The organism is Pseudofrankia saprophytica (assembly GCF_000235425.2).
Taxonomy (GTDB): domain Bacteria; phylum Actinomycetota; class Actinomycetes; order Frankiales; family Frankiaceae; genus Pseudofrankia; species Pseudofrankia saprophytica.
The window spans coordinates 1,051,788-1,095,826 of the sequence record NZ_KI912267.1; the positions used below are offsets into that span (position 1 = coordinate 1,051,788).

At 72.1% G+C, this 44,039-nt stretch carries 31 protein-coding genes and 1 pseudogene; 18 read left to right on the forward strand and 14 right to left on the reverse strand.

Going from position 1 to position 44,039, the window contains the following annotated elements; all coding sequences use genetic code 11:
• Window positions 1-787, forward strand: a 787-nt coding sequence (locus tag FRCN3DRAFT_RS48440; protein WP_007516919.1) for a 2-oxo acid dehydrogenase subunit E2, incomplete at its 5' end; no start/stop codon positions are given.
• A gap of 114 nt (window positions 788-901) precedes the next feature.
• On the opposite strand, the gene FRCN3DRAFT_RS48445 is transcribed toward FRCN3DRAFT_RS48440, so the two are convergent.
• The 8 genes from FRCN3DRAFT_RS48445 to FRCN3DRAFT_RS0238980 form a co-directional block, all read right to left on the reverse strand.
• Window positions 902-1,363 (reverse strand): hypothetical protein, encoded by a 462-nt coding sequence (locus tag FRCN3DRAFT_RS48445; RefSeq protein ID WP_007516917.1) that lies wholly within the window; start codon window positions 1,361-1,363, stop codon window positions 902-904.
• A gap of 7 nt (window positions 1,364-1,370) precedes the next feature.
• On the reverse strand, window positions 1,371-2,138 hold the full coding sequence (locus tag FRCN3DRAFT_RS0238950) for a branched-chain amino acid ABC transporter ATP-binding protein (protein ID WP_007516915.1): 768 nt from the start codon (window positions 2,136-2,138) through the stop codon (window positions 1,371-1,373).
• Window positions 2,135-2,878 (reverse strand): ABC transporter ATP-binding protein, encoded by a 744-nt coding sequence (locus tag FRCN3DRAFT_RS0238955; RefSeq protein ID WP_007516914.1) that lies wholly within the window; start codon window positions 2,876-2,878, stop codon window positions 2,135-2,137. The genes FRCN3DRAFT_RS0238950 and FRCN3DRAFT_RS0238955 overlap by 4 nt, the downstream gene beginning before the upstream one ends.
• Window positions 2,865-5,201, reverse strand: coding sequence for a branched-chain amino acid ABC transporter permease (locus FRCN3DRAFT_RS0238960; protein ID WP_007516912.1), 2,337 nt, complete (start codon window positions 5,199-5,201; stop codon window positions 2,865-2,867). The genes FRCN3DRAFT_RS0238955 and FRCN3DRAFT_RS0238960 overlap by 14 nt, the downstream gene beginning before the upstream one ends.
• Window positions 5,202-5,380: 179 nt before the next feature.
• Window positions 5,381-6,688, reverse strand: coding sequence for an ABC transporter substrate-binding protein (locus FRCN3DRAFT_RS0238965; RefSeq protein WP_232794392.1), 1,308 nt, complete (start codon window positions 6,686-6,688; stop codon window positions 5,381-5,383).
• 545 nt (window positions 6,689-7,233) lie between these two features.
• Window positions 7,234-8,190: a lipoyl synthase gene (gene lipA / locus FRCN3DRAFT_RS0238970; RefSeq protein WP_007516909.1), complete on the reverse strand. Its 957-nt coding sequence runs from the start codon at window positions 8,188-8,190 to the stop codon at window positions 7,234-7,236.
• Window positions 8,187-8,873, reverse strand: coding sequence for a lipoyl(octanoyl) transferase LipB (gene lipB / locus FRCN3DRAFT_RS0238975; RefSeq protein ID WP_027141335.1), 687 nt, complete (start codon window positions 8,871-8,873; stop codon window positions 8,187-8,189). Before lipB ends, lipA begins: the two co-directional genes overlap by 4 nt.
• Before the next feature lie 32 nt (window positions 8,874-8,905).
• Entirely contained in the window at window positions 8,906-9,628 is a 723-nt protein-coding gene (locus FRCN3DRAFT_RS0238980) for a Type 1 glutamine amidotransferase-like domain-containing protein (protein ID WP_007516905.1), read from the reverse strand.
• A 154-nt stretch (window positions 9,629-9,782) separates the two neighbouring features.
• On the opposite strand from FRCN3DRAFT_RS0238980, the gene FRCN3DRAFT_RS0238985 reads away from it, so the two are divergent.
• Both FRCN3DRAFT_RS0238985 and FRCN3DRAFT_RS0238990 read left to right on the forward strand, forming a co-directional pair.
• Window positions 9,783-11,807, forward strand: coding sequence for a hypothetical protein (locus FRCN3DRAFT_RS0238985; RefSeq protein WP_007516903.1), 2,025 nt, complete (start codon window positions 9,783-9,785; stop codon window positions 11,805-11,807).
• A 988-nt stretch (window positions 11,808-12,795) separates the two neighbouring features.
• On the forward strand, window positions 12,796-14,046 hold the full coding sequence (locus FRCN3DRAFT_RS0238990; RefSeq protein ID WP_007516902.1) for an RNA polymerase sigma factor: 1,251 nt from the start codon (window positions 12,796-12,798) through the stop codon (window positions 14,044-14,046).
• Window positions 14,047-14,173: 127 nt separating this feature from the next.
• Here FRCN3DRAFT_RS0238990 and FRCN3DRAFT_RS0238995 read toward each other — a convergent pair whose 3' ends face one another.
• The gene (locus FRCN3DRAFT_RS0238995; RefSeq protein WP_007516900.1) at window positions 14,174-15,166 is read right to left on the reverse strand and encodes a TIGR01777 family oxidoreductase; all 993 of its coding nucleotides are present in this window, start codon (window positions 15,164-15,166) and stop codon (window positions 14,174-14,176) included.
• A gap of 519 nt (window positions 15,167-15,685) precedes the next feature.
• Here FRCN3DRAFT_RS0238995 and FRCN3DRAFT_RS0239000 point away from each other — a divergent pair.
• Window positions 15,686-15,925: a hypothetical protein gene (locus tag FRCN3DRAFT_RS0239000; RefSeq protein ID WP_007516898.1), complete on the forward strand. Its 240-nt coding sequence runs from the start codon at window positions 15,686-15,688 to the stop codon at window positions 15,923-15,925.
• 180 nt (window positions 15,926-16,105) lie between these two features.
• Entirely contained in the window at window positions 16,106-16,879 is a 774-nt protein-coding gene (locus FRCN3DRAFT_RS0239005; protein WP_007516896.1) for a DUF4191 domain-containing protein, read from the forward strand.
• Between the two features lie 121 nt (window positions 16,880-17,000).
• Here FRCN3DRAFT_RS0239005 and FRCN3DRAFT_RS0239010 read toward each other — a convergent pair whose 3' ends face one another.
• Window positions 17,001-17,471: an RDD family protein gene (locus tag FRCN3DRAFT_RS0239010; RefSeq protein ID WP_007516894.1), complete on the reverse strand. Its 471-nt coding sequence runs from the start codon at window positions 17,469-17,471 to the stop codon at window positions 17,001-17,003.
• A gap of 181 nt (window positions 17,472-17,652) precedes the next feature.
• On the opposite strand from FRCN3DRAFT_RS0239010, the gene glnA reads away from it, so the two are divergent.
• The 8 genes from glnA to FRCN3DRAFT_RS0239050 all read left to right on the forward strand — a co-directional run bounded on the left by glnA (window position 17,653) and on the right by FRCN3DRAFT_RS0239050 (window position 27,377).
• Window positions 17,653-19,077: a type I glutamate--ammonia ligase gene (glnA, locus tag FRCN3DRAFT_RS0239015; protein ID WP_007516892.1), complete on the forward strand. Its 1,425-nt coding sequence runs from the start codon at window positions 17,653-17,655 to the stop codon at window positions 19,075-19,077.
• 716 nt (window positions 19,078-19,793) lie between these two features.
• Complete coding sequence (gene glnII / locus FRCN3DRAFT_RS0239020; protein ID WP_007516890.1) at window positions 19,794-20,852, forward strand: glutamine synthetase GlnII; 1,059 nt, start codon at window positions 19,794-19,796, stop codon at window positions 20,850-20,852.
• Window positions 20,853-21,271: 419 nt separating this feature from the next.
• Window positions 21,272-22,120, forward strand: a complete 849-nt coding sequence (locus tag FRCN3DRAFT_RS48450; protein ID WP_007516888.1) for an STAS domain-containing protein — start codon at window positions 21,272-21,274, stop codon at window positions 22,118-22,120.
• Window positions 22,120-22,632, forward strand: a complete 513-nt coding sequence (locus tag FRCN3DRAFT_RS48455) for an STAS domain-containing protein (RefSeq protein WP_007516887.1) — start codon at window positions 22,120-22,122, stop codon at window positions 22,630-22,632. The genes FRCN3DRAFT_RS48450 and FRCN3DRAFT_RS48455 overlap by 1 nt, the downstream gene beginning before the upstream one ends.
• A complete protein-coding gene (locus tag FRCN3DRAFT_RS0239035; protein WP_007516886.1) occupies window positions 22,629-23,078 on the forward strand; it encodes an anti-sigma regulatory factor in 450 nt (149 codons plus the stop codon). Before FRCN3DRAFT_RS48455 ends, FRCN3DRAFT_RS0239035 begins: the two co-directional genes overlap by 4 nt.
• The gene (locus tag FRCN3DRAFT_RS0239040; RefSeq protein ID WP_007516885.1) at window positions 23,066-24,154 is read left to right on the forward strand and encodes an ATP-binding protein; all 1,089 of its coding nucleotides are present in this window, start codon (window positions 23,066-23,068) and stop codon (window positions 24,152-24,154) included. The genes FRCN3DRAFT_RS0239035 and FRCN3DRAFT_RS0239040 overlap by 13 nt, the downstream gene beginning before the upstream one ends.
• Window positions 24,145-26,127, forward strand: a complete 1,983-nt coding sequence (locus FRCN3DRAFT_RS0239045; protein WP_007516883.1) for an ATP-binding response regulator — start codon at window positions 24,145-24,147, stop codon at window positions 26,125-26,127. The genes FRCN3DRAFT_RS0239040 and FRCN3DRAFT_RS0239045 overlap by 10 nt, the downstream gene beginning before the upstream one ends.
• Complete coding sequence (locus FRCN3DRAFT_RS0239050; protein ID WP_007516881.1) at window positions 26,124-27,377, forward strand: PP2C family protein-serine/threonine phosphatase; 1,254 nt, start codon at window positions 26,124-26,126, stop codon at window positions 27,375-27,377. The genes FRCN3DRAFT_RS0239045 and FRCN3DRAFT_RS0239050 overlap by 4 nt, the downstream gene beginning before the upstream one ends.
• Window positions 27,378-27,547: 170 nt before the next feature.
• Here FRCN3DRAFT_RS0239050 and FRCN3DRAFT_RS55645 read toward each other — a convergent pair whose 3' ends face one another.
• Window positions 27,548-27,955 (reverse strand): hypothetical protein, encoded by a 408-nt coding sequence (locus FRCN3DRAFT_RS55645; protein WP_131803641.1) that lies wholly within the window; start codon window positions 27,953-27,955, stop codon window positions 27,548-27,550.
• A 13-nt stretch (window positions 27,956-27,968) separates the two neighbouring features.
• Between FRCN3DRAFT_RS55645 and FRCN3DRAFT_RS48460 the strand changes: the two genes are divergently transcribed.
• The 5 genes from FRCN3DRAFT_RS48460 to FRCN3DRAFT_RS0239085 all read left to right on the forward strand — a co-directional run bounded on the left by FRCN3DRAFT_RS48460 (window position 27,969) and on the right by FRCN3DRAFT_RS0239085 (window position 38,060).
• A complete protein-coding gene (locus tag FRCN3DRAFT_RS48460; protein WP_232794393.1) occupies window positions 27,969-29,135 on the forward strand; it encodes a branched-chain amino acid ABC transporter substrate-binding protein in 1,167 nt (388 codons plus the stop codon).
• Between the two features lie 292 nt (window positions 29,136-29,427).
• Window positions 29,428-30,405: a type IV toxin-antitoxin system AbiEi family antitoxin domain-containing protein gene (locus tag FRCN3DRAFT_RS0239070; protein WP_007516877.1), complete on the forward strand. Its 978-nt coding sequence runs from the start codon at window positions 29,428-29,430 to the stop codon at window positions 30,403-30,405.
• A 233-nt stretch (window positions 30,406-30,638) separates the two neighbouring features.
• Window positions 30,639-32,549, forward strand: a complete 1,911-nt coding sequence (locus FRCN3DRAFT_RS50345; protein WP_051467469.1) for a protein kinase domain-containing protein — start codon at window positions 30,639-30,641, stop codon at window positions 32,547-32,549.
• A 634-nt stretch (window positions 32,550-33,183) separates the two neighbouring features.
• Window positions 33,184-34,551, forward strand: coding sequence for a glutamine synthetase family protein (locus FRCN3DRAFT_RS0239080; RefSeq protein WP_007516873.1), 1,368 nt, complete (start codon window positions 33,184-33,186; stop codon window positions 34,549-34,551).
• Between the two features lie 35 nt (window positions 34,552-34,586).
• The gene (locus FRCN3DRAFT_RS0239085; protein WP_007516872.1) at window positions 34,587-38,060 is read left to right on the forward strand and encodes a bifunctional [glutamine synthetase] adenylyltransferase/[glutamine synthetase]-adenylyl-L-tyrosine phosphorylase; all 3,474 of its coding nucleotides are present in this window, start codon (window positions 34,587-34,589) and stop codon (window positions 38,058-38,060) included.
• A 44-nt stretch (window positions 38,061-38,104) separates the two neighbouring features.
• Here the strand turns inward: FRCN3DRAFT_RS0239085 and FRCN3DRAFT_RS52335 are convergent, their stop codons facing one another.
• From FRCN3DRAFT_RS52335 to FRCN3DRAFT_RS55650, 3 genes and pseudogenes are all read right to left on the reverse strand, one after another.
• Window positions 38,105-41,182: an ABC transporter substrate-binding protein gene (locus FRCN3DRAFT_RS52335; RefSeq protein WP_007516870.1), complete on the reverse strand. Its 3,078-nt coding sequence runs from the start codon at window positions 41,180-41,182 to the stop codon at window positions 38,105-38,107.
• A gap of 217 nt (window positions 41,183-41,399) precedes the next feature.
• A complete protein-coding gene (locus tag FRCN3DRAFT_RS57510) occupies window positions 41,400-42,899 on the reverse strand; it encodes a serine/threonine-protein kinase (protein WP_007516869.1) in 1,500 nt (499 codons plus the stop codon).
• Between the two features lie 183 nt (window positions 42,900-43,082).
• Window positions 43,083-44,039: pseudogene (locus FRCN3DRAFT_RS55650) on the reverse strand (hypothetical protein); the annotation flags it as partial.

The following is a 44,039-nucleotide window of genomic DNA, read 5'->3' on the forward strand; positions in this document are numbered from 1 at the left end:
GGCTCCGGCCGCCACGGCGCCCGCCCCGGCCCGCCCGGCCGCCCCCGCGGCCCCGGTGCCGGCGCTGCGGGGCAAGACCGAGAAGCTGTCCCGGCTGCGCTCGGTCATCGCCCGCCGCATGGTGGAGTCGCTGCAGATCAGCGCCCAGCTGACCACGATCGTCGAGGTCGACGTCACGAAGATCGCCCGGCTGCGCGCGCAGGCGAAGGACGCGTTCCTCGCCCGCGAGGGCGTCAAGCTGTCGTTCCTGCCGTTCTTCGCGGTGGCCGCCTGCGAGGCGCTGCGCGCGCACCCAGTGCTCAACTCCAGCGTCGACACCGAGGCCGGCACGATCACCTACTACGACGTCGAGCACCTGGGCATCGCGGTGGACAGCGATCGCGGCCTGCTCGTGCCCGTGATCCACAATGCCGGTGACCTGAACCTCGCCGGGATGGCTCGCAAGATCGACGACCTGGCGAAGCGGACCCGGGCGAACCAGGTCTCTCCCGACGAGCTGGGCGGCGGCACCTTCACGCTGACCAACACCGGCAGCCGGGGCGCGCTGATCGACACGCCGATCATCAACCAGCCGCAGGTCGGCATCCTCGGCACCGGCGCCGTCGTCAAGCGCCCGGCCGTCATCGAGGACCCGAACCTCGGCGAGGTGATCGCCGTTCGCTCGACGGTGTACCTGTCGCTGACCTACGACCACCGGATCGTCGACGGCGCCGACGCCGCCCGCTTCCTCAACACGATCAAGGCCCGCCTGGAGGAGGGCGCCTTCGAGGGCGAGCTCGGCCACTAGCACCTCGCCAGACAGCCCGGGCCCTGCGCACCCTTCGGTGCGCAGGGCTCGCTGCTTCCTCCGCCGGAGGCACGCGGCTGGCGAACGTCTCGTGACCCGCCCGCGCCCCGCGCCTCAGCTGACGCTGGCGGCGACCGAGTCGCCGGAGGCCTTGTCCCGCCCGTCGGGCGGGACAGCGGTGACCGCGACCGGCGCCCCGGTGTCAGCCACCCCGGGCCCCGCCTCCGACCGGCGGGGCTGGAAGACGGCGACCACCTGGTCGATCTGGCTCTGCGACTCGTAGACCTGGCGCAGCAGCCAGAACCGCAGGAACCTCGCCAGCGAGGCGTAGAGGAACAGCGCCGCGCCGGCGCCGGCGACCGCGAGGAACGCGATGGCCAGGATGATGTCCGACTGGATGTCGCGGGGATCGTTCAGGTTGCGGGACGATGTGTACACCACGAGGTCGACGACGATGCCGACGACCATGAGGGCGATGCCGACGATCTGCAGGACGCCGTCCCGGCGACCGTCCCCGGTCCGCACCTTCAGCCTGGACACGTCGGCCTTGAACTGGTCGATCCGGCCTTGTTCCATCGTTGCCTCACGCTCCCAGGTACGAGGCGGGGAGAATTTCCTCCACCTCTGACGGTGCACCGACGTCGACGATCCGGCCATGGAGCATGAGGGCCACCTGGTCGGCGATGGGCAGAACGGTGCGGGCGAACTGCTCGACGATGAGAATCGACATGCCCTCCGCCGCCAGCCGGCCGACGATCTCGTAGAGCTCGCGGACGACCCGGGGGGCCAGCCCCATCGAGAGCTCGTCCAGCAGCAGGACCGCCGGGTTGGTCCCGAGCGCCCTGGTCAGCGCCAGCATCTGCTGCTGGCCGCCGGACAGCGTGCCGGCCAGCTGACCGCGGCGCTGGCCGAGAACCGGGAAACGGGCGTAGGCGACCTCCTCGAGGTCCGCCAGCGACGTGCCGGCCTGCGACATCATCCACAGATTCTCCCGGACCGTGAGGTTCGGGAAGATCCCGCGGCGCTCGGGGATCGTGCACACCCCGAGCCGCGCCAGCGCTTCGGCGGACGCTCCGGTGACGTCGCGGCCGGCGAGCCGCAGCTGTCCGCTCGCCGGCCGGAGCAGCCCGCAACAGACGCTCAGCGTGGTGGTCTTGCCAGCGCCGTTCGGCCCGAGCAGGGCGACCACGGAGCCGGCGGCCACCGCGAGGTCCACCCCGTGCAGGACCTCGATCGGGCCGTACCCGGCGCGGACCCCGGTCAGCTCCAGCAGCGGCGGCGCGCCACCCGCGCCCGCCCCGAGCCCGGCCCCCGCCGCCTCCGCCTCCGGCAGGACATCCGTCCCGCTCACGCGGCGTCCTCCTCGGCCGAACCCAGGTAGGCGTCGATGACGACCGGGTCGACGCGGACCACCTCCGGCGGCCCTGAGGCGATGACCTTCCCGTAGTCCAGCACGTAGATCATCGAACACACGTCCATCACCAGGCCGACGTCGTGCTCGACGAGGCAGATGGCGATGCCGTCCTCCTGGGCGAGCCGGCGCAGGAGACGCCCGAACGCGTCGGTCTCCTGCTCGGTCTGGCCGGAGGCGGGCTCGTCCAGCAGCAGCACCCCCGGCCCGGTCATCAGCGCGCGGCCGAGCTCGACCAGGCGCGCCTGGCCCGTGGGCAGCTCGGCCACGTCCCGGTCGGCGACGCTGGTCAGACCGACGAGGTCGAGGACCCGGCCGGTCTCCCTGTCGACGTCGATGCGCCCGCCGCGCCGCCACGTGTTGCGTATCTGGCCGGCGACCCGGACGTTGTCCCGGACGGACAGCGACACGAACGGTTCGAGGCGCTGGAAGGTGCGGGCGAGGCCGCGGTGCGCCCGCCTGTAGGGCGCCACGTCGGTCACGTCGGCGCCGTCGACGAGCACCCGCCCGTGGGTGGGGGCGAGCAGCCCGGTGACGACGTTGAACAGGGTGGTCTTGCCGGCTCCGTTCGGGCCGATGAGGCCGGTCACCCGGCCTGGCTCGACGGAGATCGAGACGTCGTCCAGGGCGATGTTGCCGCCGAACCGGACCGTGATGGCGTCCGTCTCAAGCAAGGCCATGACGGGCCTCCCCTACTGCTTCGGGCGAACGGGTGGGCTCGAGTCGCGCGGCCGGCACGGCCCGCACGACCGGCGTCCCGGGCAGCCCAAGGGTGCGGTCCAGCAGCGCGAGATGCTCGGGTGTGAAGGGGACGTCCACGCCGACGAGCTCCAGCGGCGCCTCGCCCGAACCGGCGGTGGACGGCCCGGCCACCCTGGCCCGCGCGGCGGGGACCAACCGGTCGGTCACCAGCGGCGTGATCCGTGGCCAGATCCCCCACAGCAGGACGCTCAGCGCGACGAGCCACCAGTTGCTGGTCGTGTCGGTGTACGCCAGCAGGTAGATGGCTGCCTGCAGCGCCAGCCCGGCGCCGAGCATGACGCGGGCACGTCTGAAGACCGCGAAGGTCTCGATGATGTCGTTGACGAAGCCGGTCGGACTGCGGGACAGGCTGATGCCGATCAGCGCCGGCAGCACGGTCGAGAACTGGCTCAGGAACGAGAACAGGTCGTGCAGGGAGCTGTGGTCCGTGCCGACCTTGTCGAACACGTTCTGCAGGGCCACGAAGCCGACGCCGGCAAGGAGGCCACCGGCGAGCGCCCCGCTGACGTATCCGATGCCCGCGACGACCACGGTCATGACCAGCCCGAGGCTGACGAAGATGGTGAACCGGTCGGGGTTGACGGATACCAGCGCCGACGACATCAGGGCGCCGCCAAGGCCCGCGATCGCGGCCGAGAGCATGAAGACCGAGAGCTTGAGGCGGACGGGGTTCTGCCCCAGCGTGGCGCAGGCCGCCGGGCTGTCCTTCAGCGCCACCAGGCGGTGCCCATAGCCGCTGCGCCGTAGCGCGACCATGAGCACGCCGAGCACCGCGAACAGGATGGTGACGACCATCAGGAACGTCCCGCCGTTGGCCAGGTCGATCACGCCCAGTCTCGGGCGCGGGACGTTGAGGGTCCCGTTCGGGAAGATCGAGAACTTGAGGTGCAGCAGCGGCAGCACTCGGGGGACCGTGTCCGCGACGACCATCGTCGAGACGAACACACCGAAGGCCATCGTGGCCAGGGCCAGGTAGAGCCCGCGCAGGCGCAGCGCTGGCAGCGCGACGAGCGCGCCGACCACCGTGCACACCACGGCCGCGAGCAGCAGGCCCCAGACCGTCATCCGGGTGTCCGGCCCGCTGCCGGTGATGCCGTAGTGATAAGCGATGATCGTTCCGATGGCGCCGAAGGACACCGGGGCCAGGTTGATCTCCCCCGCGTATCCGGTCAGCGGGACCAGCGACAGCGCGATGATCGCGAAGGTCATACCGGTGACCATCGTGTTGACGACGGTCGGAGCCATGATCGCCTTGAGAAGGAACATGCCGACGACCAGGACCACCGCCCAGATCAGGGCCATCCGCATGGTCGGGACCCGGAACCGTTCCCGTGCCCTGGTGATCGTCCCGCCGCGCAGCCGATCCTGCGGCAGCCAGAGGAGCACGACGAAGAGCAGGATCATCGGCAGCGAGATGCGGAAGTTCGACGTCCACGTCCATCGCTGGCTCGGGAAGTACGCCAGCACGTAGTTGTTCGCCAGACCCAGCACCACGGCGCCGAGGAAGGTCAGCGGCACGCTGCGCAGCCGGCCGAAGACGGCGGCGGCGAAGGCGTCGATGACCAGCAGGGTGAGCGCGTTCGGGTCGAGCGAGCCGCCCAGGATCGGTGTGATCAGGATGCCGGCGAGCGCCGCGAGCATGGCGCCAAGCGCCCAGGACATCGTCGCCAGGCGCTCCGGGCGGCCCCCGGTCAGCTGCAGCAGCGGCGGGTCGTCGACGACGGCGCGCATGCCGACGCCCGTGCGGGTCCGGTAGAAGAAGAAGCGCAGTCCCACCGCGATCATCACGGCCGCGGCGAGCGCGAGTAGCTCGTGGTAGGTGATGTGGCTGCCGGCGATGTCGACCTGGTGGGTGGGGCCGAAGAAGTAGTCGAACCGTCGAGGGACGGTCGGGTCCCAGATCCAGTTCGCCAGGGCGAGCGAGCCGACGGTCAGTGCGACCGTCACCGTGATCCTCGTGATCTCCGTCGTATCCCGCAGACCCCGCATGATCGACAGATGGAGCAACGCGCCAAGTGCCGGCGCGAACACGCCAAGGACGGCGACGAGCGCCAGCGGGGCCGGCCAGTTCCAGCCGAACCGGACCTGCCAGTAGACAAATGCCGACAGCATCGCGATCGAGCCGTGACCGAAGTTGAAGATGCCGGACGTGGTGCATGTCAGGACCAGGCCCGAGGCGGCGATTCCATAGATACCGCCCAGCACCAGGCCGAGGATCGTGTACTGCAGAAACTGGTCCACTCCTGAACCAACCCGTCTCGAGTGACCGTTTTTTGTCGACTGGCCCACCGCCCGCGGGGCAGGGCGGGCGGGGACCACTCGGGGACAGCCGCCGCGGACGCAGCCATGGCCAGAGGGGGGCGCGAAGATGGCCAGGCCTTGCGCCCCCGGAGGCCCTCAGACAGCCCTCAGGTCTGCGGCTAGCTCTGCGGCTTGATGGCCTTGTCGGTCAGGTAGTTCAGGGCGATCCGGTCGGAGTTGAGCTTCACGGTCACGAAGTCGGCCGGCAGTTTCACGGTGTAGCTCGGGGAGCAGTCGAAGGTCCCGGTCTTCTGCGGGTACACCTGGACGTACTTCGTGCCCTGCAGCCGCAGCAGCATGCCGCAGGTCGGGCCATGGTTCCCGCCCGGGTCGGTCGCCGCGTGCATGCCACCGCCGGTCCAGTCGTGGATCTTCGAGAGCTCGTTGACCATGCACTGCCTGGTGAGCGTCGACCCGCACTTCTTCGCCGCGGTCGCCCACAGCAGGAAGGACGAGGTCGCCTGCATCCCCAGCTGGCTGACGTCACCGCCGTCAGCCCTGACGACGTCGATGTACTTCTTGACCGCCGGGAACTGGTCGGCCTGCTCCATCGGGATGTAGGCCGTACGGACGAAGACGTTGTCGGCCAGGCCGTTGGAGTTGAAGTCGGCGAAACCCTTGACGTAGTTGTTGGTCTCGGTGATCCAGAGCGGGTGGAAACCGACCTGGTTGGCGGCCTGCAGGGCGTTGTACAGCTGCGGTCCGGCGGAAAGGTTGAACCAGACGACCTCCGCCCCGCAGTCCTTCAGCTTCTGCATGAACGGCTTGTAGTCCGGCTCGCCGAAGTAGTTGACCGTCTGCGTGCAGGGCAGCCAGTTCCAGCCGAACTGCTGGGCGGTCACGACCCCACGCCTGTTCGAGTAGTTCTCGGTCGCGAGCGTCGTGGTGTACTGGGCAGCCTTCCGGACCTTGTCCGGGTAGAGCTTGGCGAACTGGGAGAAGAACGCCCCGACCGTCTCGTCGGCCGGGTTCGGCACGGCCTCGAACTGCATGGGACCGTTGGCGAACTCCGGGCTCACCGAGTAGGTCTCGACCGACACGAGGTTGCAGTTGACCCGGGTCTGCTCACCAGTGGAGTCGAGCGCCCACCCCTGGCCGACGAGCATGAACGCCGAGGCGCACGCCTCGGTCATCACGTTGTTGGTCTCGGTGATCTTGGCGTCGTAGAACTTGCCCACGATCTCGCGGCCGTTGATCCCGCCCTGCTCGTTGCACCAGCCGATCATCGCCTTGACGGCGTCACCGACCTCGTGGGACAGGCCGGGGCTGCCGGTGAAGCCACGGTCGTCGCCGTAGGCGATGTTGATGGCGGTGTCGGTGACACCCTGGTCCGTCGCGCCCTTCGCGGCTCCCGGACCGCACGGGCTCGGCAGGTCGCCGAAGGTCTGGGACGCCGGCGCGGCGCTGCCCGAGGCGGCGGCGGACACGCCGCCGCTCCCCTCGGGATTCGCGCCGCGGTTGCCTGAGGCGCAGGCAGCGGCCAGGACGGCCGACACGACCAAGACGCCGAGACATCGCAAGCGGGGTAATCGGGACGATCTCTCCATGGCACGTCCTTCACGAGGGGAACACCGTTACGCCACGCGGCCGACCCTCGCGGACAACCCAACGATGCCGAGGTGGCGGCCCCACCGGAGCCCACGTCGCCTGCCCCGGTGGACGGGAACCGTACCCATGGCAAATCTGATGGTCAATCAGGAACCGCACCGACACGTGGACCGCGGACCCGGCTCGTCAACGCGCAAACTCCGCACGAAACCCGATATTGATCATCTGACACACCGTCAGGTATGGTCCGCGCCCTCGCCCTCGCCCGGCAACTCCCGACTCCGGCAGCCGTCGGGGACCTGGTGTGCTCGTCGGGGTCAGGGCTCCGACGAGCCCACCAGGTCACGACCCGAGCCGCGGTCCTGGGGAGATCTTCAGTAGCGGCTGGCCGGTCGGCGGTGGGCCGTCCCGGCCGGCGTCCGGATCAGGAGGTGGGGGCCATCGTGGCCGGGGACTGGCCACGGGCCGCTATCGCCTGCTGGTAGAGGCGGCCGGCGCGGTAGGACGACCGGACGAGCGGGCCGGCGAGCACCCCGGCGAAGCCCATCTGTTCGCCGCGCTCCGCCCATGCCACGAACTCCTCCGGCCTGACCCAGCGCTCCACCGGGTGGTGACGCGGAGTGGGCCGCAGGTACTGGGTGACGGTCAGCAGGTCGCAGCCGGCGGCGACCAGGTCGGCCATCGCCGTCTCGACCTCGTCGTCGGTCTCGCCAAGCCCGAGGATCAGGTTCGACTTCGTCACCAGCCCCGCCGCGCGGGCGGCGGTGATGACCTCCAGCGAGCGCTCGTAGCGGAACGCCGGGCGGATCCGCTTGAAGATCCGGGGAACGGTCTCGACGTTGTGCGCCAGCACCTCGGGGGCGGCGCCGAACACCTCGGCCAGTTGCTCGGGACGGCCGCCGAAGTCGGGGATGAGCACCTCGACCCCGGTACCGGGCGACATCTCGTGCACGGCGCGGACCGTCTCCGCGTACAGCCAGGAGCCGCCGTCGGGCAGATCGTCGCGGGCGACACCGGTGATGGTCGCGTAGCGCAGGCCCATCGTGCGCACCGACTCGGCCACCCGGCGCGGCTCGTCCCGGTCGAGCGGGGTGGGCCGGCCGGAGTCGATCTGGCAGAAGTCGCACCGGCGGGTGCACACATCCCCGCCGATGAGGAACGTCGCCTCCCGGTCCTCCCAGCACTCGTAGATGTTGGGGCAGCCGGCCTCCTCGCACACCGTGTGCAGGCCTTCGGCACGGACCAGGTTCTTGATGTCGCTGTACTCCGGGCCGGTGCGCAGCCGGGTGCGGATCCACGGCGGCTTGCGCTCGATCGGCGTCGCCGCGTTGCGCGCCTCCAGCCGCAGCAGCGGACGCCCCTCCGGCGCGACCGCACTCATGCGGACACCCCCGCCGGGGACTCGCTCGCCACCAGGACCGCGCCGTCCCCTTCGGAAGGGCGGCCGCCGGTGAGGAAATGACCGAGGTGGTGGAGCACGTGCCGCTCGACGACCGGCCGGGCCTCGGCGACCGTGACGGTCCGGCCCAGCTCCGCGGTGAGGCTGCCCGCGCTCGCGTCGGTGATCCCGCAGGCGACGATCCGGTCGAAGACACGCAGGTCGGGGCAGCAGTTCAGTGCGATGCCGTGGTACGTCACGCCCTTGCGGACCCGGATGCCGATGGCGCCGAGCTTTCGCTGGTCGTCCATCGTCCAGACGCCCGAGCGCCCCTCGACCCGGTGGGTCGGCACGCCGAACTCGGCGCACACGGCGATCATCGCGTCCTCCAGAGCCCTGACGTAGGCGACCACGTCGAGCGGCCGGGGCAGCGCTACGATCGGGTAGCCGACCAGCTGGCCTGGCCCGTGCCAGGTGATCTTGCCGCCGCGATCGACGTCGACGACCTCGGTGTCGTCCTCGGGACGCTCCCAGGCCTCGGTGCGCCGGCCGGCGGTGTAGACGTCCGGATGCTCCAGCAGGATCAGCGTGTCCGGCGCGTCCCCCGCGGCCCGTCTCGCCGCCAGGTCACGCTGCAGATCCCACGCCTCGACATACGGCACAACGGACAACCGCACGACATCCACCCGTCCGAGCCTACGCCGGCCGCGGCACTCGCTCAGTCAGACAGCAGCCGGGGTTCGACGGCCGTCTCGACGACCGCGCCGTCCTCGCCGAGCTGGACCCGCCAGGCCTTCGCGTTCGGCCGGTCGGCGACCGCCTCGACCAGCTCGATGCCGCGGAAATGCAGGCCGACCCCGTCGTCGGTGGCCCAGCCTGCGGGCAGCACGCCGTCGCCGACGAGCTTCTGGTAGAGCGGGCGGCGGGCGGCCTCGGAGTCGTAGTGCGGGGTGTTGCTGAACGGCAGCAGCGCGAGGCCGTTCGTCACCGGCCGCAGGTCGGGGCCGAAGGAGTCGGTAGTGCCGCCGACGTGCCAGCACAGCGAGCCGGCGGACACCCCGGCGAGCACCACCCCGGCCCGCCACGCCTCGGCGAGGATCTCCGGCAGCCCGTGCGTGCGCCATACCGCGAGCAGGTTCGCGACGCTTCCGCCGCCGACCCAGATGACGTCCTGACCGAGCAGGTGCGCGCGGACGTCGTCCACATTCGGCATCGGGAACAGCGCCAAGTGGCTGGCCCGCACGTCCGGTCGGTCGCGCGACATCGCCGCGTACCAGCGGGCATAGGCCGCCGAGTCGTCGCCGAGCGCGGTCTCCAGCAGGCACACCCGGGGCCGGTCGCCGGCGTCCGACAGCGCGATCGCGTGCTGGATCAGCGGGCCGATCCGGGCCCCGTAGCGGCCGTCCGGGCGGTAGCCGCCGCTCGTCGCGAGGATGTTCACCGCTGCGCTCCAGTCTGAGGACGGGTCCTGGGGGCGGGTCCGGCCCTCGCACCAACCTATCCGCGGGGTCCCGTGAATCCTCGCGCCAAGAAGTTATCCACAACTTGCGCAGAACCCAGGACACCGCCTTCCCAATCGGCCAGCGTCGCCGTTTGTGACGTCGACGCACGGTTATGGGACGGACCCTCCCCCGCCCGGCGGCCCGGACGAGCTGGGGCCGCCGCGCGAGGTCGAGACGCCCGCGCCGCCGGCGGTGCCCGGAGTGACGCTCGGCGGATGGCCGGGTGACGCGGGTGTGGGCGAGGTCTGGGCCGCGATGCTCGACGACGACGCCACGCCGTGTGTGGTGCGGCTGGTCCGGCTGCCGGCCGACCCGGTCCGGCGCGGCCAGGCTGCCACTGCCGGGCAGCGGCTCACCCAGCTGCGCCATCCCCACCTGGTGCCGGTGCTCGCGGTGGAGGAGGTCGACGACGGGCTCGCGGTGGTGACGGCCCAGGTGCCCGAGGCGGTGAGCCTGCGCAGGTTGCTCGGCGCGCGGGGACGGCTGGATCCTGGCGAGGTCGTCACGGTCGGTCTGCCGGCCGCGCAGGCGCTGGCGGCCGCGCATGCCGCCGGCCTCGCGCACGGCACGCTCACGCCGGCCGACATCCTGCTGGAGCCGAACGGCCGGCCCCAGCTCGCCGGGATCGGCGTCGCGGCGCTGCGCGCCCTCGCGGCCGGCGGGCCGGCGCCGACGACGGCGGCCGACGTGTTCGACCTCGCCGACCTGCTGCTCGACACGATGGCGCGGGCGACCGGCCCGGACGCCGCCGCGGTCGCGGTCGCCGTGGCGACCGCCCTGGTACCGGACCCGACCAGGCGGCCCACAGCGGCGGAGCTGGCCTCGGCGCTCGCGCACAGCGCCCGCCCCGCCCCCGTCCAGATGATCACTCCGCCACCGCCGGTACCGCCGCCCGGCGAGGAGCTGCCGGCCTCGGACGGCGCCGACATCCTGGCCACGGGCGACGACCGGGCCTCGGCCACCGGGCCCGAGACGACCGGCCCGGCCCCAGGCCCGGCACGCACCGCACCTGGCGAGGACGACGACGAGGACGAGGAGGACGACGGGTACGACCTGTACGACGCCGGCGCCGCCCGCGAGACGCGCGCCGGCGGCGCCCGTGCGGACGATGACCATGACGACGATGACCATGACGATGGTGGCTACGCCGACGGCGGCTATGACGACAGTGGCTATGACGACGACGTCGTCGACGCCGTCTTCGTCGACACACCCGTCGTGGACGACCTGCCCGTCGCAGACGTCGGGCCGAGGGCGGGCAGCACGGTCGTCGAGGGGGCCGTCGTCGACCCGGAGGTCGACGTCCTGCCGATGCTGCCCCGGCCGGAACCACCAGACCTCCGCCGCCCCGGACCTCCCGCGGCGGGGCACCAGGACGTCCGGCCGGGCGCTCGGATGGGGGGCGCCCGGCCGGACGGACGCGCCAGCACCACGCCGGGCCGGGCCGGGCGGGGGCCCGGAAGCGGCAGGGGGCGCGCCCACACCGCACGGCTGGGCAGCCGGGAGGCGCGCGGGCGTGGGCGGATGTCCCGCCCGTTGCTCGTGCTCACGGGGATCGTCGGCCTCATCGCGGTCGCCGTCGCCGCGGTGCTGCTGAGCACCGCGGGCGGTGACACGCACGACGAGGTGGGTGCCCCGGTTCCCGGGACGGCTACTCCCCGAGCTGGAGTCTCGGCCAGCGGGAGCACGCCCAGGCCGTCGGCGGCCACGCCCGCGACGGCGAGCCAGCCACCGGAGAAGGCCTGGGAGACGGTGCTCGCCGGCCTGGACGCGGCCAGGGGCCGCGCGTTCGAGCAGGTCGACGAATCCGCGCTGGCGAACGTCTACGAGGCCGGCAGCGCCATCTACGCCGCCGATCTTGCCCTGCTGCGGCAGGTCGCCAGCGGGGGCGGGCATGTCTCCGGGCTGTCGCTGCGTGTCCGGGACCTGCAGATCCGGGAACAGACCCAGGACCGGGTGGTGCTACGAGTCACCGAGCAACAGGGCGCCTACGAGATCCTGGACGCGAGCGGCAAGGTGCTCGTGAACAAGGAGCAGGCCGCCCCCGAGCGCCGTGACGTCACCCTGGTCCGCACCGCGGGAGGCTGGCGCATCTCCCAGCGGGTGGCCGCCTCCTGACGACCAGCGCGACAACCGGCGCGGGCCGGTAGGCGTCTTTCACCGCGGCGGGGTGTCCGCGGGGCCATGGGCGCGGAACGTCGACCATCTCGGAGTGGTTCGAGAGGTTCGAGAGGTTCGCGACCAGGCGCCGAGCTGCCGAGTGCCGGGTGTTCCGGTGCGCCACACCCCGATCAGCCGGTCGATAGGGAAGATGGCGGTTGTGGTGGTGGAGCCGAGATCGTGCGACCATGGCTGCGCTCCCGTAACGATCACGCCGCCGTCGGGGTTTGGCCTGGCCGGCCCTGGTGACGCCGGGAGGCGAGGAGATGGGCGCTATGGGCGAGTCCGGCCAGGTAGGGCGGGGGGTCCTTGTGCTGTCGACTCCGCGTGCCGCCCGGCCGCCCGCCGTCCAGGTGCGAAAGTATGCCGGTCAGCCATGCCGACCCGCGCGGATCGGAGCGAGCCGAAGCGTGACATCCGGGAACCCGGGCTGTTCCGCCCGCCGCCGGGAGTTCCATGGGACCAACTCATGGTCAGCGGCCCCACCCGGCCGTTTACCAGGCATAGTTGGTCGGACACCGAGCATGAGACCGGGCGAACGCCTCCCTGGCCGATCCGCGCCGCGCATCGGCGGGAACCCCACCACCAGGCGTTCGCAGGTCGCTCCCCAACGACGGAGCCGAGAGGGAACCACCTCGTCGAACCGGGCTGGCGCCTCGCTACCCACATACCGCGAGTTGTGTCGTATCCTTGGGGGCGAAACTTGGCCACTATACTACATCACCGTAGTTCGGTCAATACATTGGATGCCTAGCAGCGGTGAGCCCGACAACAGTCCGGCGCGACGAAGCGACCGGATCGGGCGGGGCCGACCGGCCAGAGGAGGTGCGATCTTGAAAATCGAGCGCGCATCTCCCGGTCTCGGTCGCTCTGGCGATTACTGTAGGTCGGTCGATCACGCCAGATCGGTCCATCATCGTCATTCCGGCAACAGGATTCGGGAGGGGTGGCGTTGACACAGCCCGCGACTCAGCCTGTCACGCAGTCTTCGGGGCAGCCGTCAGCGCAGGAGCCCGGCGCCGAGGGCGCGGGGCAGCCGGCGGCGCAGGCCCCTCGGCAGGCCACGAAAGGCCCGTCACGCCGGCCGGCCGCCCCAGGCGGCGCGTCTCGTCGCAAGGCCGACGCCGACAAGACGCCGGCGCCGGCCGAGGCGACACCGGCCCCGCGCGCGGCGGGCGGTGATGACGAGGACGAGGAGGACGCCGAGTTCGACGCGTCCGCCGAGGCCGAGGAGCCCGACGAGCAGGAGGCCAGCAAGATGCCGGCCGCGGCGTCGGCCGCCGACCGGATGTCGCACGACAGTGTCCGCCAGTACCTCTCCCAGATCGGCCGAGTCCGGCTGCTGACGGCCGAGGAGGAGGTCGACCTCGCCAAGCGGGTCGAGGCCGGCCTGTTCGCCGCCGAGAAGCTCGCTGCCGACACCGGCCTGGCAGTCCGGCTGCGCGCGGACCTGACCTGGGTCGAGCGGGACGGCGAGGTCGCCAAGAGCCGGCTGGTCGAGGCGAACCTGCGGCTGGTGGTCTCCATCGCCCGCCGCTACGTCGGCCGGGGGATGTTGTTCCTGGATCTGATCCAGGAGGGGAACCTGGGTCTGATCCGGGCGGTCGAGAAGTTCGACTACACCAAGGGTTACAAGTTCTCGACGTATGCGACGTGGTGGATCCGGCAGGCGATCACCCGGGCGATCGCGGATCAGGCGCGGACGATCCGGATCCCGGTCCACATGGTCGAGACGATCAACAAGCTGATCCGGATCCAGCGACAGCTCCTGCAGGACCTGGGCCGTGAGCCCACCCCGGAGGAGATCGCCAAGGAGATGGACCTGACCCCGGACAAGGTCCGGGAGATCCAGAAGGTCGCCCAGGAGCCCATCTCGCTGGAGACGCCGATCGGTGAGGAGGAGGACTCCCACCTCGGTGACTTCATCGAGGACTCCGACGCGGTCGTGCCGGTGGATGCGGCGAGTTTCCTGTTGTTGCAGGAGCAGCTGGATTCGGTGTTGCACACGTTGTCGGATCGGGAGAAGAAGGTCATCCAGCTGCGGTTCGGGTTGACGGATGGGCATCCTCGGACGTTGGAGGAGGTCGGTCGGGAGTTCGGGGTGACGCGGGAGCGGATCCGGCAGATCGAGTCGAAGACGCTCTCGAAGCTGCGGCATCCGTCGCGTTCCCAGAAGCTGCGCGACTACCTCGAATAGACCGGGCACCGCGGTGGGGCGCGAGGCGCCCCACCGCGAGGCGCCCCACCGCGAGGCGCCCCACCGCGAGGCGCCATCGTCGGGCGCCTCCCTCGCGGGGCGGTTCCACGAATCCCTCGGGACGGTTCTACGAACGCTGGTCGGTCAGGGTGGCGCGCAGTGCGCCGGCCAGGTCGGGGTACTGGAAGTGGAAGCCCGCGTCCAGCAGCACTCGTGGGACCACCCGCTGGGAGGCGAGCACACCTTCGTCGGTGAAGCCGCCGACGACGGCACGCAGCGCGAACCTGGGCACGGGCAGCAACGCCGGGCGGTGCAGCACCCCGCCTAGCGTCCGGGCGAACTCCGCCCCTGTCACCGGATTCGGCGAGACCAGGTTCACCGGCCCCGCGACCCTCGAGGCCGCCTCCTGCCGGGGTTCGCCGGGAGCCGACCCATCGGCGGCGAGCAGGAAACGGACGGCGGCCACCCAGTCGTCGATGCCGATCCAGGCCAGCCACTGCCGGCCGGACCCGAGACGCCCGCCAAGCCCCACCCGGAACAGTGGCAGCTGGCGGGCGAGCACCCCGCCCTGGCGGGCGAAGACGGGGCCGGTGCGCAGCAGGCACACCCGCAGGCCGGCGTCGACGGCGGCCACCGTCGCCTCCTCCCAGGCACGCACGACGTCCGCGAGGAAGCCACCGCCCGCCGGCGCCGTCTCGTCGACCTCGTCGTCGGCGGCTGTCCCGTACCAGCCGACACCGCTCGCGGACAGCAGGACAGCCGGCGACCGCGATCCCGATCCAGATCCCGCGGAGCCGGCCGGCGAGGTGTTGGCGCCCGCGCTCGCGGCGAGGGCGCCGGCCAGCAGCCGGGTGCCCTGGACCCGGCTGTCGAGGATGGCGCGGCGGTAGTCCGCCGTCCACCGGTGGTCGCCGACGCCGGCCCCCGCGAGGTGCACAGCCGCGTCGACGCCGACGAGGGCGGCGTCGTCGAGCTCGCCGCGCGCCGGGTCCCAGCGGAACTCGCCGGGGCCTCGCGGCTCGCGCCGCACGAGTGTCGCCACGTCGTGGCCGTCCGCCCGCAGCGCGGGCACCAGTTCCGAACCCAGCAGCCCGGACGCCCCGGTGACGATGATCCTCACTCGTCCATCCTGTCGCACCGGCGGGCCCGGCCGCATCCGGTCACCTGCCGACTCACCCGGCGGGCGGCGAGCCACCACGCCGTCGTGGCCGGCAGGGCCGGCAGGGCCGACCCGAGGGTGCCAAACCCGGAAATCTCACTCGACTCACCCGGGTACCAACTGGTTGTGCATCGATAGTTCTTTTTGTGCGCTAGAACACGCACTCCCGTAAGCAGCTGCGACTGGTGACCAGACAGGCACGGGACTAGGCTTCGGCGTAGCGTCACCTGGCGGTCACCACCGCGAGTCACGCGCTGACATGAGTACGCGCCAATGGGAGTGCTCGCCGCCGCATGGGCTGGCAACGCCCACGACCACCATCCACCTCCGTTCCCGGTAGCCCGTTCCCCCACACCGGCAAGCCCGCCACCCGTGCCAGGCCCCGCGCGGCGCCGACGGAGTGCCGGCGGGACGGCGCCGTCGGTGGGACGACGAGCGTGGGTGGGAGAACCACCACCGTGTCGGGAGGTCAGACCCGCTGTGTTCCGCTCGTTGCTGTCGACCCTGGAAGAACTGACCCTGCTGGTGCTGCCGCACGGCGGTCAGCGCACCGCCCGGCGCAACGCCTGGCGCGCGGCCACCGACCTGCACGTCACCTCCGGCTACCGGTGGGCCGAGGGCGGCGGGCCCGGTTCCCCGGCCGGCTCGGTCGCCGCCGCGCCGGCACGGCCCTCGTTCGCCGCGGCCAGGCCGCGGCGCCCCGCCGCCGCCCACCGCTGATCCGGCTCGTCGGGCGCTCCCGGAGACCCGACAGCCCGGCCCGCTGCAAGGCCAGGCGAGGCGCCGGAACCCGGAGAAACACGGGCCCAGCCAGCCGCCACCCCACCGTCGTCCTCCTCACGAGGCGTCATCGCGGCGGTCATGGCCGCGCCCCGCGCCACAGGCCGTAGGCTCGCGGGCATGGCACTGAGGAAGAAGCCGGCGGCAGCCGCGGCCACACCGGCTACGCCCCCGGCACGCGGCACGAAGGGCCCGGCGAAGCCGGGTGGCGCCGCGCGTACGCAGGAGGCCGACACACCCAGTCGGCTCGCCCAGATCCGTCTCGTCTTCAAGGTCACGCGGCAGCGCGACCCGAAAGTCGTCTGGATCATGCTGCTCGGCTTCGTGGTGCCGCTGGCGGTGCTCCTCGTGCTGGGCCTCTTCATCGGGCCGATCTGGCTGTGGACACCCCTCGGTGTTCTGCTGGGTCTCCTCGTCGCGGTCAACCTGTTCAGCCGCCGGGTACAGCGCAGCGCCTACGCGGAGCTCGAGGGCAAGCCAGGCGCCGCCGCCGGCATCATCGAGCGGATGAGGGGCGACTGGCGGCTCACCCCGGCCGTCCAGGTGAACAGGAACCAGGATGTCGTGCACCGCGTCGTCGGCCGGGCGGGCATCGTGATCATCGCGGAGGGGCGGGGCCGAGGCGCCCGCGACCTGCTCGCCACCGAGGTGCGCCGGATCCGCCGGGTCGCCGGCGATGTGCCAATCACCGACGTGATCGTCGGCAACGGCGAGGGCGAGGTCCCGCTGGCCAAGCTGCAGCCGACCCTGATGCGGCTGCGGCGCACGCTGCGCCGCCGCGATGTCGACCAGCTCGACCGGCGGCTGAAGGCCGTCGCGGGCACCGGTCCGTCGCTGCCGATCCCGAAGGGTCCGGTCCCCCGCAACATTCCCCGCAGCGGCCGCCCGCGCTAAACCGGCGCGCCTGGGGCGGAGAGACCCAGCGGGCTACCGCCTCCCGCTCCAGAGCTGAGCCTGCGGCCCTTGGGGCGCAGGTCCCAGCGGACTTCTCCCGCTCCATGCGGCGCGGCGCGACCTAGGCGCGGCGCGCCGCCCTTACGGGGGCGGTGCCCGCGGCGCGGTCATGCAGGCCGCGCAGGTCACGGTCGACGAGGAACACCGGGATCAGCAGGGCGAGCAGCAGCGTCCGCACGAGGACGAGCGGGAAGCGCGCCCGCCCGCCGCCGGGAACCTTCACCACGCCGAAGCCGAACAGCCGCATGCCGACGGTCTGGCCGGTGAGGCTCACCAGCACGAGCTCCTCGAGCAGGAAGATCGCGAGCACGACCAGGCCGCGCGTCGAGGCGCCATAGGTCGCGCCGAAGAGCACAGGCACGCCGGCGAGCAGGTTGGCCAGCACCGCGTCGACGATGTAGCCACCGAACCGGGCGCCGTAACTGGCCAGCGAACCGGGGCCGTCGGCCGGCAGGCCCAGCCGATCCCCGGGGGTGCCGTCTGTGGGCGGCAGGCCTGGGCCTTCCAGCCAGCGTCCGATCTCACGTCGCACCGCGCAAGCTTATGCGCAACGGGCTCACGCCCAAGTCTGGTTACAGAAAGTGACGAAGACGGGCCCGGCAACCGGATCGAAACACATCCGCCATGCCCGCTTCACACCGTGGGGTTACGCACCGCGTCCGGACATGGGTATCCTTGCGGGCCAGGTAGTATGCCGCGCGGGTGGAGGATGAATGTTCGCGAACGCCGACGAAGTGCTCCGCTACATCCGGGACGAAGGCGTCGAGTTCATCGACGTGCGTTTCTGTGACCTACCGGGGATCATGCAGCACTTCACGATTCCGACGGAAGTCTTCACGGAGTCGGTCTTCACCGATGGCCTCATGTTCGACGGTTCATCCATCCGCGGTTTCCAGGCCATCCACGAGTCGGACATGCTGCTGCTTCCGGACCCGCGGACCGCGTTCCAGGACCCTTTTCGGGAACACTCCACGCTCGCGATGACGTTTTTCATCCACGACCCCATCACCAAGGAAGAGTACTCCCGCGACCCGCGCAATGTGGCGCGTAAGGCGGAGGCATACCTGCGCGGTTCAGGGATCGCGGACACGGCGTTCTTCGGGCCAGAGGCCGAGTTCTACATCTTCGACGACATCCGGTACGAGTACACCCCGTACGGATCGATGCACAAGGTCGACTCGGTCGAGGCCGCGTGGAACAGCGCGCGCAAGGAGGAGGGCGGCAACCTCGGCTACAAGCCGAGATTCAAGGGCGGCTACTTCCCCGTGCCGCCGACCGACCACTTCACCGATCTTCGCTCGGAGATGGTCAAGACGCTGATCAAGGTCGGCATCACCGTCGAGATGCAGCACCACGAGGTCGGCACCGCCGGCCAGGCGGAGATCGACTTCCGCTTCGACACGCTGCTGAAGACCGCCGACAACCTGATGCTCTACAAGTACGTGATCAAGAACGTCGCCCGCGACCGAGGCCGCACCGTCACGTTCATGCCCAAGCCGCTCTTCCAGGACAACGGCTCCGGCATGCACTGCCACCAGAGCCTCTGGAAGGACGACAGCCCGCTGTTCTACAGCGCCGAGGGCTACGGCGGGCTGTCCGAGACCGCTCGGCACTACATCGGCGGGCTGCTGCACCACGCCCCTGCGCTGCTGGCGTTCACCAACCCGACGACGAACTCCTACCGGCGGCTGGTGCCCGGCTACGAGGCGCCGGTCAACCTCGTCTACTCGGCCCGCAACCGGTCGGCCTGCTGCCGGATCCCGCTGACCGGCGACTCGCCGAAGGCCAAGCGGGTCGAGTTCCGCGTGCCCGACCCGAGCTGCAACCCGTACCTGGCGTTCTCGGCGATGCTGATGGCCGGGATCGACGGCATCAAGAACAAGATCGAGCCGCCGGACCCGATCGACAAGGACCTCTACGAGCTGCCGCCGGACGAGCTCGCGGCCGTCCCCCAGGTGCCCGGGTCGCTGGAGGCCGTGCTCGACCACCTCGAGGCCGACAACGAGTTCCTCACCGCGGGGGACGTGTTCACTCCGGACCTCATCGAGACCTGGCTGGACTACAAGCGCACCCATGAGGTGGACGCCATCCGCCTGCGTCCCCATCCCTTCGAGTTCGACCTCTACTACGACATCTGAGGCACTACGACATCTGAGGCCGGCTTGTGGCGAGGCGCCCGGCGCCTCGCCACGACCCCGCCCTCGAGTGTGAAGGCGCGCGGCGCGGGCTGGCCGCGATCGGCGAACCAGCGGGCGCGACGCCGCCGTTCCCCCGCGTACGGCCGTCCTGCCGCGCACGGAACGACGAAACCTGCCCGAAAACCGGCCTTTCGAAATGGGCGCCGCGGCGCTGGAGACAGTCAACCGAGCGGCCACGCCTGGTCCTCACCGCGGTGGCAGTCCGCTGAACGAACCCCGTGACGACCCTTACGCGCCGCCTCGGGATACCTGTCGGGTCATCCACCGGATGACCGAGGGCGAGCATCTCACCGAGATCCCGTGATTCGCGGGCGCGGAGCTGCCTGCCGAATCTGATGGCCGTCCAACGGTGCGGCCGTTTAGTGATCTGGCACACTTCACGAGGTGCTACCGATGTGTGGCGGCTACCACCCGGTGACACCACGTGCATTTCGAGCCGGTTTCAGCGGCTCCGGCGGCCTTCCCCCCGGGCCCATCGGCCGACCAACGACAACTGCGCGCCCTGAGACATAGATTTAACAATCGGGGAACTGATCGGTAACGGGACCCGGACAGGCTCCAGATGGACCCTCCCGTCAGTCGCGGCTAGCGTCGGCCCTCCCCCGGCCGGCCCCATCGTCGCGTGTCTAGGACCTGCCGATCACGGGGAGTATTGAGTGAGCTTTCAGGCCGAGTACATCTGGATCGACGGCACCGAGCCGGAGCCGCTGCTGCGCAGCAAGACCCGGATCATCAAGGACGGCAAGGAGCCGGAGATCTGGGGCTTCGACGGCTCCAGCACGAACCAGGCGCCCGGTTCCAACTCGGACTGTGTCCTGCGCCCGGTCTTCACCTGCCCGGACCCGATTCGTGGCGGCGACAACATCCTGGTGCTGTGCGAGGTGGAGCTGACCGACTTCACCCCGCACCCGACCAACACCCGCGCCAAGGCGCGTGAGCTGGCCGAGAAGTACGCCGACTTCAGCCCGAACTTCGGCATCGAGCAGGAGTACACGTTCTTCCAGAACGGCCGCCCGCTGGGCTGGCCGGCCACCGGCTTCCCGGAGCCGCAGGGTCCGTACTACTGCGGCGTCGGCGGCGAGAAGATGCCCGGCCGGGACATCGTCGAGAAGCACACCCAGGCGTGCATCGACGCCGGCCTCGCGATCGAGGGCACCAACGCCGAGGTCATGATGGGCCAGTGGGAGTTCCAGATCGGCGTGCTGCCGGCGCCGGCCATCGGTGACCAGATCTGGGTCGCCCGCTGGCTGCTGCACCGCATCGCCGAGGACTTCGGCGCGTCGGTGTCCTTCGCCGCCAAGCCGGTCGCCGGCGACTGGAACGGCGCGGGCGCGCACACCAACTTCTCCACGAAGCAGACGATGGAGAGCTGGGACGCGATCGTCACCTGCTGCGAGGCGCTCGGCACTCGGGTCATGGAGCACGTCACCAACTACGGTTACGGCATCCAGGACCGCCTCACCGGCAAGCACGAGACCGCTCCGTGGAACAAGTTCTCCTGGGGTGACTCGGACCGCGGCGCGTCGATCCGCATCCCGTGGGCCGTCTCGAAGGCCCGCAAGGGCTGGCTCGAGGACCGCCGTCCGAACGCGAACATGGACCCGTACGTGGTCTCGGCGCTGATGATCGACACCACCTGCAGCGCGCTGGCCGGCGACAAGCCGATCCTGTTCGTCCCGTCGCAGGCCGCCGCGACGGAGCACGCGACCGTCTGACCGAAGGCCGAACCGAGGGCCGAGACCGCACGGTCGCATGACCGCGCGTCGCCTGGCCCGCTGACCCGCCCAGGCGGGCGGCACCAGCAGCACCCGGCGCCGCCGGTTCCCAGCAGGGAGCCGGCGGCGCCGTCGCGTTCTCGGCATTTGCCTCTCGGCGTTCGCTTCTCGGCGTTCGCTGGACATCACGAGTGCCGCCCGCGCGGCAGGTCAGCGGGTCTGCCAGTACCCCCCTAAGGGTGGATTAACGTCCCCCGCGCCAAGGCACCTGGCCCGGTTGCTGCCAGAATCCGGTGGGCTCGACAGGCATGGGATCATGTCGGGTCGCTAGCCTCGGGGGAATTGTCCGTGGACGTCCGGTCTTCGGGGACATCGAGCGGTTGTGGCTTCGAAGTCGCCCGCGACGCTGGGAGGAATTCGTGGACGTCGTCCACAGGGATGAGTGGGTCGCGCCGCTGAGCGCGGACCGCGAGGAGATCCTCGCCCGGTGGGTCGGACTGGTCGGTGGCCTTCTACGGTCCCGCCTCTCCGAGGCGGAGCTGACCCGCGAGCTCGGCGAGCTCTACACCGCGCTGCTGGGCGGGCTGCGGGCGGGCGGGACCGACCTGAGCTCGGAGTCGTTCGGGGAGCTGCGTGCACTGCTCGCCGAGTTGTCCGGCACGCGGGCTCGGCAGGGTTTTACGCCCCGAGAGACCTCGATCACGGTGTTCACGCTCCGGGCGGCCGTGTCGCCAGCCTTCGAAGAGCGCGGTATCGCATTTGGCGGCTATGCGCAGTTCTCGGACTTCGTCGACGAGCTCGGCCTGTTCACATTCGAAACCTATGCGCAGGCCCGTGACGCGGTGATCGTGGAGCAGTCCGACCAACTGCTCGAGCTGTCCACCCCGGTCATCAAGCTGTGGGAGGGCGTGCTCGCCGTGCCGCTGGTCGGCACCCTGGACTCGGCCCGTACCCAGGTGGTGATGGAGACGCTGCTGGAAGCGCTGGTCGACACGGGCTCCCGGCACGCCATCATCGACATCACCGGAGTGCCCGCGGTCGACACCCAGGTCGCGCAGCACCTTCTCAAGACGGTGATGGCGGCCCAGCTGATGGGAGCCGACTGCATCATCTCCGGCATCCGCCCGCAGATCGCGCAGACCGTGGTCAGCCTCGGCATCGAGTTCGGCGAGATCGTCACCAAGGCGACGCTGGCTGAGGCACTCGCGCTGGCGCTGCGCCGGGAGGGCGTCCAGATCCGCCGTCCAGGCACGCCCGGGAGCCGTTGATGGATCGCATCCCGATCCTGAAGATGGGCAACCTGCTGCTCGTCTCGATCCAGGTGGACCTACAGGACCAGCTCGCGCTGGCGCTGCAGGACGACCTGTCCGAGCGCATCGTGGCGACCAGCGCCCGCGGCGTGCTGATCGACATCTCCGCGCTGGAGATCGTCGACAGCTTCATCGGCCGGATGTTGTCCACCATCGCCTCGCTGTCCCGGCTGCTCGACGCCGAGACCGTCGTGGTCGGGATGCGTCCGGCCGTCGCGATCACGCTGGTCGAGCTCGGCCTGCACATGCCCGGCGTACGCACGGCTCTCACCCTCGAGCACGGCCTGGCCCTGCTCGGCGCCGAGGTGCGTGTCCGCCTGCCGGAGGACGAGGCGAACGGCGACCTCGGCGCGGACCCCACCGAGGTCATCGACGTCGCGACCGGCACGGCGGCCGACTCGAGCCGGGTTGGCGGCACCCCGGCACCGAACGGCCGCCAGGCGCTGGCGGAGGGGTCCTGGACCGGGTGAGCACCGCGCGGTGGCCCACGCCGACGGGTGGCGGTGAGCCGACGGTCGAGCAGACCGAACGTCACCCGATCAGCACCGAGGCGGACGTCGTGCGGGTGCGCCAGGTCGTGCGCAACCTCGCCGTGACAGCCAAGATGTCGCTGGTGGACCAGACCAAGATAGTGACCGCGGCGAGCGAGCTGGCGCGCAACACGCTCGTCTACGGCGGCGGTGGCTCGATGACGGTCGACGTGGTCCACAACGGCCGGCGCCGCGGCATCCGGGCGGTCTTCGTCGACAGCGGCCCCGGCATCCCCGACCTGGATCTCGCCCTGACCGACGGCTGGACGAGCGGCGGCGGCCTCGGCCTGGGGCTGTCGGGCAGCCGCAGGCTGGTCGACGACTTCTCGATCGAGAGTCGCCCCGGGGCAGGCACAACCGTCCAAGTCGTGAAATGGTCACGCTGATCACGGCCGCCCACCACCCACTGGCCGAGGACATCGCCTGGTTCCGGGCCGACGGGCCGTCGATGCCCGGCGCCGTCCGGCGCGCCGCCGTCGCGCTCGCTGACCGCCTCGGGCTCACGGCGGACCGGGGCGCCGAGGTCGGCCTCGCGCTCACCGAGGTGGCCGAGAACCTGGTCCGGCATGCGGAGGAGGGTTCGCTACTGCTGCGGGCGCTGCGCTGGCCGGCACCCGACGAGGCCGTCACGGCACCGCGGACGGCGACGGCCATCGAGTTCGTCGCGGTCGACAGCGGACCTGGCCTGGCCGACATTCCGGCGATGATGCGCGACGGCGCGACGTCCGCCGGCACCCTCGGCATCGGCCTGGGGATGATCGAGCGAATCGCGGACCGCTTCGACGCCTACTCGACCCCGGGCGTCGGCACCGTGATGGCCGGCGCGTTCGGGCCGCGCCGGGCCGGCGTCCAGGCCGCGGCCGACCTTCGCGCGGTGCCCCGGGTGGCCGGACTGACCCGGCCGATCACCGGGGAGACCGCCTGCGGAGACGCGTACGCCACCCGCGCGGAGGGCGGCCGGCTCGCGCTGCTGCTGTGCGACGGCCTCGGGCACGGGGAGCTCGCGGCCCGGGCGGCCGACGCCGCGGTGCGGATCTTCCACGCCGCCGGACCGCCCCTCGACCCGGTGGACCTGATGCGGCGCATCCACAACGGGATCTCGCACACCCGTGGCGCGGCCGTCGCGGTGGCCATCCTGGAGCCGTCCGCCGGTACCCTGCGTTTCGCCGGGCTCGGCAACATCAGCGGGGTCATCGTCGGGGGCGCCCGCCGCGTCGGGCTGACCAGCAGGCCGGGCATAGCCGGGCACCAGGCACGCGGCCTGGCCGAGACCCGGTACGAGATCCCGCCAGGCGCACTGGTCGTGCTGCACAGCGACGGGGTCAACCCGCGCTGGGACCTCGCCAACCATCCGGGAATCACCAGCCGTGGCGCGCTGGTGGTGGCCGCCAGCGTCCTGCGGGACGCGGGGCTGCGCCGGGACGACGCGTCCGTGCTGGTCGCGGGTGCGCCGTGGGGCTGACCGGGGACGGGGGACCCGTCGCCGAGCTGCTGCGGGTGCGGCTGGGCCACGAGCCGGACGTCTTCGCCGCGCGCCAACTCGCCCGGGAGATCGGCGCCGCCGCCGGCCTGGACGGCCAGGACCAGGTGCGGCTGGCCACCGCGCTCAGTGAGGTGAGCCGGGACGCGCTGAGCGCTGGTGGAGCGTGGATCGACTTCGCGGTCCGCGCCCCCGCGACGCTCGTGGTGACGGTGACCGCCGACCAGCCACTCCCCCGGTCCGGCAGCGGGCTGGTCGCGGCCGGCCGTCTGGTCGACCTGGAGCACGGAGCGGGCGACGGCGGCTCGGCCTCGCCGGACCGGGTCGTCACGCTGGCCAAGCCGATCCTTCCGGGCCTGTTCTTCGACGACTCCCGCCTCGCCGAGCTGCGGCGATCCCTCGCCGCGATCGCGCCGAACTCGCCGGCCGACGAGCTGCGCGTGCAGAACAGCGACCTCGTGGCGGCGCTGGCGGAGCTGCGGGACAAGCAGGACGAGCTGCTGCGGCTGAACGCCGAGCTGGAGGAGACGAACCGGGGCGTGCTGGCGCTCTACAACCAGCTGTCCACCGAGCTGGAGGAGACGAACCGCGGCGTCGTGGCGCTCTACGCGGAGCTGGACGAGCGTGGCATCGCCCTGACCCGGGCCAACGAGGCGAAGACCCGGTTCCTGCACAGTGTCAGCCACGAGCTGCGGTCGCCGGTGAACTCGGTGCTGGGCCTCGCGCGGCTCCTGCTCGACCCTGCCGGCGACCCGCTCTCCGACGAGCAGCGCCACCAGGTGGAGTTCATCCTGGCCAGCAGCGGTGACCTGCTCACCCTGGTCAACGACCTGCTCGACCTGGCGAAGGCGGAGTCGGGCCGGCTGGAGGTGGTCGTCGACGAGGTCGACGTCGCGGCCCTGCTGCGGTACCTGGACGGGTCGCTGCGCCCGCTCGGGACTCGGCCGGAGGTGTCCTTCGCCGTCGAGACAGACGCCGACGTCGGCCTCCTGCGCACCGACGAGACCCTGCTCGCGCGGGTGCTGCGCAACCTGGTGTCCAACGCGCTGAAGTTCACCGAGCGCGGCGAGGTCCTCCTGACCGCCCGCCGGGGCGGCGCCCACGGCGCCGGCGCGCCGGACGACGGCCCCCGGCCGGGCGTCGGCCACCCCACGGACGGCGACGACCTCGCGGACGAGGACACCGTGGTGTTCTCCGTGCGGGACACAGGGATCGGCGTCGCCCCCGACGACGTGGACCGGATCTTCGAGGAGTTCTACCAGGTGCGCACGCCGCTGCACGCCCGCGTGCGCGGCACCGGCCTGGGCCTGCCCTACGCCCGCCAGGTGATCATGCTGCTCGACGGCCGTCTCGAGGTGATCAGCGAGCCCGGCCGTGGGTCGACGTTCACCGTCACGCTGCCCCGCCGGGGCCCCGTCGGCGCCGGGGCGGGGCGTGAGGACGAGGACTCGGACGAGGGCGCCGACGGCTTCCCGCCGGCCGGTGGACCGCGCTCCGGAGCCGTCGGCCCGGCCGCGGGAATGCAGCCGGCCCACCTGGACTGCGCGCTGGTGGTCGACGACGACCCGGCTTTCCTGGCGACCATGCGCTCGCTGCTGGCCGACCGGGTGGAGCGGGTCGTCGTGGCCGGGGACGGCGAGCAGGCGATCGCGGCGATGCGCGCCGATTCGCCGGATGTGGTCTTCCTCGACCTGATGCTGCCCGGCATGGACGGCGCCGCGGTGCTCTCGGCGATGAGTGATGATCCGAATCTGCGCGACCTTCCGGTCATCATCGTGAGCTGGAGCGACTACGCCTCCGACGTCGTCGACCACCGGGAACGCGGCCGCCGGCGCGAACGCGACCGCGAACGGGTCACGCTCGGGCCCGCCGTCGCGGTCGTGGCGAAGTCGAGGCTGACCGGACGCGCGATCGACGCCGCGCTTGCCCACATACACGACCGCGACCTGCCGTGACAGCGCCCCTCGGGAGGCCTTCCGCCGGAACGCCGGTCAGCCAGGCGACCGTCCTCGTCGTCGACGACTCGGACAGCAAGCGCTACATCATGGCGAGCTGGCTGCGACGCGCCGGCTACGTGGTGATCGAGGCGGCGTCCGGGCGGGAGGCGCTGAGCATCGTCGACGGCGGCGGGCCGGACCTCGCCGTGCTCGACGTCCACCTCCCCGACATGAGCGGTCTGGAGGTCTGCGCCCGGATCAAGCAGGCGCGGGCCACAGCCGGCATGCCGGTGCTGCACGTCTCGGCCACCGCCGTCGACGCCGCCGACCGCAGCGTCGGCCTGGACACGGGCGCGGACGCCTACCTGGTCGACCCGATCGAGCCGCGCGAGTTCCTGTCCACCGTCGGGGCGCTGGTACGCCAGTCCCGCCGGTTCGCCGAGGAGCACCGGATCGCGCTCACCCTGCAGCGCAGCCTGCTGCCGGCCGAGCCACCGAACCTCCCTGGCCTGCGCATCGCCGCGCGCTACCACGCCTCCGCCGAACAGGCGGAGGTCGGTGGGGACTTCTACGACGCCTTCGAGATGCCCGACGGTGACGGCCTGGTCGTGATCGGCGACGTGCAGGGCCACTCGCTCGCGGCAGCGGTGATCATGGCGGAGCTGCGGTACTCGCTGCGGGCGTACGTCTTCGACGGGCACTCGCCGGCGGCGGCCGTCGAGCGGCTCAACCGGCTGATCCAGGTCACCCATCCCGAGTCCACGGCGACCCTCTGCCTGCTGACCTTCCCGCCGGACCGGTCCACGGTGACCGTGGTCAACGCCGGCCACCTGCCGCCACTGGTGGTCGGCCCGGCCGGCGCCGAGTTCTGGGAGGGGGGCGCCGGCGTGCTGCTGGGGGTGCCAGCTCCGGCGCCGACCGCGGACACCGTCGACCTCGCCGTCGGCACCCGGCTCCTGCTGTACACGGACGGGCTCGTCGAACGGCGGGACCGGCCCCTCGACGAGACGATGACCGAGTTCGCCGCCCGGGTGGCGGCGAGGCACGGTGTCGCCCGCCTCGACACCGTCCACACCGGGGCCGCTGAGGGCGCCCGCGCGCCCGGGCTCGGCCGACGCACGCCCGACCGGCCGCGCGTCACGCTCGACCAGCTCGCCGACTCGCTGATCGACTCCGCGCGCGGGGCCGACGACGATGTCGCGCTCGTCGTCCTCGAGCGGGTGCCCGAGGACGGGCCGCTCCACGACGCCGCAGGCCAGCGGTCGTAGCCCGACGCCGTCTCGTAGCCCGACGCCCGTCTCGCCCGGACGGCCGTCGTAACCGTCCCGACGGACTGCACCACCGGCGGTGCTGGCGATCGGGGACGGTTAGGATCGCGAATCATGCCTGGGGGGTCAGAATTGTCCGGGTTTGCCGAGCCGAGCGCCGAAGAACCCGCTCACGCCGCGACGGACGTCACGCCGGTGCCCACCGACCCGCCGCGGTCCTCGGTCCCGCCGCCGCCACCGGTCACGCCGGCGCCGCTCGTCCCGCCGCCTTGGCCGGCGCCAACGCCGCCACTGGTCGCTTCGGCGCCACCGCTGACCCCGCCGCCCTGGCCGGTGCCGGAGCCGGCCGCCACATCGTCGACGGCCTCCCACACCTCCTGGGTGCCGCCGGCGAGCCTGCCGCCAGGTGTGCCCGGCTGGCCGGGAGGTCCCGGCGGTCCCGGCTGGACCGGCGGTCCCGGCTGGACCGGCGGTCCCCCGGCACCCGAGAGCCCGCCGCCGCGCCGGGCCCGCTCGCGGCGCTCGGCGGTCCTCGCGGCCGTCGGCGCCGCTACCGCGCTCGCCCTCGCCCTCGTCACGACCCTGGCCGTCGTGCTGACGAAGGGCGACGGCGGGAACGACGATGCGGACGGAGACACCCAGCCCGCGGCCGCCACCGCGTCACCGGCCCAGGCGACGGCCAGTGCGTCGGGATCCGCCGGGGCGACGGCGAGAACCATCACCATCGGGTTCCAGGGGCCGCTGTCCGGCGCCAACCAGCCGCTGGGCGACAACGCCGTCGGCGGCGTGAAGACCGCGATCGAGGAGGCGAACGCCCGCGGGAACCTGCCCTTCACGCTGCGGCTCGCCACGTCCGACGACCTCGGCGACCCGGGCCTGGCGCCGCCGGCGGCGAACGCACTCGTCGCCAACCCTGACGTGCTCGCCGTCGTCGGGCCGATGTTCTCCGGCGCGACCAAGGCGAGCGAGCCCCTGTACTCCGGCGCGGGCCTGCTGTCGGTGAGCCCGTCGGCGGCGAGCCCGATCCTGACCACGCAGGGTTTCTCGACGTTCTACCGGGTCGTCCCGACGGACGCCGCCCAGGGCCCGGCGGCCGCCGCCTACATCACCCGCGTCCTCAGGTCGGGCAAGGTGTATTCACTGGACGACCGGCTCGACTACGACATCGGCCTGTCCCGCGCCCTCGAGCAGGCGCTGCTCGCCAGCGATACCTCCTTCGTCCACGGCAACGCCGACCCAGCCGGGGACTACTCCGCCGAAGCTGACAAGATCATGGCGGCGCATCCCGACCTGGTCTTCTACTCCGGCTACTACCCGGAGCTCGCGCTGCTGGCGAAGGCCCTGCGAGACAGGGGCTACGCCGGGAAGCTGATGAGCGGCGACGGGAGCCTCGACCCGGCATACATCTCCCTGGCCGGCGCGGCCGCGGATGGTACCTATTTCACCTGCGGCTGCCTGCTGCCCGCGGCCGACCCGACCGCGAAATCCTTCGTCACCTCGTACCGCAAGGTCAACGGGACGGACCCGGGTACCTACTCCGCCGAGGCCTACGACGCCACCAACGCGATCATCAAGACGCTTACCGGACTGGGCGCCGACGCCACCCGCGCGTCGGTCACCACCGCCTTCGCCAAGGTCGACGTCCAGGGCGTGACCAGACACCTCACGTTCCAGCCCAACGGCGAGGTCACCGACGACAAGGTCTTCGTCTACCAGGCCCGCTCCGGCGCCCTGTCCCTGGTCGACTCCGTCTCATAGCCCCGACTCCTTCTCGCAATACCGGCTCGCTCCCAGCCCCGGCTCGATCCCGTAGCCCCGGCTCGATCCCGCGGCCACCGCCAAGCCGCCAGCCCCTGCGCCGATCCCCGTCCGGCCCGTCGCCACCTTGATGATCGCCGCCTCCGTGTCGCCAGGGTCGCGAAACTCGCCAGATCGCGACCACGGCAACACGGAGCTGGCGATCATGGCGGGGGGATGTGGACAGGAGTGAGTTGTCCACAGGTGATGGTCATCGCTCTGGGGCGGGCCGTGTACGGCCAAGACTGCCGCCATGGCTGTGGTGGAGGACAGGCACCGGCCAGCGGCGGACGCGGCACGCGGGACACGGCGGCGCGAGTACCCGGGGCTCGACGTGGCGCTGGCCTTCGCTCGCCGGCAGGACGGTCTGGTGACCTACGAGCAGGCACGCGGCGCAGGCCTCACCGACGGACAGTTACGTCAACTGGTGCGCGACGGGTCATTCTTCCGGCCATTTCGGGGCACCTACCTCGTGACGGGGTCGGATCATCTCTGGGGGCGGGTACGTGCCGCGCTGCACGGCAGGTCCGGCGCCGTCGTCTGCGGGTTGACCGCGGCGCGTCTGCTCGACCTGCGGGCGCTTCCGCTGCCCATCGAGGCGGAACCCGTGCACCTGCTGGTGCCCGACACAGCCCGCCGCGTGTCCCCGCGTGGAGTCGTGCTGCACACCGGAGACCCGAGAGGCGGGCAACTGGTGTCCCTAGGCGGGATGCCCGTGACCTCAGTGCCTCGGACGCTCGCGGATCTCGTGCTCGGCTGGGAACGGTCCGAAGCTGTCGCACTCCTCGACGCGGCGCTGCACGACCACCAGATCCCGAACCTCGACGCAGTGCGCGCGGCGCTCTTCGGCCGGGCGGGCGTGGCCGGCCGCTACCCCTGGCTTGCGCTGGTCGACGGACGGGCCGAGTCCGCGCTGGAGTCGTGGATTCGACTGATCCTCCTCGACGGGAACATCCGGCCCGAGGAGGTTCAGTACCGGGTGCGGGATCCAGCCGGCCGGATCCTCGCCCGCGTCGACCTGGCCTGGCCTTCCCGCAAGATCTACCTGGAGGCCGACGGCGTCGCGTTCCACGGCTCGCCGGCCGACCCCAGGCCGTTGCACGACGATCGTGATCGGCAGAACCGGCTACGCCGCGCCGGTTGGCACCCGGTCCGCTTCACCTGGAAAGACGTGCTGGCTCGCCCGAGCTACATCGTCAGAACGGTCGGCGACGCCCTCGCCGATAGATGATCGTCACCTCCGTGTCGCCAGCGTCGCGAAACTCGCCAAATCGCGACCACGGCAACACGGAGCTGGCGATCATGGCGGGAAGCGGTGGTCGGCTCGGCGTGGAAATGGGTCAGAGCCCGCGCCACAGCCGAAAATCGACCCGCCGTCTTACTACGATCTTTTTGTTATGGATACGACGGAAGTGCGGTCCGTCTGGCAACCTCGTCCCGCCACGGCCCGGCACTGCGACCAGAATGATCGTTGATCGGGCCGCGGTCGCCGCGGCGCTGCCAGGCATCGAGATCGGCGGCCAGGTCGGCGCCGGTGCGTTCGGGCTGGTCCTAGCCGGCCGGCACCGCGCCCTGAACCGAGACGTCGCGGTCAAGGTCCTCCCGGCGAGCTCGGAAGGAAGCCTAGGCCCTGTGCCTGGACCCGGCGCGGCCCCGCAGGCCGGCCCCGTGCGAGTCCCGGCCGGCCGGTCCGGCCTCCAGACCGAGGCCCGGCTGCTCGCCAGCCTGGATCACCCGAACATCGTCCGGGTCTACGACTACGTCGAGACCGACGACCTGTCTCTGATCGTGATGGAGCTGCTGCCAGGCGGAACGCTCGCCCAGCGGCGAGCCGGAATGGCCCCCCAGACCGCATGCGCCGTGGCCCTGGCCGTGGCCGCCGCGCTGTCCTACGCCCACGAGCGCGGGGTGCTGCACCGCGACATCAAGGCCGACAACGTCCTGTTCGACGCCTCGGGAGTCGTCAAGGTCACGGACTTCGGCGTCGCCAAGCTCCTCGACGGGCAGTCCGCGACTGCCAGCGCGCAGGTCGGCACGCCGATGTACATGGCACCTGAGCAGATCGCCGGCGGCCGGCTCAGCCCCGCCACCGACATCTACGCCCTGGGTGTGCTGCTGTACCAGCTGCTCGCCGGGGCGCCTCCCTTCGACGCCAGGCAGCCGACTCCCGCGCTCCTCCATCAGCACCTGACCGTCATCCCACCCCCTCCGGCCGGCGTCCCGACCCCGGTCGCCGCCGTCGTGCTGCGTGCGCTGGCCAAGCGGGCAGCCGACCGCCATCCCTCGGCCCGGGTGTTCGCGCTCGATCTGGCGGCCGCGGGCGCCGCGGCGTACGGCGCCGGCTGGCCCGCCCACGCCGGCCTGCCGCTGCGTCTCGACGACGACATCCGTGAGGCGGCGTACCGCCCGCCCAGCCCGACGTGGCCGACGGCTGAAGCGGCTGGTACCCGGCCCCTGGCTGACGGCGCCCTGGCGAACTGGACGACTCCAACCGCCGGCCACGTCGCCACGGACGCGATCACGTCGCGGCCCGGCCACCCGGGGAACATCCCACCGCCATCGAATGGCGGCCCCCACCCCGGGCAGCCCTCCGGCCGTCCAGGCCGGCACCGCTGGGCGTACGCGGCCGCCGCCGGCGCGGCGACGGCCCTGGTCATGGCCCTGGTCGTGACGCTGCCACGCCTGGGCGGAGACCAAGGGTCACCTGGAGGCGGTACGAACTCCACCACGGCGGCGAATCCCGGCGGGGGTACCGCCACGGCGGTGCCGCCGGCGGCCACGGCGACGTTGACCAAGCAGGCGCCAGGCGCGTCCGCCCCACTCGTGAGCGAGGACTTCTCCACGAGCAGGCTGGGTCCTGAATGGAAGGTCCTGGCCGGTAGTTGGAGGGTCGAGAACGGGGCGCTCGTCGGCCAGGCCGACCAGACGGGGCCCTGGCCGGTGATCGCCCTGAGCCGGGACATCCCGAAGGACAGCGTGGTGTCGTTCCGCGCCAAACTCACCGGCGACGCAAGCCTCGTCGAGCTGATGATGCACCTGACGAACCGCAGGTACGTCCGCGCTTACCTCTATTCGATCGACCAGGCCGCCACGCTCGGTGACGGCACTCTCGACTGGGATCGCTCCTCCTCGGCCGGCGCCAATCCCGGAGGCCCGACAGTCGCGCAGAAGGATTTCTCCATCGCCCACGACAGGTGGTACAGCCTGACCATCACGGCGCGCGGCGGTGCCTACACCGTCGCGGTCGACGGGACGATCGTCGTCGAGTACGACGATCCGACCGGCACGCTAAGCCAGCAGGGCGGGATCGGATTCGTCGGCAACGGCTCGACCGTCCTGTTCGACGACCTCGTGGTCCGGGCACTCCCCACCTGATCAGGCACAGCTGACCACCGGAGCGATGAGCTCCGACCGGCCGACGCAGGCTCGGATCCGGGCTTTCGCCGCGGCCGTTGGCCCCGCTGTACCTCTGTGATCCATGCTGCGCCCCACCCGGGCACATCAACCTCCGTCGTTCACAACGGGGCCAGGCCGCCGTCTGGTTACAGGCGGTCGCCAGGTTCGTTGCGGGATGGCAACGAGGCGGGCATCTCGGTCTTTCAGTCGCTAGTGTCGGAGATCCCCGAAGGCAGACTCCCAGCAAACCTCCCCGGCCTCGCGATCTGGCAGGAATCCCGAGTACCGCGCTCCGGCTGACGTGTCCCCGCGCCAGGGCAGGGCACAGCCCGTGGGTACCGGCGACCGACACCAGACAGGGCGCGCCAGCGCTGGGTGGTGGGTGGCACGTCCACCTCCGGCAGTGCCGGCCGGGCAGCGGGCGCCGTTCGCATCGCGGCCAGCGTGGTCCCGGCGACCAGGCTGGTGGGGGTGGCGGAACTGACGGGGGCAGTCGGCCCTGGGCGCATGGCGAAGGACAGGCCATGCGCCCGCCGGCCGGTCGAGAAGGCAAGGCGGTTAGATCCGGACGACGTAGCCTGAGGTCGAGTCCACACCTCAACGTGGAGGGTTCATGGACAAGCAGCAGGAGTTCGTGCTCAGGACGCTGGAGGAGCGGGACATCCGCTTCGTCCGGCTCTGGTTCACCGACGTGCTGGGCGTGCTGAAGTCCGTGGAGATCGCGCCCGCGGAGGCGGAAGGCGCGCTCCTGGAAGGCATCGGCTTCGACGGCTCCGCGATCGAGGGGTTCGCCCGCCTGCACGAGGCCGACATGCTCGCCCGCCCCGACCCGTCCACCTTCCAGGTGCTGCCGGGACGCGGCGAGGGGATGCTCACGGCGCGGATGTTCTGCGACGTCGTCACCCCCGACGGCCTGCCCGCCGTAGCCGACTCACGCTGGGTGCTGCGCCGGTCGCTCGCCGCCGCCGCCGAGGCCGGGTTCACCTTCTACACCCACCCGGAGATCGAGTTCTTCCTGCTCAAGGAGCCGCCGCGGCGCGGCCAGCCCGCGCCGCAGCCGGTGGACGAGTCCGGGTACTTCGACGTCACCCCCAACGACATCAGCCATGACTTCCGCCAGCAGGTGATCGGCACGTTGGAGCGGCTCGGCATCTCCGTCGAGTTCAGTCATCACGAGGTGGCGCCGGGCCAGCAGGAGATCGACCTGCGGTATGCCGACGCGCTCACGATCGCCGACAACGTCATGACGCTGCGCCAGGTCGTCAAGGAGGTGGCGCTGCGGCAGGGCAGCTACGCGACCTTCATGCCGAAGCCGTTCACCGAGCACGCCGGCTCCGGCATGCACACCCACATGAGCCTGTTCGAAGGTGACCGCAACGCCTTCTACGACCCGACCGACGAGCACCGGCTCTCCAAGGTCGCCAAGGCGTTCATCGCCGGGCTGCTGGCGCACGCGCCCGAGATCACCGCCGTCACCAACCAGTGGGTCAACTCCTACAAGCGGCTCATCAGCGACTCTGCCGAGGGCGAAGGCGCCGAGCTGCTGGAGGCGCCGGCCTACGCCTGCTGGGGGCACAACATCCGCTCCGCCCTGGTCAGGGTGCCGCTCTACAAGCGGAGCAAGGCGAACACGGCCCGGGTGGAGTTCCGACTGCCGGACAGCGCCTGCAACCCGTATCTGACCTTCGCGCTGATGCTGGCCGCCGGGCTGCGCGGCATCCAGGGTGGCTATGAGCTGCCACCACCCGCCGGCGACGAGATCTGGTCGCTCACCGACGCGCAGCGTCGGGAGCGCGGGATCAGAGCTCTTCCCAGTTCCCTGTCCGAGGCGATCGCGGTGATGGAGACGTCGTCGCTGGTCCAGGAGACGCTGGGCGACGAACTGTTCGGGTTCTTCCTGCGCAGCAAGCGCGCCGAGTGGGCCTCCTACCGCCGCCAGGTCAGCCAGTTCGAGATCAACCGCTACCTGCCACTCCTGTAACGCGCACGCCGTATCTGCAACATGATGGAAACATGATGGGGAGCGTCGGTCGGCCAGGCGCGGCCCGGGCGCAGCGTGCGGCGCGGGCGCGCGCCCAACTGGCACAGCGCGACGGCCCGCCCGCGGAGCACACCTCGTCCTCGGAGCACGAGTCCGCGCAGTGGGCTGTCGCCGACCGGCCGCCGGCGGTCGCGCCCGTCGGGCCGCCCACGCCCGCCCCCGCGTCCGCACCCGGCGGCGGCGCGCACCCGCGGGGCAGCTCCGCCGAGGCCCAGCTCGCCCGGCTGGGTTTCACCGACGTCGACCGGGTCGCGGCCACGCTGCACCGCCTCGGCTTCGGCCCGCCGGACGGGCTGCCGCTCACCGCCAACCCGGTGGTGGCCGAGCTCGCCCACGCCGCCGACCCCGACCGGGCCCTCGCCGGACTGGACCGACTGATCGACACGCTGGACACCCAGGACCTGACGGACGCGCCGGGCCCGACGGGCGTGGCCGGGGCCGCACGCCCGGCGGACCCCACCCGATCGTCCGCCGAGCTACGCGCCGCGTTGGCCACCCGGCCCGGCTCCCGGCGGCGGCTGATCACCGTCCTCGGCGCGAGCCTCGCGCTCGCCGACCACCTCGCGGCGCACCCGGCCGACTGGCGGATCCTCGCCGACGACGAGGCGACCGCCGCGGCGCCGACCGCGGCGACCCACCGTGCCCGGCTGCTCGCCGCGGTCGGCGCGGACCCGGACGACGAGCGGCCGCGTGCACGCGGCGACGGTCCGGACGTACTGGACGCGTTGCGGGTCGCCTACCGGCGAGCGCTGCTGGTGCTCGCCGCCCGCGACCTGACCAACACGGTGACGGTCGAGGACGCGACGGCCGAGCTTGCCGACCTCGCCGCCGCCGCGCTCGACGCGGGCCTCGCCGTCGCGCGCGCGGGCCTCGCGCCGACCGCGCCGCCGGTGCGCCTGGCCGTCATCGGGATGGGCAAATGCGGCGGACGCGAGCTCAACTACGTCAGCGACGTCGACGTCGTCTTCGTCGCGGAGCCGGCCACGGCCTCACTCCCCGACGGCCCGGGCGCCGCCACCACCGCCGCCACCGGGACCGCCGACGCCGCGGAACCGCCCGAGGAGGCCGCGCTGCGGGCCGCGACCCGGCTGGCCGAGGGGCTGGTACGGGCCTGTGGAACGCGCACCAGCGAAGGAGCGCTCTTCCAGGTCGACGTCGGCCTGCGCCCGGAGGGCCGTGACGGGGCACTGGTCCGCACGCTCGCCAGCCATCGCGCCTACTACGGGCGCTGGGCGCGCACCTGGGAGTTCCAGGCGCTGCTCAAGGCCCGGCCGGTCGCCGGCGACCTCGCGCTCGGTGCCGAGTTCTGCTCGATGGTCGAGCCACTGGTCTGGTCGGCGGCGTCCAGGCCCGGCTTCGTCGCGGACATCCGGGCGATGCGCAGGCGGGTGGAGGCGTCGTTGTCGAGCCGGGAGGCGAGCCGCAACATCAAGCTGGGCCCCGGCGGGCTGCGCGACGTCGAGTTCGCCGTCCAGCTGCTGCAGCTCGTGCATGGCCGTACCGACACGAAGCTGCATGCCCGCGCGACCCTGCACGCGATCGACGGACTGGCCCGCGGCGGCTACGTCGGCCGCCGCGACGCGACCAGCCTCGCCGACGCCTACCGGTTCCTGCGCGCCGTCGAGCACCGGCTCCAGCTGCGCCGCCTGCAACGGACCCATGTCCTGCCGCGCGACCCGGACGAGCTGCGCTGGCTGGGCCGCTCGCTGGGGATGCTCGGCGCGGAGGAGTTCGCCGCCGAGCACGCGTACACCGCCAGGTCGGTGCGGCGGCTGCACGAGCAGCTCTTCTACCAGCCGCTGCTGGAGGCCGTCGCCCGACTGTCGGCCGAGCAGGTACGCCTTACTCCCGGCGAGGCCGCCGACCGGCTTGCCGCGCTCGGGTTCGCCTACCCACACCGATCGTTGAAGCACATCGAGGCGCTCACCGCCGGCGTGAGCCGGACGGCGACGATCCAGCGCCACCTGCTGCCGACGATGCTGCCGGCGTTCGCCGACGCTGCCGACCCGGACGCCGGCCTGCTCGCCTACCGGCAGGTCAGCGAGGCGCTCGGCCGGGTCCCCTGGTACCTGCGGCTGCTGCGCGACTCGGCCGGCGCCGCCGACCGGCTGGCCAGGGTGCTGGCGGCCAGCGGCTACGTCGCGGCGCTGATGCGCGCCGCCCCCGAGTCGGTACGGCTGCTGCGCACCGAGGAGGACCTGCGCCCGGTGGGCCGCGGCGAGCTCGCCCGCACCCTGCTCGCCGTCGCCCGGCGCAACCTGGACGCGGACGACGCGGCCGCGCGGGCCCGCGCGATCCGCCGGGTCGAGCTGGTCCGGGTCGCCTGCGCCGACCTGCTCGGCCTGCTCGACGCGACCGCCGTCGGCGAGGCGCTCGCCGCGGCGGCCACCGCGACCATCGAGGCGTCCCTGCTGGTCGCCCGGCGCACCGTGACCCGCCGGCTCGCCGCCGGCCGGCCGGCGGCGGACCGGTTCGCGGCCGTCGGCCAGCCCGCGGACGACCTGGAAGACCAAAGGACATGCGAAAATGATCTTCCTTCGCACGCCCGGCAGGCCTCGTTCTCAGGAGCACTGGCCGGGGAGCCGGCACGGATCGCGGTGGTCGCGATGGGCCGGCTCGGCGGCGGCGAGATGTCCTACGGCAGCGACGCGGACGTGCTGTTCGTCCACGAACCCAGGCCCGGCGTAGGCGCGCGGGCGGCCGGCGAGTACGCCACGGCGGTGGTCGAGGAGCTGGTCCGGCTGCTCGGGCAGCCGGGACCCGACCCGGCGCTGCGCCTGGACCTGGGGCTGCGGCCGGAGGGCCGTAACGGCCCGGTCACCCGCGACCTGGACGGCTACGCGGCCTACTACCGTCGCTGGGCGCTCGGCTGGGAGGCGCAGGCCCTGCTGCGCGCCCGCCCACTGGCCGGTGACGCGGAGCTGGCGGCGCGTTTCCGCGACCTGGCGGACGGGTTCCGCTATCCGGCGCGGCTGCCCGGCGGGGCGATCGCCGAGGTCGAGCGGCTGCGGGACCGGATGGGCGCCGCGCGGGTTCCGCGCGGCGCCGACCGGACCCTGCACGTCAAGTTCGGGCCGGGAGGGCTGACCGACGTCGAATGGACGATCCAGATCCTCCAGCTACGGCATGCCCACGAGATCCCGGCGCTGCGCACGACCGGCACCCTCACCGCGCTGCGTGAGCTCGCCACCGCCGGCCTGCTCGACGGCGCCGAGGCGGCGGTGCTGAGCGCCGCCTGGCTCTCGGCGTCCCGGATCAGGAACGCGATCCTGCTCGCCCGTGGCACGCCCGGCGACCTCATTCCCCGGACCACCCCCGCGCTGGACCGGGTCGCCGGCGTCCTCGGCTACCCCCTCGAGCAGGTCACCGACGTCCTCGACGACCACCGCCGCGCCGCGGCCGCCGCCCGCCACGTCACCGACCGGATCTTCGCCCGCGAACAGGCCTGACCGGTCCCGGACCTGCCGGCGGGTGGTGTCACCGGCGGGTGGTGTCAGCGGACGCCGAGGGCGGAGAAGTCGATCGTGTCGTACGCGGGCTGGTAGTAGACGTTGGTGAGGCCGGAGCTGTAGATGTTCGTGACCCTGTCGCAGGTCAGCGGGATGTAGGCGGCCGTGTCGAGTATCAGCCGCTGGGCGGCCGCCCACCTCGTCGCGGCGGTCCCGGCCGGGTCGGCGGCGCGGGTGCTGTCGGTGATGTCCGCGAGGAAGGCGTCGTCGAGGGCGGTGTTCACCGCGGGGTCGTTGAGCTCGGCGAGGTTCCTGTTGTTCGCGGCGAGGATTCTGCGGCCGTCGGTGAGGCTGGCGAGCAGGCCGGCGGGCGCCGGCCAGCCCGGGTCGTAGCCGACGAGCGCCAGGCCGATGCCCTGGTCACGCATCTTCTGCGGCGTGAAGATCAGGTTGAAGAAGGCGTCCGAGTCGAGCGCCGAGAGCTGGACATCGACGCCGATTCCGGCCAGGGTTTTCTTGATCGCGTTGGCCTCCTGCTGCGACGTGTCGTCGTCGGCGACCGCCAGCTTCACCGGGAAGCCGGCCGGCCGGCCGCATGTCGCCAGCTCCCGCCTCGCCTGGCTGGCGTCGCCATGACCACCAGCACTCGGGTACAGGTCGAGCGTCGAGTGGTACCGCATCGGCGGCGAGACCAGCGTCGTCGCGGCGACGGCCTCGTCCGGGCCGCCATGGGCGGTGACCTGTGCCTGCCGGTCGATCGCCCAGGCGATCGCCTTGCGGCAGTGGACGTTGTCGAAGGGCGCCACCGTCGTGGTGAGGCTCAGGGAACGCACCACGCCGCTGGTGACGGTCAGGCGTTGGTTGGCCCGCATCGCGGAATCCGTCGGAGCCCTGTCCAGGGTGAGCGGCAGGGCACCGGTCTGCCCGGCGAACACGTCCGAGTGGCCGGAGAGGATTTGCTCGTCGATGGTTTGCCGAGGCAGGCGCATGGCCTCCTCGATCCGGTCCGGCAACGCCGTGTTCACCGGATCGGTGGCCGGGTCCCAGGAGAGGTTGCGGACCAGCGTCAGCGACTGGCCTCGCTGGTAGGAGGCGAACTTGTACGGACCGGACGAGAACGGCCGGTCGGCGTACTGGGCTCCGGTGTCCTTCGCCCGAGGCACCGGAGTGGACGCGGGCGAGGCCATCAGGTAGTTCCAGTCTCCGAACGGCGTGGTCAGATGGAAAACGATCGTCTGGTCGTCTGGAGTCTCGATCGACCTGAGACCCAGCTTGTCCGGACTCGGATCCTGGTAAGGCCCCGGATATTTGTTGTTGGGGTCGTCCAGGTACCGGGTGAGTCCCTTCAGCCCGGTGGTCACGAGCTGGGCGTCGAACACCCGCTCGATCCCGTACTTGATGTCCCTGGACGTGATCGAGGTGCCGTCCTCGAACTTCAGGCCGGCGCGCAGGGTGTACCGCCAGGTGACCGCGTCGGTGGAGGTGGGGACGCCGGTGGCGAGGTCGCCGATCAGATCGGTCGTACCCGGCTTGTAGGTCAGCAGCTGCCGGGAGAACCATCGCTGCTGCGCCCAGCACTCGTCGGAGTTGCTGCGCTGCGGGTCCCAGGAGTCGCAGTCGGCGGCGGCGGCCACCCGCAGGGTTCCGCCCTTGCCCGTGGACGGGCGCAGGATGGGCCCCTGGACCGCGAGCCGCGGCGTGGTGCTCTGGGTGGCGGCCGCCGTCGGCTGGCCAGGGCCGGTCCCCGCCTTCGGGCCGTCCTCGCGTGGGATCAGCACCAGGGGAAGGATGATGGCGAGCGCGCCCACGACACCGCCGACCAGCAGCCACCACCGCCGCCGGTGCCTGCCCGCCCTGGGCGCCGCCGGGGCCGGGGTCGGCGCCATCGGGGCCGGGCTCGGGACCTGCGGGACCTGGTGGGGCGCGAAGGGCGTTCCGACCTGGGTCGGCTGCGCGGCGGGGATCCCGGGACCGGCGGAAGCCAGCCTGGCCGGACCAGGCTGGCCGGGCGACGGCGCGGTGGGCAGCGGCGCGGTGGGCGGCGGCGGGACCGGTATGGCCCACGGGTTCGACTGGGGGTGGCCGCCGACCGGGAGGGTCGGGCCGTCGGAGGTGCCCACGGGCTTGCCCGCCGTGGCGGGCAGCCCCGCCGCCGCACCCGGACCCGCCGCCGCGGCCCGGGTGCCGGGGTGCCCCGCCGAGGGCTGGCCGGCGGTGAACCGCGGCCCGGTCGGCGGACCGTCAGCCGCGGCGCGCACGTCGTCGTCGAGCTGGACCTGCAGGTCCGACCGGGTGAGCCAGCCACGGCCCAGCACGGCGGCCGCCGCCGCGGCGAACTCCAGGCCGAACGCCCGCGCGCTGGGATAACGCATCGCCGGGTCGGGGGCGAGGGCGCGCAGCACGACGTTCGCGACCGCCGCCGGCACGCCCGGCGGCCGGGGCGGCGGGGCGGTCAGGCGGCGCTGCCAGAGCTGCTGCACCGGCAGCGACCGGTCGATCGGCGGCGCGCCGGACAACAGCTGGTACAGCACCACGCCCAGGGCATAGATGTCGGTCGCCGGCCCCAGCTGCCCGCTGGTGATCTGCTCGGGCGCCATGTACAACGGGGTGCCGACCTGCGCGCTGGCGGTCGCGACCGTCCCCTCCAGGATCTTCGCGACGCCGAAGTCGGTGACCTTGGCGGTTCCGGCGGCCGTGAACAGCACGTTGTCCGGCTTGACGTCGCGGTGCAGCACGCCCCGGTCATGCGCGTAGCCGAGCGCGGAGGCGACCGCGAGCCCCACCGCGCAGGACGCTTCCGGCCGCATGCCCTCCCGCCGCTGGGACAGCGCGCCGCCGACGAGCTGCTCCATCACGATCAGGCAGAGGTCCGCGGTCTCGACATAGTCGTAGACCCGGACGATGTGGGGGTGGTCCATGCGGCCCAGCAGCTGGCCCTCGGAGGCGATGCCCGGGCGATCGCCCTGCGCCGGCGGGCGGGCCGGCAGCACCTTGATGGCGACGTTGTGCCGCAGGTGCCGATGCTGGCCGGCGAGCACCAGCCCGTAGGCACCCGAGCCCAGCCGCCCGCCGATCTCCAGCCCCGGCAGCGCCGCCGCCACCGACTCCCGGTCGACGATCACGATGCCCGCCCGCGGCCTGCTCGTGCCCCAACAGAAGTTACCGAACCCCCGCGAACCCGACACATGATGTGCCGATCGTAGGCCGACCATCGACGTGCCGTCGGCCGGGCCGCCTCACCGACCGGACGACACGCGTCGACGGCTGGCCACCTTCATCCGGCGGAACCAGCCGGCCTCCGCGGGGATCGAAACTAGGGTGGCGAGACCGACGCCGACGTCAGGGGGTGGGGGCCGGGCTGGGCTTGGGCGAGGCAGGCAAAGCCGCGATCCCACCGGTGACCCGGTGGAGGCCGAGCACCATGGCGCGAGCATCGGCGACGTCGGCGGCGGGAATGCCGTCCTCCACCGCGCTTCGGTCCGGCTCCGCGACCTCCGAGATCGACATGTAGGTGCTATGGACGCTGGAAAGGCCGGCCACGGACACCCCCTGGAAGATGGCCACCCGGCCGTCGTGCACACCGATGTAGTACTGGCTGCGCGTCCACCCCCAGGCGCCGAGCGCGCCCGCGAGAAGCACGACGGCCACGATGGCCCCGACAAGCACCAGCCTGCGGCGGCGCCGGCGTGGGCCCACGCCGCCCACCGGGGTCGGCGGTCCGGCGGTGCCGGCGCCACCCGGTTCGTCGGCCGCCGTCGGATACATCGGCCGGGATGACGGCCCGAAGGCACGGGCCGTGGAATCCGTCCGCGTCGCCACCTCGTCGCGATATCCCTGGTTGTCGGTCCTGGATGGCGCGGCGGGCGCACGGTCCCCGACGGACCGGCGGACCCGTGGCGACGGCTCGATGACCTCCGGGTTCCGGGCGACCGATTCCTGGGACGGCGGTACCGAGCCATACGCTCCGGTTCCGGCCGCCGCGTCGCGGACGTCATCGTCCAGCCGCAGCGGCAGGCCGGCGTGGGCGAGCCAGTCGCGACCGTGGACTCCGACCGCGGCGACGGCCAGGTCACGCGCGGACGCGGACGGCGGCCGGTCGCCCGGCTCCTTGGCCAGCGCCCGCAGCACCACGTCCGCCAGCGGGGCCGGCACCGACGGCGGCACGGACGGTGTCGTCGTCAGCTGCTGGTGCCAGAGCGCCTGCAGTGGCAGCGACGGGTCGAAGGGTGGCCGGCCGACGAGCAACCGGTACATCAGGACGCCGAGCGCGTAGATGTCCGTCGCCGGTCCGAGCCGGCCGCCACGGATCTGCTCCGGCGCCATGTACATCGGCGTGCCCAGTTGGCCGGTCGCCGTCGTCGCCGTGCCCTGGAAGATCTTCGCGATGCCGAAGTCCGTCACCTTGACGGTCGAGGTGGCGTCGAACATGACGTTGTCCGGCTTGATGTCGCGGTGCAGCACACCACGCTCGTGGGCGTAGGCCAGCGCGGTGGCGACCCCCACGCCGACCGCGCACGCGGCCGGCGGCGCGAGACCCGCCAGACGGCGGGTGAGCGTGCCACCGGACAGCTGCTCCATCACGATCAGGCACAGCTCGTCGGTCTCGACGTAGTCGTAGACCCGGACGATGTGCGGATGATCCAGGCTGGCGAGCAGCTGGGCCTCGGCCTCGAATGCCGACCGGCCTTCCTGGCCGGCTGGCAGCACCTTGACGGCGACATCCCGGTTCAGCCGCCGGTGGCGCCCGGCGAGCACCAGTCCGAACGCACCGGCACCAAGCCGGCCCCCGACCTCGATCGCGGGCAGGGCCGCGGCCACCGACTCCCGGTCAACGATCATCTGCCCGCCACCCAGCCGAACCCGGCAGCCCGGGTGCACCGGGCGGCAATCGTCATATACACGCTCCCCGATTCTGGCGTCACGGTCGGTGCCTGACATCCGGGTAAACGCGTAGACGACCGCGGCAAGGTCACGTCCACCTCGGCGAGGCGGCGTTCTCGCCGCCGCCCAGGCCTTCCTCCCTCAGTCCACGGACCCACGACCCCGGCGCAGAGTAAGCGCTTCGAGCGCGCCGCCGACGCAGCCGGCGACGACGGCGGCAGGCACACCCAGCAGGAAGACGCTCCAGAAGACCTTGGACAGGCTCGCGAACCAGAAATCGTCGTGCACCTGCGAGTAGACGAGGCAGGTCGTGAGCGCGGCCACGAGCCAGGCGAGCAGCCAGCCGCCGACACCCGCGAGCAGGCGGACCGGCCGACGGCCGGCACGCGGCCCGGCGAGGACACCCAGCACGCCTGCCGGGGCGATGCCCAGGATGAGGAGGAAGGAATCCACGAGCGGCTCGTTGCTGGTCCGGAGCCATGGCAACGTGGCGGCGGCCTGTCCGATTCCGACGGCCAACGTGGGCCAGATCCAGCGGCCGGAGACGTCCGCATAGCGGCCGAGCATGGCGCGACGCAGCAGCGCGAACACCACACCGCCGACGAACAGCGCCGCGAGGACGGGCGATTCGAACCGAAAACTCTGACCGTAGTAGTGAAATTTAAGGGAGTACGACACCGCGGCCGCCGACAGCAAATAGGCAAACCCAAGCCCGACGGCGTTGGCAGCCAGCCAGGTCTTCCAGGGAAACCCGCTCGCCCCGGGCTCTGACGCGGGCCGGGTGGGAGCCGGCGTCCCCACGGACCGCGCCCCAGCGCCGGCCGGGCCCGCCAAGCCGGCACCCGCGAACTGGGTGACTGCCTGGGTGTCCACCGCGCGGGTCGAGCCCGTGATCACGGTTTCCGGGGCGCCGCCGGACCGGCCCCGCGGGTCGAGCGAGGGGGCACCGTCGGGCGAGTGGCCGATCCGGCCGGCCTGTCCCCCCGAGTGCCCGTCCCCGGCTGGCCCTGGAGCGGCACTCCGTCGGTCCGAGGTCGGCGTCGGCGTAGGTGCCGCAGCGCCGGCGGCCAACGGAGGGAACGTCGGCGGCGGCGGCAG

Coding starts and splice junctions, on each gene's coding strand:
- FRCN3DRAFT_RS48445 (WP_007516917.1), bottom strand. CDS start 1,363: ATGGAACAAGGCCGGATCGACCAGTTCAAGGCCGACGTGTCCAGGCTG.
- FRCN3DRAFT_RS0238955 (WP_007516914.1), bottom strand. CDS start 2,878: ATGGCCTTGCTTGAGACGGACGCCATCACGGTCCGGTTCGGCGGCAAC.
- lipA (WP_007516909.1), bottom strand. CDS start 8,190: ATGAGTGCGGTCGCGCCGGAGGGGCGTCCGCTGCTGCGGCTGGAGGCG.
- FRCN3DRAFT_RS0239005 (WP_007516896.1), top strand. CDS start 16,106: ATGGCACTGAGGAAGAAGCCGGCGGCAGCCGCGGCCACACCGGCTACG.
- glnA (WP_007516892.1), top strand. CDS start 17,653: ATGTTCGCGAACGCCGACGAAGTGCTCCGCTACATCCGGGACGAAGGC.
- FRCN3DRAFT_RS48455 (WP_007516887.1), top strand. CDS start 22,120: ATGGATCGCATCCCGATCCTGAAGATGGGCAACCTGCTGCTCGTCTCG.
- FRCN3DRAFT_RS0239040 (WP_007516885.1), top strand. CDS start 23,066: ATGGTCACGCTGATCACGGCCGCCCACCACCCACTGGCCGAGGACATC.
- FRCN3DRAFT_RS0239070 (WP_007516877.1), top strand. CDS start 29,428: ATGGCTGTGGTGGAGGACAGGCACCGGCCAGCGGCGGACGCGGCACGC.
- FRCN3DRAFT_RS50345 (WP_051467469.1), top strand. CDS start 30,639: ATGATCGTTGATCGGGCCGCGGTCGCCGCGGCGCTGCCAGGCATCGAG.
- FRCN3DRAFT_RS0239080 (WP_007516873.1), top strand. CDS start 33,184: ATGGACAAGCAGCAGGAGTTCGTGCTCAGGACGCTGGAGGAGCGGGAC.
- FRCN3DRAFT_RS0239085 (WP_007516872.1), top strand. CDS start 34,587: ATGGGGAGCGTCGGTCGGCCAGGCGCGGCCCGGGCGCAGCGTGCGGCG.
- FRCN3DRAFT_RS57510 (WP_007516869.1), bottom strand. CDS start 42,899: ATGATCGTTGACCGGGAGTCGGTGGCCGCGGCCCTGCCCGCGATCGAG.